The 57,671-nt window shown below is 54.0% G+C and carries 55 protein-coding genes and 2 tRNA genes (2 of these 57 running past the window's edge); 24 read left to right on the plus strand and 33 right to left on the minus strand.

What is annotated here, in order from left to right; translation table 11 throughout:
* A protein-coding gene (locus tag BUB13_RS05340; RefSeq protein ID WP_072906451.1) for a cytidylate kinase-like family protein crosses the window boundary here: on the plus strand, nucleotides 1-260 show its final stretch. The gene continues 427 nt to the left of window position 1, outside the view; the window shows 260 of its 687 coding nt (coding positions 428-687); its start codon lies beyond the left edge, outside the window; its stop codon occupies nucleotides 258-260.
* Between the two features lie 82 nt (nucleotides 261-342).
* Here BUB13_RS05340 and BUB13_RS05345 read toward each other — a convergent pair whose 3' ends face one another.
* The 3 genes from BUB13_RS05345 to polA form a co-directional block, all read right to left on the minus strand.
* Nucleotides 343-690 (minus strand): hemerythrin domain-containing protein, encoded by a 348-nt coding sequence (locus BUB13_RS05345; protein ID WP_072906453.1) that lies wholly within the window; start codon nucleotides 688-690, stop codon nucleotides 343-345.
* A 136-nt stretch (nucleotides 691-826) separates the two neighbouring features.
* A complete protein-coding gene (locus tag BUB13_RS05350) occupies nucleotides 827-1,141 on the minus strand; it encodes a c-type cytochrome (RefSeq protein ID WP_072907080.1) in 315 nt (104 codons plus the stop codon).
* Between the two features lie 231 nt (nucleotides 1,142-1,372).
* The gene (polA, locus tag BUB13_RS05355; RefSeq protein ID WP_072907082.1) at nucleotides 1,373-4,057 is read right to left on the minus strand and encodes a DNA polymerase I; all 2,685 of its coding nucleotides are present in this window, start codon (nucleotides 4,055-4,057) and stop codon (nucleotides 1,373-1,375) included.
* A gap of 282 nt (nucleotides 4,058-4,339) precedes the next feature.
* Here polA and BUB13_RS05360 point away from each other — a divergent pair, with 282 nt between their 5' ends.
* The 6 genes from BUB13_RS05360 (at nucleotide 4,340) to BUB13_RS18885 (ending at nucleotide 11,328) form a co-directional block, all read left to right on the plus strand.
* Entirely contained in the window at nucleotides 4,340-5,452 is a 1,113-nt protein-coding gene (locus tag BUB13_RS05360) for a glycoside hydrolase family 3 protein (protein WP_072906455.1), read from the plus strand.
* Between the two features lie 145 nt (nucleotides 5,453-5,597).
* On the plus strand, nucleotides 5,598-8,024 hold the full coding sequence (gene lon / locus BUB13_RS05365; RefSeq protein WP_072906457.1) for an endopeptidase La: 2,427 nt from the start codon (nucleotides 5,598-5,600) through the stop codon (nucleotides 8,022-8,024).
* Between the two features lie 28 nt (nucleotides 8,025-8,052).
* Nucleotides 8,053-8,280 (plus strand): hypothetical protein, encoded by a 228-nt coding sequence (locus BUB13_RS05370; RefSeq protein WP_072906458.1) that lies wholly within the window; start codon nucleotides 8,053-8,055, stop codon nucleotides 8,278-8,280.
* A gap of 309 nt (nucleotides 8,281-8,589) precedes the next feature.
* Nucleotides 8,590-9,951 carry a tetrathionate reductase family octaheme c-type cytochrome gene (locus BUB13_RS05375; RefSeq protein ID WP_072906459.1) on the plus strand — a complete coding sequence of 454 codons (1,362 nt, stop codon included), beginning with the start codon at nucleotides 8,590-8,592 and terminating at the stop codon, nucleotides 9,949-9,951.
* 159 nt (nucleotides 9,952-10,110) lie between these two features.
* Complete coding sequence (trpS, locus tag BUB13_RS05380; protein WP_072906460.1) at nucleotides 10,111-11,076, plus strand: tryptophan--tRNA ligase; 966 nt, start codon at nucleotides 10,111-10,113, stop codon at nucleotides 11,074-11,076.
* Between the two features lie 75 nt (nucleotides 11,077-11,151).
* On the plus strand, nucleotides 11,152-11,328 hold the full coding sequence (locus tag BUB13_RS18885) for a hypothetical protein (protein WP_153305027.1): 177 nt from the start codon (nucleotides 11,152-11,154) through the stop codon (nucleotides 11,326-11,328).
* On the opposite strand, the gene BUB13_RS05385 is transcribed toward BUB13_RS18885, so the two are convergent.
* Together BUB13_RS05385 and BUB13_RS19340 are read right to left on the minus strand one after the other, a co-directional pair.
* Nucleotides 11,316-11,501 (minus strand): DUF4177 domain-containing protein, encoded by a 186-nt coding sequence (locus tag BUB13_RS05385; RefSeq protein ID WP_072906462.1) that lies wholly within the window; start codon nucleotides 11,499-11,501, stop codon nucleotides 11,316-11,318. The two genes, BUB13_RS18885 and BUB13_RS05385, sit on opposite strands and share 13 nt — an antisense overlap.
* Before the next feature lie 34 nt (nucleotides 11,502-11,535).
* The gene (locus BUB13_RS19340; RefSeq protein ID WP_279625972.1) at nucleotides 11,536-11,658 is read right to left on the minus strand and encodes a hypothetical protein; all 123 of its coding nucleotides are present in this window, start codon (nucleotides 11,656-11,658) and stop codon (nucleotides 11,536-11,538) included.
* On the opposite strand from BUB13_RS19340, the gene BUB13_RS05390 reads away from it, so the two are divergent.
* The gene (locus BUB13_RS05390) at nucleotides 11,602-11,778 is read left to right on the plus strand and encodes a DUF2835 family protein (RefSeq protein ID WP_244151839.1); all 177 of its coding nucleotides are present in this window, start codon (nucleotides 11,602-11,604) and stop codon (nucleotides 11,776-11,778) included. The genes BUB13_RS19340 and BUB13_RS05390 overlap by 57 nt on opposite strands.
* Nucleotides 11,779-12,460: 682 nt before the next feature.
* Here BUB13_RS05390 and BUB13_RS05395 read toward each other — a convergent pair.
* Nucleotides 12,461-13,711, minus strand: coding sequence for a M48 family metallopeptidase (locus tag BUB13_RS05395; protein ID WP_072906466.1), 1,251 nt, complete (start codon nucleotides 13,709-13,711; stop codon nucleotides 12,461-12,463).
* Nucleotides 13,708-14,895, minus strand: coding sequence for a peptidase U32 family protein (locus BUB13_RS05400; protein WP_244151835.1), 1,188 nt, complete (start codon nucleotides 14,893-14,895; stop codon nucleotides 13,708-13,710). The genes BUB13_RS05395 and BUB13_RS05400 overlap by 4 nt, the downstream gene beginning before the upstream one ends.
* Before the next feature lie 194 nt (nucleotides 14,896-15,089).
* Between BUB13_RS05400 and BUB13_RS05405 the strand changes: the two genes are divergently transcribed.
* The 16 genes from BUB13_RS05405 to BUB13_RS05480 all read left to right on the plus strand — a co-directional run bounded on the left by BUB13_RS05405 (nucleotide 15,090) and on the right by BUB13_RS05480 (nucleotide 31,760).
* Nucleotides 15,090-15,782 carry a class I SAM-dependent methyltransferase gene (locus BUB13_RS05405; RefSeq protein ID WP_072906470.1) on the plus strand — a complete coding sequence of 231 codons (693 nt, stop codon included), beginning with the start codon at nucleotides 15,090-15,092 and terminating at the stop codon, nucleotides 15,780-15,782.
* Nucleotides 15,783-15,900: 118 nt separating this feature from the next.
* Nucleotides 15,901-16,602 carry a tol-pal system protein YbgF gene (gene ybgF / locus BUB13_RS05410; RefSeq protein ID WP_072906472.1) on the plus strand — a complete coding sequence of 234 codons (702 nt, stop codon included), beginning with the start codon at nucleotides 15,901-15,903 and terminating at the stop codon, nucleotides 16,600-16,602.
* Between the two features lie 41 nt (nucleotides 16,603-16,643).
* Nucleotides 16,644-17,672: a LysM peptidoglycan-binding domain-containing protein gene (locus BUB13_RS05415; RefSeq protein ID WP_072906474.1), complete on the plus strand. Its 1,029-nt coding sequence runs from the start codon at nucleotides 16,644-16,646 to the stop codon at nucleotides 17,670-17,672.
* A 100-nt stretch (nucleotides 17,673-17,772) separates the two neighbouring features.
* Complete coding sequence (dprA, locus tag BUB13_RS05420; RefSeq protein WP_072907084.1) at nucleotides 17,773-18,861, plus strand: DNA-processing protein DprA; 1,089 nt, start codon at nucleotides 17,773-17,775, stop codon at nucleotides 18,859-18,861.
* Between the two features lie 129 nt (nucleotides 18,862-18,990).
* Nucleotides 18,991-19,467, plus strand: coding sequence for a DUF494 family protein (locus tag BUB13_RS05425; RefSeq protein WP_072906476.1), 477 nt, complete (start codon nucleotides 18,991-18,993; stop codon nucleotides 19,465-19,467).
* 101 nt (nucleotides 19,468-19,568) lie between these two features.
* On the plus strand, nucleotides 19,569-21,980 hold the full coding sequence (gene topA / locus BUB13_RS05430; protein WP_072906478.1) for a type I DNA topoisomerase: 2,412 nt from the start codon (nucleotides 19,569-19,571) through the stop codon (nucleotides 21,978-21,980).
* 77 nt (nucleotides 21,981-22,057) lie between these two features.
* Nucleotides 22,058-23,392, plus strand: a complete 1,335-nt coding sequence (gene trmFO, locus BUB13_RS05435; RefSeq protein ID WP_072906480.1) for a methylenetetrahydrofolate--tRNA-(uracil(54)-C(5))-methyltransferase (FADH(2)-oxidizing) TrmFO — start codon at nucleotides 22,058-22,060, stop codon at nucleotides 23,390-23,392.
* Nucleotides 23,385-23,978 carry a Maf family protein gene (locus BUB13_RS05440; RefSeq protein ID WP_072906493.1) on the plus strand — a complete coding sequence of 198 codons (594 nt, stop codon included), beginning with the start codon at nucleotides 23,385-23,387 and terminating at the stop codon, nucleotides 23,976-23,978. The genes trmFO and BUB13_RS05440 overlap by 8 nt, the downstream gene beginning before the upstream one ends.
* A 17-nt stretch (nucleotides 23,979-23,995) precedes the next feature.
* On the plus strand, nucleotides 23,996-24,697 hold the full coding sequence (locus BUB13_RS05445) for a YggS family pyridoxal phosphate-dependent enzyme (protein WP_072906495.1): 702 nt from the start codon (nucleotides 23,996-23,998) through the stop codon (nucleotides 24,695-24,697).
* Nucleotides 24,694-25,332, plus strand: a complete 639-nt coding sequence (locus BUB13_RS05450) for an HAD family hydrolase (RefSeq protein WP_244151836.1) — start codon at nucleotides 24,694-24,696, stop codon at nucleotides 25,330-25,332. Before BUB13_RS05445 ends, BUB13_RS05450 begins: the two co-directional genes overlap by 4 nt.
* Before the next feature lie 4 nt (nucleotides 25,333-25,336).
* A complete protein-coding gene (locus tag BUB13_RS05455; RefSeq protein WP_072906497.1) occupies nucleotides 25,337-26,638 on the plus strand; it encodes an MATE family efflux transporter in 1,302 nt (433 codons plus the stop codon).
* 292 nt (nucleotides 26,639-26,930) lie between these two features.
* A complete protein-coding gene (gene efp, locus BUB13_RS05460; RefSeq protein WP_072906499.1) occupies nucleotides 26,931-27,494 on the plus strand; it encodes an elongation factor P in 564 nt (187 codons plus the stop codon).
* Nucleotide 27,495: 1 nt separating this feature from the next.
* Nucleotides 27,496-28,407, plus strand: coding sequence for an EF-P lysine aminoacylase EpmA (epmA, locus tag BUB13_RS05465; RefSeq protein ID WP_072906501.1), 912 nt, complete (start codon nucleotides 27,496-27,498; stop codon nucleotides 28,405-28,407).
* Between the two features lie 430 nt (nucleotides 28,408-28,837).
* A complete protein-coding gene (locus BUB13_RS05470) occupies nucleotides 28,838-29,107 on the plus strand; it encodes a DUF485 domain-containing protein (protein WP_072906503.1) in 270 nt (89 codons plus the stop codon).
* Nucleotides 29,108-29,122: 15 nt separating this feature from the next.
* Nucleotides 29,123-31,048: a sodium/solute symporter gene (locus tag BUB13_RS05475; RefSeq protein ID WP_072906505.1), complete on the plus strand. Its 1,926-nt coding sequence runs from the start codon at nucleotides 29,123-29,125 to the stop codon at nucleotides 31,046-31,048.
* 85 nt (nucleotides 31,049-31,133) lie between these two features.
* Nucleotides 31,134-31,760: a hypothetical protein gene (locus BUB13_RS05480; RefSeq protein ID WP_072906507.1), complete on the plus strand. Its 627-nt coding sequence runs from the start codon at nucleotides 31,134-31,136 to the stop codon at nucleotides 31,758-31,760.
* A gap of 68 nt (nucleotides 31,761-31,828) precedes the next feature.
* On the opposite strand, the gene BUB13_RS19030 is transcribed toward BUB13_RS05480, so the two are convergent.
* From BUB13_RS19030 to BUB13_RS05605, 26 genes are all read right to left on the minus strand, one after another.
* Entirely contained in the window at nucleotides 31,829-31,984 is a 156-nt protein-coding gene (locus BUB13_RS19030; RefSeq protein WP_167366803.1) for a hypothetical protein, read from the minus strand.
* 535 nt (nucleotides 31,985-32,519) lie between these two features.
* Nucleotides 32,520-34,088, minus strand: coding sequence for a citramalate synthase (gene cimA / locus BUB13_RS05485; RefSeq protein ID WP_072906509.1), 1,569 nt, complete (start codon nucleotides 34,086-34,088; stop codon nucleotides 32,520-32,522).
* A 30-nt stretch (nucleotides 34,089-34,118) separates the two neighbouring features.
* The gene (locus BUB13_RS05490) at nucleotides 34,119-35,354 is read right to left on the minus strand and encodes an aspartate kinase (protein WP_072906511.1); all 1,236 of its coding nucleotides are present in this window, start codon (nucleotides 35,352-35,354) and stop codon (nucleotides 34,119-34,121) included.
* A gap of 155 nt (nucleotides 35,355-35,509) precedes the next feature.
* Nucleotides 35,510-35,986, minus strand: a complete 477-nt coding sequence (tsaE, locus tag BUB13_RS05495) for a tRNA (adenosine(37)-N6)-threonylcarbamoyltransferase complex ATPase subunit type 1 TsaE (RefSeq protein ID WP_072906513.1) — start codon at nucleotides 35,984-35,986, stop codon at nucleotides 35,510-35,512.
* Between the two features lies 1 nt (nucleotide 35,987).
* The gene (locus BUB13_RS05500) at nucleotides 35,988-36,437 is read right to left on the minus strand and encodes a CBS domain-containing protein (RefSeq protein WP_072906526.1); all 450 of its coding nucleotides are present in this window, start codon (nucleotides 36,435-36,437) and stop codon (nucleotides 35,988-35,990) included.
* Nucleotides 36,431-37,993 (minus strand): bifunctional ADP-dependent NAD(P)H-hydrate dehydratase/NAD(P)H-hydrate epimerase, encoded by a 1,563-nt coding sequence (locus tag BUB13_RS05505; RefSeq protein ID WP_072906528.1) that lies wholly within the window; start codon nucleotides 37,991-37,993, stop codon nucleotides 36,431-36,433. The genes BUB13_RS05500 and BUB13_RS05505 overlap by 7 nt, the downstream gene beginning before the upstream one ends.
* A complete protein-coding gene (locus BUB13_RS05510; protein WP_072906530.1) occupies nucleotides 37,993-38,370 on the minus strand; it encodes a holo-ACP synthase in 378 nt (125 codons plus the stop codon). The genes BUB13_RS05505 and BUB13_RS05510 overlap by 1 nt, the downstream gene beginning before the upstream one ends.
* Nucleotide 38,371: 1 nt before the next feature.
* Nucleotides 38,372-39,088, minus strand: a complete 717-nt coding sequence (locus BUB13_RS05515; RefSeq protein ID WP_072906532.1) for a pyridoxine 5'-phosphate synthase — start codon at nucleotides 39,086-39,088, stop codon at nucleotides 38,372-38,374.
* Between the two features lie 21 nt (nucleotides 39,089-39,109).
* Entirely contained in the window at nucleotides 39,110-40,468 is a 1,359-nt protein-coding gene (gene glmM, locus BUB13_RS05520; protein WP_072906534.1) for a phosphoglucosamine mutase, read from the minus strand.
* Nucleotides 40,469-40,474: 6 nt separating this feature from the next.
* Nucleotides 40,475-41,170: a CdaR family protein gene (locus BUB13_RS05525; RefSeq protein ID WP_072906536.1), complete on the minus strand. Its 696-nt coding sequence runs from the start codon at nucleotides 41,168-41,170 to the stop codon at nucleotides 40,475-40,477.
* A 5-nt stretch (nucleotides 41,171-41,175) separates the two neighbouring features.
* Nucleotides 41,176-41,970, minus strand: a complete 795-nt coding sequence (cdaA, locus tag BUB13_RS05530; RefSeq protein ID WP_072906538.1) for a diadenylate cyclase CdaA — start codon at nucleotides 41,968-41,970, stop codon at nucleotides 41,176-41,178.
* 84 nt (nucleotides 41,971-42,054) lie between these two features.
* Nucleotides 42,055-42,912, minus strand: coding sequence for a dihydropteroate synthase (gene folP / locus BUB13_RS05535; protein ID WP_072906540.1), 858 nt, complete (start codon nucleotides 42,910-42,912; stop codon nucleotides 42,055-42,057).
* Entirely contained in the window at nucleotides 42,909-44,846 is a 1,938-nt protein-coding gene (gene ftsH / locus BUB13_RS05540; RefSeq protein WP_072906542.1) for an ATP-dependent zinc metalloprotease FtsH, read from the minus strand. The genes folP and ftsH overlap by 4 nt, the downstream gene beginning before the upstream one ends.
* Nucleotides 44,847-44,966: 120 nt before the next feature.
* Nucleotides 44,967-46,286 (minus strand): tRNA lysidine(34) synthetase TilS, encoded by a 1,320-nt coding sequence (gene tilS / locus BUB13_RS05545; protein WP_072906544.1) that lies wholly within the window; start codon nucleotides 46,284-46,286, stop codon nucleotides 44,967-44,969.
* A gap of 300 nt (nucleotides 46,287-46,586) precedes the next feature.
* A tRNA-Met gene (locus BUB13_RS05550) sits at nucleotides 46,587-46,663 on the minus strand.
* Between the two features lie 32 nt (nucleotides 46,664-46,695).
* Nucleotides 46,696-46,772 (minus strand) — tRNA-Met (locus tag BUB13_RS05555).
* Between the two features lie 90 nt (nucleotides 46,773-46,862).
* Nucleotides 46,863-47,615 carry an SPOR domain-containing protein gene (locus BUB13_RS05560; RefSeq protein ID WP_072906546.1) on the minus strand — a complete coding sequence of 251 codons (753 nt, stop codon included), beginning with the start codon at nucleotides 47,613-47,615 and terminating at the stop codon, nucleotides 46,863-46,865.
* 14 nt (nucleotides 47,616-47,629) lie between these two features.
* Nucleotides 47,630-49,291 (minus strand): arginine--tRNA ligase, encoded by a 1,662-nt coding sequence (gene argS / locus BUB13_RS05565; protein ID WP_072906548.1) that lies wholly within the window; start codon nucleotides 49,289-49,291, stop codon nucleotides 47,630-47,632.
* A 22-nt stretch (nucleotides 49,292-49,313) separates the two neighbouring features.
* On the minus strand, nucleotides 49,314-49,625 hold the full coding sequence (locus tag BUB13_RS05570) for an FtsB family cell division protein (protein ID WP_084091779.1): 312 nt from the start codon (nucleotides 49,623-49,625) through the stop codon (nucleotides 49,314-49,316).
* Nucleotides 49,626-49,788: 163 nt separating this feature from the next.
* The gene (locus BUB13_RS05575; RefSeq protein ID WP_072906550.1) at nucleotides 49,789-51,849 is read right to left on the minus strand and encodes an LPS-assembly protein LptD; all 2,061 of its coding nucleotides are present in this window, start codon (nucleotides 51,847-51,849) and stop codon (nucleotides 49,789-49,791) included.
* A gap of 15 nt (nucleotides 51,850-51,864) precedes the next feature.
* Entirely contained in the window at nucleotides 51,865-53,145 is a 1,281-nt protein-coding gene (locus BUB13_RS05580; RefSeq protein WP_072906552.1) for a bifunctional folylpolyglutamate synthase/dihydrofolate synthase, read from the minus strand.
* A 3-nt stretch (nucleotides 53,146-53,148) separates the two neighbouring features.
* The gene (gene accD / locus BUB13_RS05585; RefSeq protein ID WP_072906554.1) at nucleotides 53,149-53,994 is read right to left on the minus strand and encodes an acetyl-CoA carboxylase, carboxyltransferase subunit beta; all 846 of its coding nucleotides are present in this window, start codon (nucleotides 53,992-53,994) and stop codon (nucleotides 53,149-53,151) included.
* Between the two features lie 77 nt (nucleotides 53,995-54,071).
* Complete coding sequence (gene trpA / locus BUB13_RS05590; RefSeq protein ID WP_072906556.1) at nucleotides 54,072-54,869, minus strand: tryptophan synthase subunit alpha; 798 nt, start codon at nucleotides 54,867-54,869, stop codon at nucleotides 54,072-54,074.
* Between the two features lie 93 nt (nucleotides 54,870-54,962).
* Nucleotides 54,963-56,294, minus strand: coding sequence for a DEAD/DEAH box helicase (locus tag BUB13_RS05595; RefSeq protein WP_072906558.1), 1,332 nt, complete (start codon nucleotides 56,292-56,294; stop codon nucleotides 54,963-54,965).
* Nucleotides 56,295-56,327: 33 nt separating this feature from the next.
* A complete protein-coding gene (trpB, locus tag BUB13_RS05600; protein WP_072906560.1) occupies nucleotides 56,328-57,524 on the minus strand; it encodes a tryptophan synthase subunit beta in 1,197 nt (398 codons plus the stop codon).
* Nucleotides 57,521-57,671, minus strand: partial view of a phosphoribosylanthranilate isomerase gene (locus BUB13_RS05605; RefSeq protein WP_072906562.1) — the end only. The gene runs 467 nt beyond the window's last position; only the last 151 of its 618 coding nucleotides appear in the window; the start codon falls outside the window, past its right edge; it ends in the stop codon at nucleotides 57,521-57,523. The genes trpB and BUB13_RS05605 overlap by 4 nt, the downstream gene beginning before the upstream one ends.

The raw sequence follows: 57,671 nt of genomic DNA on the forward strand, positions 1-57,671 counted from the left end.
AGGACATGCCGAACTGCACCCATGTTCGACTGGTTGCCTCTCACGAGTTCCGGGTGAAAAAAATCATGGAAAGCTACGATCTGACCCAGAAAGAAGCCACCGAGCACATTGAGCAATATCAACAGCAGAGAAAAGAGTTTCTCTACCGCTTTACCGAAAGTGACATCAGCGATCCGAAGCTGTACCACCTGGTTCTGAACAACGGCCGATTGCCTGTCGAGGCGATGGCCGACATGACCCTGCAGCATCTCCCCAGATAACGCTTGCCAGAACCCGGACAAAAAGCCCCGCACTCCAACTGGAATGCGGGGCTTTCGACTTTAAAATCGGCTATTGAAAGTATCAATCAGGGGCTTTGTTGATGTAGCGATCAAAGTCCGAAATATGGCTGATCAGCATCTGCTTGAAAAACTCCAGGTGTTCCTTTGGATTCTTTTCATCATAAGGCAGCAGCTTCAGAAGATGCGCCAAGCGCTGGTGTTCGGCTCGATGTTCATCGGTGAAATTAAGTTTCAGATCGCGGCAAAGACTTTCTTCGTGCTCGAAGTGCAGGGTCAAAGCTCTTATCAGGTTATTAAAGACCGTTTCGTCCATGCCGCTCTTACGAGCAAGTTCTAGATAGGTGTCGATATTGGCGTGTTCCAGATCGATGTCCGGAATACCGGTTTTGTGAATTCCGTACCAGACCATAGCGCCCCCCCACATGGCTGAGAACTCAAAATAAGTTTTTTCAAACTAACAAAAGAAGAAAACTTTTCCCAGAAAAAACAAAACAGGCTTCGCCGAGAACGACGAAGCCTGTTTTACAACCTATTGAAAATTGTGATTAACCACAAGTCTCCGGCTGATCCGAGTCAACGGCATGGTCAAACAGGAACTGGTTGATATCGAGCAGATCCTGCTCACCAAAGTTACTCCAAGCATCGCCCGGATGCTTGTTGTCTTCAAAAAACTTGTCCCACTGAGCCATGGTCTTCGACAGCGGAGTGACAGCACCGCCCTCGGCACCTTCAGTGTGGCAGGACTTGCAGTTTTTCTTGAACAGGTACTTGCCTTTGCGTGGGTTGCCTCCGTCTACTGCCAAGGCAGAAGTCACGGTAAAAGCAACAAGCAGCATAATCAGCATAATCTTTTTCATCATCATTCCCTTTCCGCGCTGTGCGCTTCGTTGTTTTGAGTCGAACCTACTCGTAAAATTTGTAAAATCCAATAGACATCACCCGACATTTCTGTCGATATCGGATTTTTCAAGCTGTAATTTCAGCAAGTTGAGAACGAAATCGATTCTCCCCCAATTCACCGAAAAAAGCACTTCAAATCACAAAAACGGAGATTAGCACAGCTCAATGAGGTTTAAAAGTCTTAAATTGTTTCAATGTGCTTCTGCCCAGTTTTTCCCCGTCCCAATATCCACCTTCAGCGGCAGGTCGAGCGGCACGGCACTTTCCATTTCACTGCGCACCAGTTCGGTCATCTGCTCAAGTTCCTCTGGCGGGACTTCGAAAACCAATTCGTCATGCACCTGCAGCAGCATACGGGTTTGCAGATTTTCTTCGCGCAACCGCTTGTCGATATTCACCATCGCCACCTTGATGATATCAGCGGCGCTGCCTTGAATCGGGTAGTTGATGGCGTTACGTTCGGCGTAGCTGCGCACCGCACCATTCTTGCTGTTGATTTCCGGGATGGCACAGCGCCGTCCGAGGATCGTGGTAACGTACTGGTGTTCCTGGGCTTCGGCTTTTTTCGCCTGCAGGTAATCTTTAACCGCCGGGTAGCGTTCGAAATAATTATCGATAAACTGTTGCGCTTCATTGCGACCGATACCCAGATCTTTCCCAAGACTGAAGGCCCCCATGCCGTAAAGCACACCAAAGTTGATCGTCTTTGCCTGGCGTCGCATTTCGGCGTCGACCATCTCCGGGAAGACATTGAAAATCTCGCTTGCGGTACGTTTGTGAATATCCTCGCCGGCAGCGAAGCTCTCTTTCAGCGCCGGCACATCGGCCATGTGCGCCATCACCCTCAGCTCGACCTGCGAGTAGTCAGCGGCCAGCAGGGCCCAGCCCTCTTCCGGGATGAAAGCCTCGCGGATGCGTCGCCCTTCGGCAGTACGTATCGGGATATTCTGCAGGTTTGGATCGCTCGACGAGAGCCGCCCGGTAGCGGTGACCGCCTGGTTGAAACTGGTGTGAATCCTTCCGCTTTTCGGGTTGATCAACTTTGGCAGAGCGTCAGTGTAGGTTCCCTTCAACTTACTCAGGGAGCGATATTCGAGAATCTTCGCCGCAATCTCGTGATCTTCGGCCAGATTGGTCAGCACCTCGACGTTGGTCGACCAGCCGGTCTTGGTCTTTTTCCCTTTCGGTAATCCGAGCTTCTCGAACAGCACTTCACCGAGCTGTTTCGGCGAATTGATATTAAACGGGCCTTCCGCCAGGGCGTAGATTTCATCTTCCAGCGCTTTCATCTTCTCCGCCATTTCGGTCGAGAGTTGGCCAAGAAAGTCAGCGTCGATACGGATGCCGCGCCACTCCATCCGGGTCAACACATCGACCAGCGGCATCTCAACCTCGCGCAGCAGCTTTTCCGGTTCGCCCTGCGGCAGCTCCGGCAGGAGTTTCTCCGCCAGCCGCCAGGTGATATCGGCATCCTCGGCAGCATAGACAGCCGCCTTTTCTACTTCGACTTCGCTGAAGCAGATCTGCTTTTTCCCCGTACCACAGATCTCTGAGTAGGGGATCATTCGATGGTTCAGATGCTCGGCGGCAAGCGCGTCGAGCCCGTGAGACTTGGCTTCCGGGTGAACAACGTACGAGAGCAGCATGGTATCGAGGGCGCATCCCTGCAGTTCGACCCCGGCGTTACGCAGCACCAGCGCATCGTACTTGATATTCTGACCGATTTTTTCGATCTGTGGGTCTTCCAGCAACGACCGCAGTTTTTCCAGCACCAAATCTTTCGGCAACTGCTCCGGTACCCCCAAATACATATGCCCAACCGGAACATACCAGCCGTGCCCCGCTTCGACCGCAAATGACAGGCCGACCAGTTCCGCCTGCACCGCGACCAGGCTCGTCGTCTCTGTGTCGAAAGCAAACCGACCCGCCTCGCGCAGCTTAGCGATCATTTCGTCCAGCTCCGCTTCGGTCAAAACGGTCTGGTAGTTGTCGCCGCTCGCTTCCTCCTGTTGCTCCATGGCGGAGAATTCCTGCAGCAGCTTGTGGAATTCCAGCGTTTTGAACAATTCGGTCAAAGCTTCACGGTTCGGTTCTTCCAATTCCAGATCGTCGAGACTGACATCCAGCTCGACATCGTAGAGGAGATCGGCCAGTTTACGAGACAGCAACGCCTGCTCACCAAACTCGCGCAGATTCTCCTGCCGCTTTTTGCCTTTGACCTGGTCGATATTCTGCAGCAGGTTGTCGATGCTGCCGAACTCCTGAATCAGGGTGGCCGCAGTCTTCTCACCAATCCCCGGCACCCCCGGAATATTATCTGAGGTATCGCCGGCCAGCCCCAGGACTTCAAGCACCTGCTCCGGCGGCACACCGAAACGCTCGATCACTTCATCACGACGAGAGATTTTATTTTTCATCGTATCGAGCAGGCAGACGCGCTCACTGACAATCTGCATCAAATCCTTGTCACCGGTGACGACAACCACGTCAAGCCCCTGATCGGCGTACTGTTTTGCCAAAGTCGCAATGATATCGTCCGCCTCAACTCCGGCCTGCTCCAGCGCCGGCATATTAAAGGCACGCACAACCTCTTTGATGATCGGTACCTGCGGCACCAAGTCTTCCGGCATGGCGCTTCTATTCGCTTTGTATTCAGGGTACAGCTCTTTGCGAAAGGTCGGCCCCTTGGCGTCAAACACCACCGCCAGCTTGTCCGGTTTCTCGTCCCGCACCAGATTCAACAGCATGTTGGTAAAACCATAGACTGCGTTGGTAGCCTCGCCTTTCGAATTGGAGAGGTGGCGGATAGCGTAGTAGGCGCGGTAAATATAAGAAGAGCCGTCAACCAAGTAGACGCGCTGATTCTGTTCGGACATGTCGGAACCTTTCGTCATAAAAAATATCGCCGGATTATTCCATACCGACGGAGAAAAAGAAACGCGGAATCAGGCCTTGCAGTTAGAGGCAAAACGACTACCCTTCTTTTGTAAGGTGCTTTAACCCTGAAAACATATTAGCCACCAAGGCACCAAGTTCACCAAGAGATTCCAGTTATTTTTAGGCTTTAAAAACCAGAACCAGGGTCTTCTTGGTGTCCTTGGTGCATTGGTGCCTTGGTGGCAACATGCCTTTGATTTTTCTTTTTGGAGATTCAGCTGATGCCAATTCTGCTCAGATTTATCATCCTGCTATTGTTCGTTTTGCCGTTAAGCGCTGTAGCAGACACGCAGCCTGAAGATGTGCCCCTGCAAACAAAAATCAGCCAGATGCTGATGGTCGGTTTCCGCGGTCTGAGTCTGAACGAAAACCCGCAATTTGCTGCTGATCTACGGGATGGCAAAATCGGTGGAGTGATCCTGTTCGACTACGATGTCGCCCGGCAGAGCCAGCGCCGCAATATTGAATCGAAGTCTCAGCTGAAAGCGCTGATCGCCGAACTGCAACAGGCATCGCCGAGACCACTGCTGATCGCCATCGACCAGGAAGGGGGCCAGATCGCTCGCCTGAAAGAGCGCCACGGCTTTCCGCCGACCCGTTCAGCGAAGGCGTTAGGCAAAAAAGACGACCCAGATTTTACCCGGCGGGAGACGGAAAAACTGGCGGCGACGCTGGCTGAGGTCGGCATCAATCTGAACCTGGCTCCAGTGGTTGATCTCTGCAGCAACCCGGACAACCCGGTGATTTCAGGCTACCAACGCTGCTTTTCCACCGATCCGCAAAGGGTCGCCAAGCAGGCTGCGGCCTATATTGATGCCCACCATCAAAAGGGGATCCTCACCAGCCTGAAGCATTTTCCCGGCCACGGCAGTTCGCACCAGGACAGCCATAACGGCTTCACCGACATCAGTGCCCTCTGGAACGAAAGCGAACTGATCCCCTACCGCCGTCTGATTGAAAGTGGCCACGCAGACAGCATCATGACGGCTCACGTATTCAACCGGTATCTCGACAAAGAGTATCCAGCGACGCTTTCACCTGTGGTCATCAAGCGCCTGTTGCGGCAGAAACTCGGCTTCGAGGGCGTCATCATCTCTGATGATCTACAGATGCGAGCCCTCGCGGATCATTACAGTTTCGAAGACCGCATCCGCCTGGCGTTGCAGGCGGACATCGATATCCTCCTGTTCGGCAATAACCTCGACTACGACCCAAAACTTGTCCAGCGCGCACAAACAACCATAAATCGGCTGGTTGCAGAAGGAATCATCTCGGAAGATAAAATCGAACGCTCCTTCCAGCGGGTCACGCGCTTAAAAAACAAATTGAATTGATCAGCAACAAATTTGCAATTTGATTGGAAAAGCCCTATGTATCAGCTAGTCTTTGTTGACACTTACGCATGTAATTTTTTATGTTCTCCTCGATTGCCAGGTGCAGAGCTCAATGCACTGCCGACCCCTGCAAGGAGTAATTGAAATGCACGACAATTTCGAAGACCACGACGAATCCATCGAATACGAAATCGAAGTCGAAACCGACGCCGATGTTCACGCCATACCGGACGAAGGGCTGGTCTTGGCGCGCGACATGCTGCCACCAAAACTGCCGATCATCCCGCTGCGCCCGCGCCCGGCGTTTCCCGGCGTCATCATTCCGCTGACCGTCAATGGTAAATCGCGCGTCCACACCATCAAGCAGGCGATGGAAACCCCGTCGCAGGCGGTCGGATTGGTGATGGCGAAAGAGTTGGAAGATGACGACTCACCAGAGAACCTGCAGCCCGTCGGAGTCGCGGCGAAGATCCTCAAGTTGATCCACACCGAAGAGGACAGTGCCCACGTACTGGTCAACAGTCTGGAGCGTTTCACCCTCGACAATGTCTATGAAGCTGACGATATCATCTACTCTGACGCCAGCTACTACCATGGCCCTGAACTTGGAGAAGATGCCGAGCTGAAAGCCTACTCGATGGCGATCATCTCGACCCTGAAAGAGCTGGTGCAGATAAACCCGCTTTACTCGGAAGAGATTAAACTGTTCCTCGGCCGCTCCAGCATGGACGACCCGGCACGCCTAACCGACTTTGCCGCCAACCTGACCAACGCCGACGGTTATGAACTACAGGATGTTCTGGAAACCTTCGAGATCAACCACCGCATCGACAAGGTGCTCGTGCTACTGAAAAAAGAACTTGAAGTTTCCCGCCTGCAGACCAAGATTTCGCAGAGTATCGAAGAGAAGATTTCCGCCCAGCAGCGTGAATTCTTCCTGCGCGAACAGTTCAAAGCGATCAAAAAAGAGCTGGGTTTGGAGAAAGAAGGCAAAGTTTCCGAGATCGAAAAATTTCAGGAACGGCTAAAAAAGCTGACCCTGAATGAAGAAGCACAGAAAGCGGTCGACGAGGAGATCGAAAAACTCTCACTGATCGAACCCTCCTCCCCGGAGTACAACGTCAGCCGCAACTATCTTGACTGGCTGACCATTCTGCCCTGGGGCAAGTTCAGTAAAGATACCTACGATCTAAAACGTGCCCGCCGTGTTCTCAACCGCGATCATTACGGGCTGGACGACGTCAAGGAACGGATTCTGGAATTTATTGCCGTCGGCAAAATGAAAGGCGACATCTCTGGTTCGATCCTTTGCCTGGTCGGCCCTCCCGGCGTCGGCAAAACCTCCATCGGCAAGTCGATCGCCGACACCTTGAAACGTAAGTTCTACCGCTTCTCCGTCGGCGGCATGCGCGACGAGGCAGAGATCAAAGGCCACCGCCGGACCTACATCGGCGCTATGCCGGGTAAGGCGATTCAGGCGATGAAGAGTGCCGGCACCGCCAACCCGGTGCTGATGCTCGACGAGATCGACAAGATCGGCGCCTCCTTCCAGGGCGACCCGGCCTCGGCGCTGTTGGAAGTGCTCGACCCGGAGCAGAACGGCAGCTTCCGCGACCACTACCTGGATGTGCCTTTCGACCTGTCGAACGTGCTGTTTATTGCGACCGCCAACCAGCTCGACACCATTCCAGCTCCCCTGCTCGACCGGATGGAGATCATCCGCCTGTCCGGCTACATTCTCGAAGAGAAGCTGGAAATCGCCAAACGTTACCTCATTCCGAAAGCGCTGGACGCGCATGGCCTCGACAAGTCGCAGGTGGGCATCAACAAGGCGGCGCTGGCCGACATCATTGACCGTTATGCCCGTGAAGCGGGCGTACGTGGCCTGGAAAACCGGATCAAGAAGATCATGCGTAAAGCAGCGATGGAATTTGCTGAAGGCCGCGAAGATAAAGTCAACGTCACCAAGAAAGATATTGAAAAGTATCTCGGCAAACCGATTTTCAACGAAGAAGAATTGATCAAAGACTGTCCCGGCGTGGTTACCGGACTGGCTTGGACCAGCATGGGTGGTGCCACATTGCAGATCGAAGCGACGGCGATGAAGAGCAAGGGGAAAGGCTTCAAACAGACTGGCCAGCTCGGCAAAGTCATGGTCGAAAGCTCGGAGATTGCCTACTCGTACGTGATGGGGCACCTCGACAACTACAAGATCCCGGAAGATTACTTCGACAGCCACTTCATCCACCTGCACGTTCCCGCCGGAGCAACACCGAAGGACGGCCCTTCTGCCGGCATCACCATGACCACTGCGCTGTTGTCGATGATCATGAACAAACCGGTGCGTAAAAAGCTTGGGATGACTGGAGAACTTTCACTGACCGGTACCGTGCTGCCGATCGGTGGTGTCAAGGAAAAGACGATAGCCGCCCGCCGTGCCGGACTCGATGCCCTGATCTTCCCGCACGAAAACAAAAAAGACTACGATGATCTGCCCGACTACCTGAGAGAAGGAATCGAAGTTCATTTCGTCAAGGAATACAAAGAAGTTTTTAAAATCGCATTCGGTTAACCGCCACAGAATAAATAGAGGAGTCAAGATGTCCCCCGAAGAAATCAAGGAAGCCCTGCTGGGTTTGAGTAAAGAAGAGAAACAGGCATTCATTCTGGACACCCTGCCCGATCTGGCAAAAGAAGTCGTTAAGGAACCAGGCTTTATGATGCAGCTTTTCCCCGTGTTGCTTGGTATTCTGAAAGAAAGCGGCATGGATCTGCAACAATTGCTGCAGATGGCAACAATGATGAGTGGGCAGCAGCAAAACCAGTAAACCCCCAACAGCGCAGCTATTTAACCAAACAAGCCCCGCGAATTCGCGGGGCTTTTTTTTCCATAAAAAACCCACCCTAATGAGTTCAGGATATCCCTCCAATTTCAGATAGATAGAACCACCCATATAAACACTTATGTCTATATTAAAATAATTATCGCTCAAGTCCCTTGTTTTGCCGGTGTTTCGCCTGTACCCTCCGCACGGTTATAGATGTAACAGCTTTCTACTAATGTAGTCGTCAGTCGAAAAAACGCCATCGACTGACTCATTAGTTATTATCAACACCACAAAACGGAGGTAAAGAGAATGAGAAAGCAGCTCTATGTTCTGCTGGTCAGCCTGATGCTGATCGCTTCCCCGGCGGTCGCCGCCGATCACAGCGACTATTTCGATGGCCCCCTCAACAGTGGCCAGGAAGTCACCAGCAAATGCCTTGAGTGCCACGAAGATGCCGCTGACCACGTCATGAAAACCAGCCACTGGACATGGTCGACTGAGCAAACAATCAACGGCAAAACTGTCAACCGCGGCAAAACCAACGCCATCAACAACTTCTGCGTTTCGATCAACTCCAACTGGCCACGTTGCACCAGCTGCCACATCGGTTATGGCTGGAAAGACGCCAGCTTCGACTTCAACAAGCCGGAAAACGTCGACTGCCTGGTCTGCCACGACGGCACCGGCACTTACAAGAAAACCCCAACTGCCGCTGGTCTGCCTGCTGAAACCGTAGATCTGCTCTACGTCGCGAAGAACGTTGCTGCTCCCAAGCGTGAAAACTGTGGTGCCTGTCACTTCTTCGGCGGTGGCGGTGATGCCGTCAAACACGGCGACCTCGACTCCTCGATGAACTACCCGAGCAAAGAGGTTGACGTTCACATGGATGTTGACGGCAACAACTTCAGCTGCCAGAGCTGCCACGTGACCGAAGACCACCAGATCACCGGTAACGCCATGGCTGTTTCTCCTGCCGGCCAGACCGGTATCGGCTGTGAGGGTTGCCACGATGCCGCTCCCCACGCTGAGAGCATTCTCAACAATCACGCATCTGCTGTCGCCTGCCAGACCTGCCACATCCCGGAATTTGCGAAAGAGCACGCAACCAAGACATCCTGGGACTGGTCAACTGCCGGACAGGACATCAAGGCAGTCAAGGACGAGCACGGCCACCCGAACTACATGAAGAAAAAAGGCCACTTCACTTACGGCCAGAACGTTCAGCCAAGCTACGCCTGGTATAACGGCACTGCCGCTGCCTACCTGATGGGCGACAAGCTGGATCCGAGCAAAACCCTTAAAATCACCGATCCGAACGGTGACATCAATGACAAGAGTGCGAAAATCTACCCATTCAAAGTCATGACCGGCAAGCAGCCCTACGACAAGAAGAACAACATCCTGATCACTCCGAAAGTGTTCGGCAAAGGTGGATTCTGGAAGACCTTCGACTGGGACAACGCTTCGAAACTGGGTATGGAATCAAGCGGCCTGCCTTACAGCGGTGAAATCGACTTCATCGCAACCGAAATGTACTGGCCGATCAACCACATGGTTTCCCCGGCAGAGAAAGCCCTCGGTTGCCTCGACTGCCACGGCGACGAAGGCCGCCTCGACTGGAAACAGCTCGGCTACAAAGGTGATCCGATGCAAACCGGCAAAACCCGGTAAGCAAAGGTTTTCATAGTAACACTCGAAACCCCGTGGCCTCGTGGCTGCGGGGTTTTGTTTTAATTGACCTGCCGCAAAGCCATCTGCTAAATTCACCAGCGTTTTTCAAATTTCTAGCTGAATCAGCAGGGACATCCCTGACTGAGCGGAGTTATCACAATGCGCGTACTTTCCGGCATCCAGCCTTCCGGCGCCCTGCATCTGGGCAACTTTTTCGGCATGATGAAGAAGATGATCGAATACCAGGAGCAGGAAGACCTGTTCTGCTTCATCGCCAACTACCACGCCATGACCAGCGTCTCAGACGGCAAAGCACTGGCGAAAGGAACCCTGGAAGCGGCGGCCAGCTTTCTTGCCCTGGGCATGGACCCGGAGAAGAGCACCTTCTGGGTGCAGTCCGACTTGCCGGAAGTTCAGGAGCTGACTTGGGCGCTCTCCAACTTCACCCCGATGGGATTGCTGGAGCGTTGCCACAGCTACAAAGACAAGGTCGCTCAGGGAATCAGCCCGAACCACGGCCTGTTCGCCTACCCGGTGCTGATGACCGCCGACATCCTGCTCTTCCAGAGCGACCGGGTACCGGTCGGCAAGGATCAGAAGCAGCACCTGGAAGTAGCGCGCGATATTGCCATCAAGTACAACAACGAGTACGGCGAGGTGTTCACCGTCCCGGAACCGGAAATTGACGACGACGTCGCCACCGTGCCGGGACTCGACGGCCGCAAGATGAGCAAGAGCTACGGCAACACCATCGACCTGTTTCAGGAAGAGAAGCCGCTGCGCAAACAGATCATGCGTATCGTGACCGATCCGACCCCGGTGGAAGAACCGAAAAACCCTGACACCTGCAATCTGTTCCAGGTCTATCGCCTGTTCCTCGACGATGCCGGAGTTGAAGAGCTGACACAACGCTACCTGACCCCGGGACTGCGCTACGGCGACGTTAAACAGGAACTGTTTGAAGTCGTTCGTGACTTCTTCGCTCCTTACACTGAAAAACGTAAAGAACTGCTGGCTGATCCGGACGGGCTGCGCAAAACACTGGCGGTGGGCGCCGAAAAAGCGCGCTACGTCGCCAACAAAACCATGCGCAAAGTACGGAAAAAGAGCGGGTTGGTTTACTAAAAAGCAGCTTCGGCCTGCTATAATGATCAGACCACCACAGCTTGAGTGACCAATTCTATCTATGAGGAGGTTATGATGACTGTTTATCGGCAGTGGTTCTGCAAATGTAGTGGCAAAGCGTTGGAACTGGTCGGTGACCCGCACATTGAGGAAGAGTCGCTGGAACCGACCTGCCCGCGCTGTGGTGCGACACCTTCATCCGACCCGAAGCACACCATCAGCTTCAAAGATCGGGACAACTATTCCGATTGATCCGATTCTTCGCGGGTAAAGGTAATAAAGGCCATCCCCGGGCGGCGGCTGGCATCGCGCATGGCGAAATGCATGCCTTCGAGCTGCCAGCCCTCAGCTGTCCACTGGTTGAGAATTTTTTCCAGGCTCATATCATCAACCTGGCTGGTCTCGACAACTTTATAAATCAACATCTGTATATTCCTTTCCCAAAGGGACGTGACCCGGTTAAAGATGAATGCCGCCAAGAGTAAAATCTACCGCTTCAGCCTGCATATCAGCCAGCAACAGTACCTGCGATATTATCAGGGCGCTGCCAGCAATGTGCAGGTTTACGCGGAGAACGGCCAACTGCTTCGCTTTCCAGCCTCACGCCTGCGCCCCTTTTTGACCCACACTGGTATTTCTGGCCGGTTTCAAATAACAGTCAGTTCTGAAAACCGCCTTATCGAATTCAAAAAAATAAGTTAGTTCGGCATCTTGAAGCAATTGTAAACCAATTTCGTATTACTTCTTGCAAATCTATTACCTTTTTGGTAATATAATTTTCAAGGCAACAAACATTCGGCGTGCTGACTTCCCCCCTCCTGGTCGGCACGCCACTTTTTTGCCGCTAGAAGCGGTACTGTCTCTCCCCCACTACAGTGAACTCCACAAAAAAACATAACAACCGGTAGAAACAATCGCACATCAGCGCATTGCGAGCTTGCTCGCTGCGATTCAGCCGGTTTTACCCGAAAGGGAAAACAGCAGGTTAGCTTGCAGCGGGCTGATGAACCCCTGAGAAGTTCAAACTTTTACACATAAAAAGAGCACTTTTTGCTTCCTTTTTGTTGCGATTGACAAAAAGGAAGGCGTCTGGCGGGGCGCGACCCGCCGGTTTTGGTCTTCTATTTCTGGTGTGGATAGCTCAAAGTTAAAATCAAGGCGGGGAGCGCCCCGCACGCGCCTTCATTTCTTTGCTCGCCCAAAGAAACGGAAGCAAAGAAATGCGCCCCGACCTCCTTGCCCTATCGGGTTCCCTGCGCTCCATTGCGTTTTTTCAGCTCGGAAAAAACTCGGCTTCGCCTCAAACAGTTTTTCCTCGAAACCCTGCAAAAACTCCACTTCGCTCCGGCTGCGTCACATGGGGATGTTTAGCCAGATTTCGCTGCTATTTAGCTTGTGATGGTTTTCGCCCTTCCAGCCACTTCACCCGTGTCACCAAGTCGGGATGCGAATAGTAAATCGCAACATAAAGCGGATGTGGAAACAAGCTGCTTAGATTCTCCCGCGCCAGCTTCACCAGGCCAGAAGCCAGTTCACGACCGCTACCGACCAGGTCGATGGCAAACTGGTCGGCCTGACGCTCATCGCGGCGGGAAAACCAACTGCTGATCGGCGTCCAGAAGAAGCTGAGCAGCGATGCCAACCAGCCAAGCAACAGCACACGCCCGGCGAAGGAGAGCTGCTCCAGTCCGAGCAGCCCTGGCAGCCAGTCAGCATTCAACAACTTGAACGCGACCAGGCAGCTGAACAGGGCGACCAGCTGGCTTTTTATCAAGCGTTTGCGGATGTGACCGCAGCGCCAATGACCCAGCTCGTGTGCCAGCACAGCCAGTAACTCCTTGTCTTCAAGCTGCTCCATCAGGGTATCGAACAGCACCACCCGCTTCACCTTACCGATGCCGGTGAAGTAAGCGTTACTGTGCCCGCTGCGACGGGAAGCATCGACCTGCAGGACTTTGCCTGCTTTGACACCCGCCTTGTCGAGCAGTTCGCGAACGCCATCCTCCAAACTTTCTTTTTCCAGTGGGGAAAATTTGAAGAACAGCGGTTCGATCAGGTAGGGCGAAACATACATCAAAAACAGCGTCATGCCGCCCCAAAACCCCCAGACCCACAACCACCAGCTCTGCGGTGCCTTGTTCACCAGCCAAAGCGCCCCGCCTGCCAGCACCACGAACAAAGCGCCGCCGATCAGCAAAGATTTGATGGTATCGACACACCAGAGCCTGAAACTCATCTTGTTGAAACCGAACTTCTCCTCCAGCACAAAATTGCGATAGAGGGAAAAAGGGACGCCGAGAAGCATCTGCACCAGCAATAAAAGACCGAAAAAAAGCAGTCCGTTAGCGACAAACCCGGACGCAGCTTCACTTGCCCAGTTGTCATACCAGGGCAGGATTCCACCGAAAAGAAACAGCAGAGAAACGATGAATCCGAAGCCATCCTCGATAAAACCGAACTTGTCCCCGGCTAGGGCATAAGCGTCGCTTTTTGCCATCCGCTCGGCATCGATCTGTCCCACGAAAGCCTGCGGCAAGGGAGGATGCTGTTGTTGCCGATGGCGCAGGTTGAGCCAATCGAGAAAAAATTTCATCGCGGTGACTAACAGGTAAATAATCAGTAGCAGGATTTTCATTTTTTCTCCGGTCGCTTGCGACGGATCAGGTCGCCATCATCGGCCCAGTCGGGCAGCAGCATGCGCAATTGATAGTTCGGATTACCGGCCTGTAGTTCTTTGCCCGCCAAGGTTCTGATATTCGCAGCGGTGAACTTTTCCTGTTTCATCTGCGGACCGATCAGCTCCAGCTCGTCGCCAAGCAGGAAACGGTTGCGCCCCTCAACCCAGAGGCCATTTTCATCACGACGGACAAAACCGACAAAGTCATGTGTGCGAACATAATGGGTGTCTGCCGGATGGACTTTGGCGTCATCGGTGCCGAGCAGAAAGCCGGTATCGTAGGGCCGGTGGCTGACTTTTTCCAATTCTTCCCGCCAGAGCGGATCAATATCTGTCGGATCGTCCCACAGCCGGTCAATAGCATCACGGTAAATGCGGGCTGCCGTAGCGACATAGTAGAGGCTTTTCATCCGCCCCTCGACCTTGAAACTGTGCACTCCGGCTGCGATCAGGTCGGGCAACTGTTCAATCAGGCACAGGTCCCGGCTGTTGAAAAAATAGGTGCCGCGGAAATCCTCTTCGACATTCATCGGTTCGGTCGGCCGCGTCTGTTCCGTCAGCTGGTAGTTCCAGCGACAAGGCTGGGAACAATCACCGCGGTTGGCACTGCGCTCATTCAGCGCGGCGGAGATCAGGCAGCGCCCGGAATGGGCCACACACATGGCGCCGTGAACGAAACATTCCAGCTCCATCTCGGTTTGCTCGGCAAAGGCGCGGATATCCTCCAGCGTCAACTCCCGAGCCAAGTTGAGCCTGTTGGCGCCAGCCAGCCGCCAGAACTCGGCCGCCTGCGGGTTACAGCTATTCGCCTGGGTAGAAATGTGGATCGCCCGCTGCGGATCGACTTTGCGGATGGTCGTCAGCACGCCCGGATCGGCGACAATGTAGGCATCCAATTCGAGCGGCTTCAGCTTTTCCAGTAACTGTTCCAAAGCGACGAATTCACCCGGTCGCAAAGAGGCGTTCAGGGTCAGGTAGATGGCGACCCCGGCCTCGCGCGTTATTTCGCGCGCGGCGCATAAATCCTCCAGGCTGAAATTCCCGGCGTGGGCGCGCAGGCCGAAATCTTCTGTCCCCAGATAAACAGCATCTGCACCATAGCGAACAGCAGTTTTCAGTTTCTGCAGATCACCAGCAGGCATCAGCAATTCCGGCTTATTTTGATTTGTCCTAGTTGTCATCTCTGTCCTTTACAAACGGTTGCGACATTTTCGAAAGCGGAGCATATCATAAACCTGTTAGCGCCTGAACAGTTGAACGTATTTGAGATTTGACAGTCATGAACTTTTGGTGCTAGCCGATAGTGAAACAAATTTCCAGCAGTCGGAGAATATTAATGATTCAAGATGCCACCGATCAGCAGATTAAAAATATTCTGGAGCTTTTCCCCTTGGCCGGGAAAACCGTACTTGAAATCGGCTGCGGCAAAGGTCGTGTGACCCGCGATTTGGCAAAATTTGCCGCAAAGGTAGTCGCCTGGGACCCAGATGCAACGGCCATAGAAACTGCGAAAAGCAAAGTGAGGGGGAAAAACGTCGAATTTTTTCATAATCCTGAAGGAATTCCTCCACTAAAGGAAGAATCGATAGACCTGGTTGTCTACACTCTCTCGCTACACCACGTCCCGAGCGACAAGATGCAGAATAGCCTGCTGCAAGCGGGCTCGTTGCTGAAACCGGGCGGAGTGATCCTGGTGCTGGAACCGGCTGACGGTGGCAGTTTCAACGAAGCCAAAAGCCGCTTCAATGTCGGCAGTGGCGATGAAGGCCCGCTCAAGGCAGCGGCACTGCAGGCAATGCAACATCTCCCGGGTTGGACGTTAAATGCACCACGCCAGTTTTCCACCGAGTTCCTGTTCGAAGATGAAAATGATTTTTTTTCCAGCAAGCTGCCGAAATTCTTTACGTTGCCGGTAGAAACGCAGAAAGAAATTCGCGCCTTTCTGCAACAGCACAGCAATCAGCGCGGCATTGTCCTGACCTCGGAACGGAGTCTTTATCAACTCCAACCAGAAAAAGCAGAAAATTAATTGAACTGCAGGTGCTGTTTTTCAAAGACCGCCCCCCTTTCAAACTTGACAACGTCTTAATAAGCCTATAATTTTTATAAATTAGTATTTCTTCAAAATAATTACAGGGGAACCGTTCGTGTCACAGTCACTACGTTCATCAACTCTATCTCTTACACTTTCGGCACTCGCCTGTCTGTTTCTGCTGAACGCCTGCACGGCGACAACCACTGCCGGCCCTTCGGCTGCCCTGAAACAACAGTTCCTTCAAATCCAGCAGGAGCAGCGTCAACAGGCCCAGCTACTGGCGAACCTGCAACAGCAAATGGCCGAACTGCAGCAGCAACTGCTCGGAGCTCCTGCTCAACCCCAGCTTGGAGCTGAGGAAAGTTTCGCAACGACAAGTCAATCGATGCCACAACCGCAAACCACCGTAGTGCCTGCCGAGATTAAGCAGGAGATCGCCGGGCTGGCTGATTCCGCCGCCAGTTACCTGGCCGCTTTTTCAAGCTTGGCTGCGGGACGTTATGCCGTTGCGGAAAACGGCTTCAACAATTTTCTTAACAGCTACCCCCAACACCAGTACAGCGCAAATGCCCGTTATTGGCTGGCTAGTGCACAGCTTTCCCAAGGCAAGCTGAACCTGGCGGCAACCAACCTGCGTCAGGTGATTGTTTCTGCAAACGGGCAGGACAGAGCCCCTGGCGCGATGCTGCTACTGGCCAAGCTTTACCGTCAACAACAGCAAACTGAAGCGGCTGATGAACTTCTCGAACAACTGCGCGATCGCTTTCCGAACAGCGCAGAAACGCAACAACTGGCACCGGCAATAACGAACTAAGAACGAGTTGATAAAGATCCTATTTACGCATGAGGGAACCGATGACACAGACAATTTTCCGCTGGTTATCATTGCTGATTCTGGTGACAATCGTTACCACCCTACCGGCAAGTGCCGAAGAGGGTCAGATTTACACCGTCAAAAAAGGGGATACTCTCTGGGATATTTCTCAGCGCTTCATCGAAGACCCCTATTACTGGCCTAACGTCTGGGCACACAACCCCGACATCAGCAATCCGCACCTGATCTTCCCGGGCCAGAAGCTGCGTATTCTTGACGGTAAAATCGAGATCATCCCTGCGTACAAAGAGGCAGTAGAGGAACAGCCGGCAGAAACAGAAGCCGAAGGCGAAGCCCCTGCAGTCGCCGAGAAGAAGCCGGAGCAAACCATTACCTTGACCGGCACCGGTGTCGGTGACGGTTTCATTCTGACCAACGAACAATTGCTCGGAACCCTTGTCGATTCGGTCGACAACCGGGTCCTGCTAACCAAGGGGGACATGGTCTTCGTCAAGATGAAAGATCTCGCCAGCGTTGAAGTGGGCGACACTTATGGTCTCTATGACCGCGGCGACATGGTCAAACACCCGGTCAGCAACGAACCGGTCGGGACCATGATGCATAACCTGGGTTTCCTGCAGGTGACAGAAATCAAAAACGAAACCGTTGTCGCAAAAATCGGCAAGGCTTACCGTGAAATCACCCGCGGCGCAGAACTTTTCGAGTACGTGCCGCATCGCAGCGAACTGGTTCTCAAGCAGGCAGCCGAAGCGCTACAAGGCATCATTATTGCGACTCACGACAAGAAAATTATCCAGGGGACCAACGACATCATTTTTATCGACCTCGGCCTTGAGCAGCAGGTCGAAAGCGGAAACCTGCTCTATATTTCACGTCCACGGCAGGTTTCGGAAGAGTTGCTGAAGCAGGCCGGCGATCTGGATCTGCCTGACGAAGTGCTGGGAGCTGCGGTTGTTATCGAGCCGAAAAACCAGACATCGACTGCCTTGATCATCAAGAGCGCCGATGTCATGCATATCGGTGACAACATTACCCTAGTCAACGAGTAATATAGTATTTAAATCAAAAGAAACAAAAACGGATTGAATGGTTTTCAATCCGTTTTTGTTTCTGCCGCGTATCTTTATTTATCCATCGGAGGGGGGCTGTATGGATATCAACCAGAGCGCATTGTTGCGCCTGCACCTGACCCGTGGCATCGGCCGCGTTGCTCTCTTTAAATTACAACATCAATTCGGCAGCTTCACAGATGCGCTTCGTGCGTCACCTGTCCAGCTGGAGCATGCCGGTCTCTCTGCAAAGGTGATTTCACAGATCCCTGCGAAGAACGACCGCGCATTTCTCTCCATCTGCGACAGGCTGGACAAGCTGCAGGTTCGACTGATCAGTTTCTGGGATGCTGAATATCCACCTTTGCTGCGCCACATCCATGATCCGCCTGCACTGCTCTACCTGCGCGGACAAATACCCGAACAGGATTGCTTCGCCATTGTTGGTTCCCGTCGGGCAACACCCGGAGGACTGCAACTGACGCACAAGCTGGCCGGCGATCTGGCTGAGTACGATATATGTATCGTCAGCGGACTGGCCCGTGGAGTCGACTCAGCAGCGCATCGTGGTGCCATAGACCGTAATGGTAAAACCATTGCCGTGCTCGGTTGCGGCGTCGATTACATCTATCCACCGGAAAACAGCTGCCTCTACATGGAAATGGCAGAAAACCAGGCTATCATCAGCGAATACGCTCCCAGCACACAACCCCTGGCCGGCCATTTTCCCGGCCGCAACCGTATCATCAGTGGTCTGAGCAAAGGCGTACTGATTGTTGAAGCGGCAGAGAAGAGTGGCTCATTGATTACCGGCGATTTCGCTCTGGAGCAGGGGCGCGAACTGTTCGCCACACCGGGAGCGGTGCAATCGCCAACCAGCCAGGGCGTCAACCGCCTACTGAAAGAAGGAGCCCAGTTGGTCACCGAAGCAGATGACATTCTCCAAAACCTGTGGCCTAGCAGGCTCACTCGCAAGCAGAGGCAACAGGACAATCAATTCGCCAAACAGCTCACAGGGGCAGCATTGAAGCTGTATCAGCAACTTGGGCACGAACCGCTTCATATCGACGAAATCGGCCGGAAATGCGGCTTGACTCCCATGGAGGTTTCGGCTATTTTACTCGACCTAGAACTCCAGGGCGGAGTCCAGATGCTGCCAGGAAACAGCTATATACGTGGGCAGGCATAGAAAACAGAACGATAACAACTTCTTATCCTGACCATCAGTTCATCGGAAAACGTCCCGCTGTTCCGGCACAACCCCATGTATCTAATTGTGCAACCCGATACACAGGTGAAACTCCTGTCTGGAGGTCTCTTGCGTGAGCGAGTCCTGGCAATCGTCAACCTGATTGCCAAATATGTGATCGGAGCTGAAGATGCCCCGATCAACGAGCAGGAACTGGTCGCAGAACTGATGTCGGTCGGCTTCGAAGCCGAAGAGATCAACGATGCCTTCTCCTGGATGGAGACTGCTGCCCTGCAGGGTGCACAGGCATCGATTGGCGACAATCTGGAACTGCCGATAACCTATCGTGTTTTCAGCCGTGAGGAGCAGCTCGCGCTGAGCAGTGAAGGGATCGGATTCCTGACCAAACTGCGGACCATGGGACTTTTAACGGAGGACGCCCAGGAAGAGGTTATCGATAGAGCGGTGCGGGCAGCCGAAGAACCGCTAAACCTGCAGGAAGTGAAAATGATCACAGCTTTGACCATGCTTTCGCGCGAAAGCAACCTGTGGCAACGGGAAATCGACTGTTTCCTGGAAGACGACTGGGCGCGTATCTACCACTAGACGCTTCGGGCTGCGCACTTGCTGCAGCCTTTTTTATTTTTGCTATATTCTGCAAGCAAATCAGCAGAAGAGAGAATTAAATAGAGAGAACAGGGGAAAAGATGGCTCAATCACTGGTTATCGTCGAGTCACCGGCGAAAGCAAAAACCATCGAAAAATTTCTCGGCAAGGGATACAAGGTCCTTGCGTCATACGGTCACGTGCGGGCGTTGCCGAGCAAGCAGGGATCGGTTGATACCGATAACAATTTCAACCCCAAGTATCATGTGCTGCCGGAAAGCTCCAAGCACATCAGCACACTGAAAAAAGAGGTCGCCAAGAGCGACGAACTGATCCTCGCGACTGACCTTGACCGCGAAGGGGAAGCGATCGCCTGGCACCTGCTGGAAGCACTCGGCATTGATGAGAAAGGTGACAAGCCGAAAGTCAAACGGGTCACCTTTCACGAGATCACCAAGCCCGCGATCGACGAAGCGATGGCCCACCCGCGGGAAATCGCCCGCAATCTGGTCGATGCCCAGCAGGCGCGTTCGATCCTCGACTATCTGGTCGGTTTCAACCTCTCGCCCTTTCTCTGGAAAAAGATCCGTTATGGCCTGTCTGCCGGGCGGGTGCAATCGGTCGCCCTACGCCTGATTGTCGAACGGGAAGAAGAGATTGAAGCCTTCAAACCGCGTGAGTACTGGAGCATTGAGGCCCTGCTGGCCAACGCTGCCGACAGCCAGTTCACCGCCAAGCTGCACGCGGCCGAAGATAAAAAGCTCGGCAAGTTCGCCATCGAGAACGAGGAACAGGCCAAAGCGATTCTCGGCGAGCTGGAACAGGCTGATTTCAGCGTCAGCAGCCTGGAAAAAAAGGAACGCAAACGTAACCCTGCGGCCCCCTTCACCACCAGTACCCTGCAGCAGGAAGCGAGCCGCAAGCTCGGCTTCTCGGCCCGCAAAACCATGTCGGTTGCACAGAAGCTATACGAAGGTGTCGAGGTCAATGATGGCACACACGGACTGATCACCTACATGCGTACCGACTCGGTGGCCCTGTCGGATGTTGCCACCAGCGAAGCTCGCGAAGTGATCTGCAAGCTGTACGATGAATCCTATGCCCTGGCCAAGCCGCGCACATTCAAAAACAAAAGTAAAAACGCCCAGGAAGCGCACGAAGCGATCCGTCCGACTTCGATCGCCCGTACCCCGGCACAACTGAAACCCTATTTGAGCTCCGACCAATTGCGCCTTTACGAGCTGATCTGGAAGCGCACCGTCGCCTCGCAGATGGCCCAGGCGATCTTTGATGCCACTACCGTCGATATAGCAGCCGGCGACAAATACAGCTTCCGCGCCACCGGTCAGGTGATCCGCTTCCCCGGCTTTATGGCCCTTTACATCGAAGGCACCGATAACGGTGACGATGAGAACAAGGAAGGCCTGCTTCCACCACTTAACGAAGGCGAAAAGCTAAAGAACGAGCAGCTCTCCCCGGAGCAGCACTTCACCCAGCCGCCGCCTCGCTTCACTGAAGCAAGCCTGGTCAAGACGATGGAAGAATACGGCATCGGCCGGCCTTCGACTTACGCCAGCATCATGAATACGCTGGTCACCCGCAAGTACGTGCGGCTGGAAAAACGTACCTTCTTCCCTGAAGATACCGGCCGGGTGGTCGCCAAGTTGCTGGTCGAACACTTCAGCCAGTATGTCGATTACGACTTCACTGCTGAATTGGAAGAAGACCTCGACGCTATCTCCCGTGGCGAGAAAGCCTGGATACCGCAGGTCAAACAATTCTGGGATCCGTTCATCGCCCTGCTCCACCGCAAAGACAAAGAGGTCAGCAAAGCCGACGTCACCACCGAGAAGACCGACAAGATCTGCCCCGAGTGTGGCAAAGAGCTGGTTATCAAGCTGGGCCGCTCCGGACGCTTCCTCGCCTGCTCGGGCTTCCCCGACTGCCGCCACACCGAACCGCTCAACGGCGACGGTGAGCCGGCAGAAGAACCGGTCATGTCGGATGAAAAGTGCGAAAAGTGCGGCGAAGGAATGCTGATCAAAACCGGTCGCTACGGCAAATTCCTCGCTTGCAGCGGCTACCCGAAATGCAAGAACATCCAGCCGCTGGAGAAGCCGAAGTCGCTCAACATTACTTGCCCGCAGTGCAACGAAGGCGAGATGATGGAGAAGAAAAGCCGCTACGGCAAAATCTTCTACTCCTGCAACCGCTACCCGAAGTGCAAGTATGCCCTCTGGAACGAGCCGAAGGCAGAGCCTTGTCCGAAATGCAACTGGCCGCTGACCGAGATCAAGGTCACCAAGCGCTGGGGCACGGTGCAGCGCTGTCCACAGGAAGACTGCGATTGGGAGAACGTTTTGATCCCGCCAGAAAAGAAAGCTCCGGCGAAAAAAACGGCGACAAAAAAGAAAACCACGGCGAAAAAGACAACGGCAAGCAAAACAGCCGCAAAGAAGGCTCCGGCGAAGAAAACCATCACCCGCAAGAAGGTTGAAAAAAAGGACGCCTGAGCTTGAAACAAATATTGTAGAATCGACCGGTCGAACTGAACAGTTCGGCCGGTTTTGCGTTTGCAGAAAGTAGACTCATGGAAATCACCATCATCGGTGCCGGCCTCGCCGGTTGCGAAGCGGCCTGGCAGGCAGCGGCGGAAGGCTGTACGGTTAAACTGTACGAGATGAAACCGCAGCGTTTCTCCCCAGCCCATGAAAGCGAGGGGCTGGCCGAACTGGTCTGCTCCAACAGCCTGCGCGGCGCGGGAATGAACAACGCCGTCGGTTGCCTGAAAGAAGAGATGCGGAGGATCGGGTCGCTGTTCATCGAAGCGGCCGACGCTACGGCGGTTCCTGCCGGTGGCGCCCTGGCGGTCGACCGGGACGAGTTCTCCGCCTACATCAGCAAGAAGATTGAACAACACCCGAACATCGAGCTGATCCGCGAAGAGATCACCAGCTTACCGACCGAAGGCAGCATCATCCTCGCCAGCGGTCCGCTGACTTCGGATGCCCTCTCTGATGAGCTGGCAAAACTGACCGGAAGCGAACACCTCTACTTTTACGACGCCATCGCCCCGATTGTTGAAGCCGATTCCATCGATTACAGCATCGCCTGGCGTGCTTCCCGCTACGACAAAGGTGGTGCCGACTACCTCAACTGCCCGTTGAATGAAGAAGAATACAACACCTTTGTGCAGGCCCTGCTCGATGCCGACAAAGTCGAAGGGCGCGAGTTCGAAAAACTGATTCACTTCGAAGGCTGCATGCCGATAGAAGAGATGGCCGCGCGTGGGCCGCAGACCCTTGCCTTCGGCCCGATGAAGCCGGTCGGCCTGGACGACCCACGTACCTGCAGGTGGCCGCATGCGGTCATCCAGTTGCGGCAGGACAACAAGCACGCTTCGCTCTACAATCTGGTCGGCTTCCAGACGCGCCTGACCTACCCGGAGCAGCAGCGCATCTTCCGCACCATCCCGGGCCTGCAGAATGCCAGATTCGCCCGCCTGGGCAGTATGCATCGCAACACCTTCGTCAATGCGCCGAACTGCCTGACGAAAACCCTGCAACTGAAAAATGCCCCGCATATCACCCTGGCCGGGCAAATCAGCGGTGTCGAAGGCTATGTCGAATCGGCCGCCTGCGGCCTGCTGGCTGGCATCTTTGCCGCCTACCGGATGCGCGAGGAACGGGAGCCGCTGCCGCCATCGGAAACTGCCCTTGGTGCCCTGTTGACCCACTTGAGCGAAGCGGAAGCAGAGAATTTCCAACCGATGAACGTCAACTACGGCCTGTTTCCCCCGCTGCAGCTGAAAAGAAAAATGAAACGCGCTGACCGCCGCCTGGCGATGGCGGCCCGTGCTTTGGAGATCCTGCCGAGTTGGTGGCAGCCGATTGCGGAAAAACGAGAGGGCCGGCGTCATGAGTGATAAGATTATTCTCGCGTCCGCCTCTCCACGGCGCAAAGAACTGCTGGAACAGATCGGCCTGCAGTTCGACATCATCCCGAGCAACGCTGATGAAATTGTTTTGCCGAACGAAACACCGGAGGAGCATGTCGTACGGCTGAGTATCGATAAGGCGACTGAAGTTGCCCAGCGCAGCGGCAGCAATGGTCGCTGGTTTATCGGTAGTGATACCATCGTCCTCTGTGACGACCAGATTCTCGGCAAACCGCAAGATGAAAAGCATGCTGCCCAGATGCTGAAAATGCTCTCCGGCCGCGAACACCGGGTCCTTTCCGGCTATGCCATCCTCGACCGGAAAACCGGCGCGCAAAAAGCTGAGGCGGTCAGCACAAAAGTCGCTTTTCGCAATTTGACAGAGGATGAAATCGCGCGCTACATTGCCACCGGTGAACCGATGGACAAGGCGGGCAGCTACGCCATTCAAGGGCTTGCAGTCTGTTTCGTTGCCGGGATCGAAGGCAGCTACACCAATGTGGTCGGGCTGCCACTCTGCCGTTTGACTCTGGCGCTGGAAGAATTGGGCGTACCGACGTTTCTGACGGTGTAAAAAGGAGCCATATCCAGATGAGCGATATTGCCAATAACATCTCCCACATCCGCGAACGCATTGCTGCCGCCTGCGAACGTTCAGGCCGCAATCCGGAGGCGGTGCGACTGATCGCGGTTTCCAAGGTGAAACCAGCTGCAGATATCGATGCGGCTTTCGCCGCCGGACAGCAGCTGTTCGGTGAAAGCTACGTGCAGGAATTCCGTGACAAATCTCCACAGGTGCAATCAACCGTCGAGTGGCACTTCATCGGTGGGCTGCAGAGTAACAAAGTTAAATACCTGCGTGGCAAGGTAGCGATGATTCATTCAGTCGACCGGCTTTCACTGGCGCAAGAGATCAGCCACCAGTGGCAGAAAGAAGGGACGACCTGCAAAATTCTGCTGCAGGTCAACATCGGCGACGAAGGACAAAAGTCGGGCTGCGATCAGGACAAGCTGGAGCAGCTTGTCCGCGATGTCTCAGCCCTGCCAAACATCCAGGTTTGCGGCCTGATGTGTCTGCCACCCTATTGTTCCAACGCCGAAGAAGTTCGCCCCTATTTCCACCGCATGCGCGAACTGGCCGGGCAAATTGATCAACTGCAGATTCCCGGCGTCTCGATGAACGAACTGTCGATGGGGATGAGCGGCGACTTTGAAGTTGCCGTCGAAGAAGGAGCAACGCTGGTGCGCGTCGGTACCGCAATATTCGGCGAGCGGATCAGGAAAAACGGATGAACGGAATGGATTACAAATACCTGCTGTTCGACCTCGACGGCACTCTGGTCGATTCAGTTGCCGACCTGACTCTCTCCCTCAACCTGCTTGCAAAGGAGCTCGGTTATCAGCAGCTCAAACCTGATCGCGTCCGTGACATGATCGGTGACGGAGCAACCAAGCTGATTAAACGGGCTTACGGCGAAGAAAATTACAAAAGAGAGTACCTGTTCCGTTTCCTTGAAATCTATGCCGAGCACCTGCTCGATCACACCGACTGTTATCCGGGAATCAGGGAACTGCTCGTCAGGTACCCGGCGGAACAGTTAGCTGTTGTGACCAACAAACCTTACCAGCTAACGATTGAACTGCTGGCTGGCCTCAATATTTTAGATAAATTCAAAGTTGTCATCGGCGGCGACAGTTTCAGTGAAAAGAAACCCCATCCGCTGCCGTTACAGGAAGCGCTGAAAGCCCTCGGGGCAAAAGCGAAAGAAGCAGTGATGATCGGCGACCACCACACCGATCTAAACTCCGGCCGCGCCGCCGGAACGGCCATCTGCTTCTGCAGCTACGGCCTCGGTAACACCGGCGGGGTCGAACCCGACTTTCTGGCCAAAAACTCAGAAGAGCTGCTTCAGCTCTTCCCCGGATAATTTTGTGACCGAATCGAAACTCAGCCTGAAAGAGATCGCGCTCTTCTTCTTTCCGTTATTGCTAAACGTTCAACTGATGAGCATCTCGCACACCATCATCAACGGTGCGCTGGCACGGCTGGAAGATTATGTCACGGCATTGGCCGGCATATCGGTGGCTATGGTTATTCATCTGTTCGTCGCCTCGCCCTCTTATCAGAACCATACGGTCACCATCGCCATGGTCAAAGGGCACAAGTCAATGCGCAGCGTATTGATCTTTGTCGGGCTGGTCGCCAGCTATGTCGCTGTCATGCTGTCACTGATTGCGTTTTCCCCACTGGGTGATCTGGTGCTGATCAGGCTGCTTGGCACGCCACCGGAAGTCGCACAGGCGGCGAGAGAAGCATTATATATTCTCGCCCTGCTGCCTTTTTTCACCGGCTTCCGCGGTTTCTGCCAGGGGCTGATCATCCAGGCAAGGCGAACAAGCCTGGTCTCGATTGCGACTGGTGTCCGCGTCGGCGCCCTGTTCGGCTACCTGGCGATTGGCGCCCACTGGTTTGCCGGCGCTCAACTCGGCGCGTTCGCGCTGGTCAGTTGCGTTATCACCGAAACTTTTGTCATCGCCTTTTTCGCCTGGAAGGTTCACCTGCCAATGGAGCGGGGTGAGGAAGAAAAAACCACCGGCGAAATTCTGCGCTATTCATTCCCGCTGGCTTACTCCTCCTGCCTGCAGCAGACCATCCCATTGCTGATCAGCTCGATTATCGGCCGCCTGCCGGACGGTCCGCTGGCGCTGGCAGCCTTCGGCGTGATCCGGGGTTTCCTCTTCCTGCTCGCTGGGCCGATGCGCAACCTGCAGCAGGCTTACCTGGCGCTGGTCAAATCGGCTGACGATTACTTCATGCTGGTTCGCTTCAACATTCTGACGGCAACAGGTATGGGCGTGCTGGTGCTGTTGACAGCTGGGCCACTCAATGAACTGATCCTCGGCCAGATGCTCGGTGTTGAGCCGGAATTGCGCCATTATCTACGCTGGTCATTGGCCGCAACTGCCATATTCCCGCTCTTTTACGGCGGATGCAATCTGCTCCGAGGCTGGTTTTCCGGTGCGCTTCAGACCGGGAAACTGGGCCACTCGACCTTCCTGAAAAGCGGTTTTCTCCTGCTGGTCTGGTTGCCGCTGGTGAAACTGCAGCCCCCCGTGCCCGGCATCGCCATCGCTATCGCCCTGCTGCTCTGTGCGGAAATCATCGAAGCGCTTTATCTGCGATATCAGCGCCAGCGGCAACCTGAAAACCTGCGTCAGCTTGCCCCGCTCTAGTCATCCCATTTACAATAGCGGTATGGATAATAAAAGCAAAAAATATCCCTGCGAAGATTGCCATCACTGCCAGTGGTGCAGCGACGATCGCTGCCGCCTCTGCCGCAAAACCGGCTGTGTGCGCAAGCTGTCACTAGCAGAGCAGATAGAGTTGTACGAGCGACTTAACAGCCCAGATAAGTCAGCAAACTGCTAGTCAGTCGGTTTTCCGGTGACATGCACGCTGGTTTTATGCTTAAATGCCCGCCCGATAAAAGATATCCAGACAAGCAAAATATAGAAGGAGTTCTCCATGTACAGCTGTTCCGATTTGAAAAAAGGCCTGAAACTGTTGATCGACGGCGATCCGCATGTGATTGTCCAGTTCGACTTCAGCAAGCCGGGCAAAGGCCAGGCCCTTTACCGCTGCAAACTGCGCAACATGATTACCGGTGCACTGTTCGACCGAACCTATCGCAGCGGCGAATCCTTCGAGCCGGCAAGCCTGGAAGAGCGGGATATGCAGTACCTGTATCAGGATGAAACCGGCTATGTTTTCATGGATCAGAAATCCTACGAGCAGGTCGTGCTCTCGGAAGAGACCCTCGGCGACGACAAGTACTTCCTGATCGACAACATGGAAGTCGATATTCTGATGTACGGCGATACCGGTATCGGCATCACCCTGCCGAACTTTGTCAACCTGCGCGTCACCCAGTCCGATCCCTGGGTCAAGGGCGACACCGCAGCCGGTAACAACAAGCCGGCCACCGTTGAAACCGGCTACACCCTGCAGGTTCCTTCTTTCGTTGAAGAAGGCACCCTGATCCAGATCGACACCCGAACCGGCGAATATGCCACCCGGGTGAAGGAATAAAATGGAACCGAACTGGCAACTGGCCCGCAAGCGGCCGGTGCTTGAAAAACGGGCCCGGATCGTTCAAGCGATCCGGGCTTTTTTTATCGATCAGGATTTCCTCGAAATCGAGACCCCGCAGCGTATCCCTGCGAACGCACCGGAATTTCATATCGATGCGGTCCCCTCCGGCGACTGGTTTTTACAGACATCACCGGAACTGGCGATGAAGCGCCTTCTGGCAGCCGGATACGGCAACATTTTCCAAATCAGTCATTGTTGGCGGGATGGCGAAAGAGGCAGCCGTCATCTGCCGGAATACAGCATGCTGGAATGGTACCGACCGGGCTGCGATTACCATCGCTTGATGGATGACTGTGAAGCACTGTTGGAGGCACTGACCGATAGCAATAAACTGGTTTATCAGGACAATGAAATCGATTTGAGCCGCCCCTGGCCCCGCCTGAGTGTCCACCAGGCGTTTTCTTTGTACGCGGACTGCACGGTAGAAGAAAGTCTTGCCGCAGGACGGTTTGACGAGGTCATCAGCCTGCAGATCGAGCCACAACTTCCCGCAGATCGTCCGACCCTGCTGACAGAGTACCCAGCCAGCCAAGCCTCACTGGCCAGGCTGAAGCCGGAGAACCCAACTGTCGCTGAACGGTTCGAACTTTATATTGCCGGGATGGAGTTAGCCAACGCATTTTCCGAACTGGTCGACTGCAAAGAACAAAGCGAACGCTTTAGCAGTGAAGAACGATTACGTCGAGCTGCCGGTAAAGCAGGCTACCCCGCCGCAACACGGTTCCTCAATGAACTGCCAAATATGCCTCAGGCTGCTGGGATCGCGCTCGGCATCGATCGCCTGGTGATGCTATTGTCTGGCTGCAATAGCATCGATGAAGTGATCGCTTTTACCCCCGAATTGCTTTAAACCACAAAACGCAAAAAATAAAATGCCGTTCAGTTTCAGCTTCCCCAAAGATCAATATTATTTTTCACTAATACCAGATCTAGCCCCTTTTACCTAGTAGCGCAAAACAGCATTCTACAATCCCCCCATTTTGCTGGACTTTCTTGTTCAGCCTCCCGAGAAAGCCCAGTTAAAAACAGCATTTCTGCTGACGAAACGTTTTTTTTTAATAAAATTTTCTATTGACATGATTTTATAACAACGTATTATGTCGCGAAACATCACAACCAAGATCGCGCACAAATTATCACAAGATATGAGAAAATATCTTGTAAAAACAACCAGATAGCGTATTTTTTGTTTTCTTTCGGTTTTTATAACCGGTTTTTGGCACGTCCAATTGGATGGAACCGGATTGGTTCCCCGACATTTACAAGAGGAGATTCTAACTATGGGACATGGACCAGCAGTAAAGCTTGGCAAGGACAATGCGTCCGGCTACAAAACCAAACTAGGCGTATCGATGTTTATCGCCTACACCATCGTTTACGCGATTTTTGTCGCCATCAACGCAACCAACCCGAAGCTGATGCAAAACATCATTTTCGGACAGACCGCAGCAGTCGTTTGGGGCTTCGGCCTGATCGGCTTCGCGCTGGTTCTGGCAGTCATCTATAACCATCTCTGCACCCAAGCAGAGAACAAAATGAACGACGAATAAGGGGAGACATAAATCATGGTATATACTCAGTCCCCTATCGCTATCGGTCTGTTCTTCACTTTCGTTATCTTCGTTCTCGGCCTCTCGTTCTACTTGGCTCGCCGTACCAGCTCGGCAGAAGGCTACTATGCTGCTGGTGGTAACATCCACTGGTTCACCAACGGTGTCGCCTTTGCTGGTGACTACCTCTCCGCTGCTTCCTTCCTGGGTATTTGCGGCATGATCGCAACTGCTGGTTACGATGGCTGGATGTACTCCATCGGTTACCTGGCAGGTTGGATCGTTGCCCTGTTCCTGGTTGCAGAGCCGATGAAGCGCCTCGGTAAATACACCTTTACCGACGCCCTCGACTCCAAATTCAACTCCAAGGCGATTCAGCTGGCTGCTGCTATCTCCACCCTGCTGGTCTCGGTCTTCTACCTGATCCCGCAGATGGTTGGTGCTGGTGTTCTGGTTCAGCCGCTGCTCGGCCTGCCGCACTGGGTCGGCGTTTGTATCGTTGGTGTTGTTGTTACCATCATCGTTGCTACTGCTGGTATGGCTTCCACCACCTACGTTCAGTTCTTCAAAGGCGCCCTGCTGCTGATCATGTCGACTGTCGTCGTTATCGCAGTCCTGATGCGCGGCCTGACCACTGCACCGGAGAACAACGGCGCTGCTTACCATGACTTTAAAACCATGCAGGCTACTGCAGCTCTCGAGCTGAGCGAGCCTGGCTACACTGTGGTTGCTGGTCTTGACAGCGAGTTCGGTAAAGCTGGCTTCGTCAAGCTGAGCAAAGCTGGCGAGGAATCGATCTGGCAGCTCAACCAAACCGCTTCCGGCTACACCCTGGAAGAAACCCTCTACATGACAAAAATGGCTGACGGCACCAAAAAGTTCAACGGTGCGGCTAAAGAAGAGGGCAAGTTCTTCCCGGTTGGCCACATCAAGCAACTGAAGGTTGACGGCCAGGAAGTTGCTGCAACCGGCGCAGTCGGCCCGTTCGCTTACCTCTCCGCGCTGAAAGACTCCACCATCGTTCTCTGGGGCAAGAAATACATCCAGGAAGGTGATGCAACACACACCATCTACTACCAAAAACCGACCCCGGGTTCTCGTGTTCTGCGCCCAGGTCTGAAGTTCAAGGTCGACAACGCGACCGGCCTGCAGAAGTTCAACTTCATCTCGCTGATGCTGGCTCTGTTCTGTGGTACTGCAGCACTGCCGCACATCCTGATTCGTTACTACACCGTTCCGAGCCAGGCTGCTGCCCGTAAGTCGACCATCGTCGCTATCGCCGCGATTGGCTTCTTCTACGTCCTGACCCTGTTCCTCGGTATGGGCGCAATGACAAACGGCGTTATCAACCTGACCGACAACAACATGTCGGCCCCACTGCTGGCACTATCCTTTGGCGTGGTACTGTTCGCGGTCATCTCGTCACTGGCCTTCGCGACCGTCCTCGGTACCGTCTCCGGTCTGATCGTTGCAGCATCCGGCGCGGTGGCGCACGATATTATGGACAACTTCCTCGGCATGAAGATGTCTGATGCGGGCAAGGTTCGCGCTGGTAAAATTTCAGCGATTGTGGTCGGTTGTATCGCTATCTACCTGGGCATTGTCTTCGAAGGCATGAACGTTTCCTTCCTCGTCGGTTGGGCGTTTGCGGTTGCCGCTTCAGCCAACCTGCCGGCAATCCTGATGCTGCTGTTCTGGAAGAAGACCACTGCCAAGGGTATCGCGGCTTCGGTTCTGGTCGGTCTGATCAGCTCCCTCGGACTGATCCTGATTTCCCCTGACATGTGGGTCCGCTACGGCCTGCTGCCGGGTGATGCACCGATCCAGTTCAACAGCCCGGCGTTGATCTCGATCCCGGCGTCCTTCCTCGCTCTGGTTATTGTTTCGATGATGACCCAGAAGGATGTCCCGGTTGACGCAACTGAGACAGCAGGTGCATAAGCACTTGTCCCACTAACTTTTATTTGCGATACTTTGGGCCGCCTTTTCAGGCGGCCCGATTTTTTTGTCGCAAAGGAATAAATTGATGAAAAGATTTCGCATCACACTGCTGGTTCTTTGCCTTGTCCTTGCCTGGCTTGGATATAGCGAGCTGAGCCTGCTCATGCGCAACAAGGCACCACAGCAGATAAACATCGTCGATCTTGAAACCAGGGGCCCAAGCCAGGAATGGCTCCAGATCAGTGGTGGCTACCAGGACCTGTTGCAGGCGATTAACATGTCCGGAACTACGGAAATTGACTCTTTCCTGGTCCCGCTGACCCGAACCATTGGCAGCCAGGAAATCGGAACATGGTTCGAAACACGCGACCCACAGATCGTCAACCTGCTTAAGACTTACTACTTCCAGCTCAACACTGAAGAGGAGCAGCAAGACTTCATTGAGGCAAACAAAGACTTTATCTATTCTCGCCGCGAAGTAACTGGCATGACTGTCGACAATTTGATCGCTAACGCCAACCGCGAGAAACTCAAAGAATTGCTTTCAGCGATGCAGATGACAGTCCCTGAAAATGTTGTTTTTATCAGCGAAGGGAAAGAACCAGCCGCAATGCGCGGGCTCTTTTATGCAGGAGTAGCTTTAATAGGCCTTTTGAAACTGGCCTTTGATTTAAGATCGTCCAGATCTAAGCCTGAGACAACAACAGAGTAGAGTCCGATAAAACACAAAAAAGCCGGAGCAGTATGCTCCGGCTTTTTAACATCTTTATCCCGACAGACCTAACCGATATAAACACTGTGGTTACGAGCCCGGTTTGCTAGAATTGTCGGATCAACGACCTCACCACATGCGCAACACTTCCAAGCATCAAACGCACGAACAAAATCGTAATACTTTTCTGAGTACATCCGGCCTTTGCATTTTGGGCATTTCATTTACGACCTCCAGGCAATCTCGTTTAGGAACGTTCCTTATCGATCAAAGTGGCATTGGTTCACGGAAAAAAGAAATATACACAACCTGTGCCAAGCTAAAACAAAAACCCTAAGCAAACGTCTCCAAGACGAATGCTCCAATAATTTAAGCACCTTAAAGACATAACCAATCCAGAAAAGGAACAGAAAACTGTATGCTGGCTGTCAAGCGTTCTTCCCGAGCGCACATATCGCCAACATTTTGACGGATCGCTCCAGAAGATGTCTCTATAAAAAATTACCTCTCTGACAATTAACCAGCACCAAGGTTTAAATTTTACCAAATTGGTTCGCAGCAGACATTTCACTTCCCAATCAAGAAATATATTTGCTTCTATTTTTCAGGGGGTTAAAAAGTTTCCCCTGATCAGGAAGAGTAGCCACACAATATCGACAAATATTTGACGATTAAAAATTAAGCCCGCCACTTTTATGACGAAACGAAAAAGCCGCTCTCCCAACGGAAGAACGGCTCAATACATTCTTTGTGTAAAAATTAGATATTATCTTTGTACAGCTTATAGGTCAAAGCGTCCGCCAGGGCCTGGTATGAAGCATCAATGATATTACTGCTCACCCCAACGGTTCCCCAGCGTGCTTCGTGGTCACCGGACTCAACAAGTACGCGCGTGACCGATTCAGTTCCCTGACCGGCAGGCAGCACACGGACCTTATAGTCGAACAGCTTCACCTCTCCCAGTTGAGGATAAAAGCTGATCAACGCCTTGCGCAATGCCTTATCCAAAGCGCTGACCGGTCCGTTACCATCGGCAGCAGTGTGCTCGACTTTGCCGCCCACCTTCACCTTGACAGTACCCTCAGACACAGGGGCCTTGTCGCTTTCACGCAAGGTATCAATCACACGAAATGCGCTGACAGTAAAATAATGCTTCAATTTACCCATCGCCTTGAGCATCAATAATTCGAACGAAGCCTCAGCGCCTTCAAACTGGAAGCCCTGGTTTTCAAGCTGCTTGATATCCTCAAGAATTTCCAGGGTCACCGGGTCTTTACTGTCGAGATCGATACCACACTCTTCTGCCTTTACAAGGATATTGGAACGCCCTGAGAGATCGGAGACCAAAACTCGGGTCCGATTACCGACCAGTTCTGGCCGGATATGCTCGTAGGTTTCCGGATGACGCTGAATCGCCGATACGTGCACACCACCTTTGTGGGCAAAGGCAGAGTTGCCGACATAGGCCTGATGCTTGTTCGGAATCAGGTTGGCCAGCTCATAGACGTAACGGGATGCGCTACGCAGCGTTTTCAGCTTATCTTCGCCGAGACATTCTTTGCCCAACTTCAGCTGCAGCGAAGGAATGATCGAGCAGAGGTTGGCGTTACCACAGCGTTCTCCAAAGCCGTTCATGGTCCCCTGAACATGCACAGCACCACAGCTGACCGCCATCATCGAGTTGGCAACGGCACATTCGCTATCGTTATGCGCGTGAATACCGATCGGTACAGAAACGGCCTTATTGACCTCTTCCATGATCGCCGGGATTTCATACGGCATGGTGCCGCCGTTGGTGTCACACAGGACAATGCAATCGACATTGGCCGCGGCAGCAGCCTGCAGAGTTTTGATGGCATACCCGGGGTTAGCCTTGTAACCGTCAAAGAAATGCTCGGCATCGTAAATAACTTCGCCGACCCGTTCTTTCAGGTAGACCAGAGAATCGTTAATCAGTTCCAGGTTCTCTTCCAGCGAGATACGCAATGCTTCGCTGACGTGGAAATCCCATGTTTTGCCGAAGATCGTCACGGTATCCGGCTCGGCCTCGATCAACATCTGGATATTGTTGTCTTCGGCCGGAGTGACCTTGGCCCGCCGGGTTGAGCCGAAAGCGGCAATTTTGGCGTGACGAAGGGTTTCTTTTTTGATCTCGTGAAAGAATGTGATGTCTTTCGGGTTCGATCCCGGCCAACCACCTTCAATATAATCGATGCCAAGCTCGTCGAGACGTTTGGCAATCTGCACTTTATCCTGAACCTGGAAGGAAATATCCTCCGCCTGGGTTCCATCACGCAAGGTGGTATCGTAAATCTGAATCCGGCTCATTACATCACATCCTTTCACTTCTGGGGCAGATTAGCCCTCGTCTTCTACGGCAGCCTTATCAAGCCCGAAAGCTTCGTGCAGCACACGAACGGCAAGTTCGGTGTACTTGGCATCAATGATACAGGAAACCTTAATTTCACTGGTTGAGATCATTTCGATGTTGATACCCTCTTTTGCCAGGGTCTCGAACATGGTCTGGGCGATACCGGAATGGGAACGCATACCGACACCGATAATGGAAATCTTGGAGATGTTCTCGTTCGATTTGACTCCACTGGCGCCGATCTTGCCCATCACGTCTTCGACGATCTTCAGTGCCTTCTTGCAATCGGTCTTCAGTACGGTGAATGTCATGTCGGTCTTGCCGTCCTGCGAGACATTCTGAATTATCATATCCACGGTGATGTTCGCTTCGCTCAGTGGAGAGAAGATCTGAGCGGCGATACCCGGCTGATCCGGCACACCAAAAATACTGATTTTTGCCTCATCCTTGTTATAAGCAATACCCGAAACCAGTACGGTCTCCATCTCCTGATCCTCCTTCATCACCAGTGTTCCCGGCTTATCGTTAAAAGTGGAACGAACGTGGACAACCACGTTGTATTTTTTAGCAAATTCAACACTGCGGATCTGCAGCACCTTGGCGCCGAGAGACGCCATTTCAAGCATTTCCTCGTAGGAAATCTTTTCAATCTTGCGTGCTTCCGGCACCATCCGCGGATCGGTCGTATAAACACCATCAACATCGGTGTAGATCTCACAGACATCCGCTTTGAGCGCAGCAGCAACAGCAACCGCAGAGGTATCGGATCCGCCGCGACCGAGGGTGGTCACGTTGCCATCATCGTCGATCCCCTGGAAACCTGCGACGATAATGATGGTGCCGTTCTTCAGATCTTCGCGCACCTTCTTATCATCGATGCTCTTGATGCGGGCGCGCGAGTGGGCACTATCGGTCATTACCGGAATCTGCGAACCGAGGTAGCTCTTGGCGTTGTAACCCATCGATTGCAGGCACATCGACAGCAGAGCAATTGTCACCTGCTCACCGGTCGAGACCAGCACATCATATTCACGTTCACTCGGAAACTCGCACATTTCGTCGGCCAGAGCGACCAGGCGATTGGTTTCGCCGGCCATTGCCGAAACGATAACCACGACGTCGTTTCCATCATCGAAAGTCTTTGCGACACGACGGGCAACGTTGCGGATCTTCTCCACAGTTCCGACTGAAGTGCCGCCATATTTTTGTACAACCAGGGCCATAGCTGTTTACTTCCTCCCTATTGGAAAAAACCGGCAACAAATCGATTTGCGACCGGGACAACTGGAACCACCTAAACTGCTGGAAAGTCCCTTTAATAGCAGGATTTTCCGGCTCGGTCAAAAGCTTTTTAGGCAGATATAGACGGGTATAAAAATCAAGCAGAAAAGGTCTGCTGCAAACGGGTCAGCAGTGCCTCGGCAACCACCCCTTGTGCGGAAAAATTCAAGCGCCGTTGATTCTCATCACCAAGCTCGATATTGACCCAGAGCCCGGCAACAGAATCATTATCCATCCGTTCCGGCCACTCGACCAGGGTCACTCCATTGCCAAAAGCATAGTCATCAAAACCGATCTCGATCAACTCATCCGGATCGCACAGGCGGTAAAGATCGAAATGATAAAGATCGAGCCGTGCCGGGTAATGATTCATCAGAGTAAAGGTTGGACTGGTGATCGGCACCTCTTCCGGCACCCCCAGCCCACGTGCAATACCACGAGCCAGAACCGATTTTCCCGCACCGAGAGTCCCATGCAATAGAATCAGGGCCGGCTGCTCAAGCAGTCGGCCCAGTTGCATCCCCAGTTCCAGAGTTTGTTGTTCTCCGGAGCTGTCAAAACTCCACTTCTGCAAATCAAGCCTCCATTGCCCGAATCAAGTCCAAACGAGCAACAACACCAACCATCCTGCCCCCGTCGACAACCGGGATCAGATGGATTTTATGTTTACTCATCAAGCCGGCTATCTCCCGAACCGGCGTACCTGGAGCACACGTCACCGGCTTACGATTACAAAGCTCTCCGACAGTAGTCGCCGTCACCCGATCGACCTGCTCTTTGAAACTCTTCTCGCTATCGAGATAAAAAACCCCGTCAAACAAAGCCATCACCGTTGGAATGTGCAACGGCTTCTGCTGCTCGACCAGATCAGTCTCGCTGATCACTCCGACCAGGTCGCCATCCGCATCGACGACCGGCATGTTGCTGAAACGAGTTTCCACAAACTTGTTCGCCAGCTCCTTGAGGCTGGTTTCCGGCTTCACCGTGACTACGTCCGTTGTCATGATTTCGCGTGCCGTCAGCATAGGCAAACTCCTTCACTCAGTTCCCGGCGGGCAACCGGAAGTTGACAGAGAAGATCGGAGGCAGCCATTCCTGCTGCCCCCTGCCCGGCAGCAACCAGCTCAGCGGCCCGGCCGTGCAACCAGGCTGCCAGTATTGCTGCGTCAAAAGATTCTAGCCCCTGTGCCAGCAGCGCACCAACCAGGCCGGTCAGAACATCACCGCTACCACCGCTGGCCAAGCCATCGTTGCCACTGCTATTGATGCGTACCCGGCCATCGGGTGCTGCAATCACCGTCCGCGCGCCTTTTAGCAGCAGGACAACATTGTGTGCTCTAGCAAACCCTTTCGCAACGCGGAATCGCTCGGCCTCAATCTCGGCGACCGACAATCCACACAAACGGGCCATCTCTCCCGGGTGAGGTGTCAAAACCGGCCAAGGGCCTTTTCGTTCCTGCAAAATTCCAAGCTGACCGGCAAGCAGGTTCAGGCCGTCGGCATCAATCACCATCGGCAACTCAACCTGTGGCAACAATACCGTCAGCAGATTACGTAAATCATCCCCCTGTCCGACACCCGGCCCAAAAGCCAAAGCCTGCTTTTCAGTGAGAAGCTCTAGAATCTGTTCCTCAGCGGATGTCGCCAAAAATCCATCAACATGAGCCAACGGACAAGTCATCGCTTCGGTCAGCTTTACTTCAAGGATATCATGAACTGCGGCCGGCGCAGCAACTGTGACCAGGCCACTGCCGCCACGGACGGCGGCATTTCCCGCCAATGCGGCAGCACCGGTTTTGCCGGGAGCTCCGGCGACGATCAGCAGATGGCCGAAGCGCCCCTTGTGTCCCGCCACCGGTCGCTCCGGCAGCAACCTGGCAGCTTCTGCGACATCGACCAAACGCACGTCGGAAGTGACTTTTTCCCGCCCCAGCTGCGGAATGCCGATATCGACCACTTCAAGCCGACCGACACAGGCCGCGCCGGGATAGCTGCCATGACCGATTTTGGCCTGATCGAAGGTGACCGTCAGGTCGGCACGAACTGCCATGCCGCAGATCCGGCCGCTGGAGCCATCGACCCCCGAGGGGATATCAATAGCGAAAACCTTGGCTGGGCTTGCGTTGACAAGTTCGATGGCCGTGGCGTACAGACCCCGGACATCTGACTTCAATCCGGTACCGAACAAGCCATCGATGATGAGCTTCGCCTCTGCTGCGGCCAAGGAAAACTGCAAACCGGCTTCGTCGGCAACATAGCCGATCGGCACATTGAGCTGTTCAAGGATACTCAGCATCACGGCAGCATCCCCGGCGATATCCTCCCTCTTGCCGAGGACTGTGGTCTGTACACGCCAGCCCCGGTCGGCCAGAATCCGCGCCATCACGTAGCCATCGCCGCCGTTATTCCCTTTGCCCGCCAGCACCAGTACCGGGCCAGGGAAGCAGTTTGCGAACTCGGCGCAGAATGCGTCGGTTGCTGCACGTCCGGCGTTCTCCATCAGAACGGCACCGGGAATACCAAGCTGGTTGATCGCCCGCTGATCAACCGCGACCATCTCTTCGGCACGGATCAATCTCATCAGGACTCCAAAACAACCGTTGCGACGGCGTAATCGCCATCATGGGAATAACTTAAATGGGTCGAGCACACATTCCGCTCTGCCAGCATTTCGGCCGCGCGGCCAGACAACTGCAGCGATGGACAGCCGAGCTGATCGCGCACAACCAAGACCTGCTGCCAGCTGAGGCCATCCCGCAAACCGGTACCGAGTGCTTTCAGAAATGCTTCTTTAGCGGCGAAACGAGCCGCCAGGTGCGGTGCCGGGTCTTTCATCGCCAGCGCGTAGCTGCGCTCATCTTCGCTGAAAATCCGCTCCAGCACCTTGTTGTCCGGCTGAAGGAATTTCCGGAAGCGCTCGATCCGCGCGAGATCTGTTCCAATGCCGACAACCGCCATATCACTCGTTCAACAACGCCAGCATTTCACGCACCGCCCGCTCCATGCCGACCAGAGAGGCGCGCGCCACGATACTGTGGCCGATATTGAACTCTTCGATCCCTTTCATCGCAGCCACTGGGCCGATATTCTGGTAATTGAGACCGTGACCGGCGTTAACACCCAGCCCTAGTCTGCGCGCGGCGCTGATCGCCAGTTCGATCCGCTGCAGCTGCTCTTTTTTATCTGCCTCGCTGCGCATTTCGCAATAGGTCCCGGTATGGATTTCGATATAGTCGGCGCCGACCTTGTGGCTGGCCTTGATCTGCTCGATATCAGGCTCGATAAACAGGCTGACTGTGATCCCTGCCTGTTTAAGCAGCGCGATCTTCTGCGTCAGGGTGGAGCGCAGCATATTGACGTCGAGCCCCCCTTCGGTGGTCAACTCATGACGCCCTTCCGGCACCAGGGTGACATCATCCGGCAGGATTTTCAAAGCGAAAGCGACCATTTCATCGGTCAGTGCCATCTCAAGGTTCAGCTTGCTTTGCACCGTTTTGCGCAGCACCTCCACGTCACGATCCTGAATATGACGGCGATCTTCCCGTAGATGGACCGTAATACCATGCGCTCCGGCCAATTCAGCCAGCATGGCGGCAGCAACCGGATCGGGCTCCGTTACCCCACGGGCCTGACGGATGGTTGCAATATGATCAACATTGACTCCAAGCTTTGCCAACTTTCAACTCCTCAAAAAATATCAAGCGCCGAGATGTTCGCGTACAGCTCCGGCAACCCGATCGGCCTGTTCAGCGATCTTCTGCTTATCTTCACCTTCAATCATCACTCGCAGCAAGGGCTCGGTTCCTGAGTAACGCACCAGCACCCGCCCCTTGCCCGCAAGCTCAGCTTCGACTTCGTCGATCACTTCCTTGATCGGAGCAATATCGGCCAATTCAGCCTTCTTCCGGACCCGCACGTTGACCAGGATCTGTGGCAGGGATATCATCACCTTCGCCAGCTCCGACAGTCTCTTGCCGCTGCGCTGGATAATTGCCAGCACCTGCAACGCCGAAAGGATGCCGTCGCCGGTGGTGATGTGATCGAGGAAGATCATGTGTCCAGACTGTTCGCCACCCAAGTTGTAACCGCTCTTGCGCATTTCCTCGACAACGTAGCGATCACCAACACCAGTGCGCACGACCTTACCACCAACCTTGTCCATAGCGATGTCGAGGCCCATGTTGCTCATCACGGTAGCAACCACGGTGTTCTCTTTCAGATCGCCCTGCTTGATCATCTCGGTGCCGCAGATCGCCATGATGTGATCGCCATCGACCTCAATCCCTTTTTCGTCGACGAAGATGACGCGGTCGGCATCACCGTCGAGAGCAATCCCCAGATCAGCACGGTACTCGCGCACCTTCTCCGCCATCACTTCAGGGTGCAGGGAACCACAGCCTTCGTTGATGTTTACTCCGTTCGGGCTGACGCCAATGGTAATAACCTCGGCGCCGAGCTCTTCCAGTACCGCGGGAGCGACCTTGTAGCCAGCCCCGTGAGCACAGTCAAGAACAATGCGCAAACCCTGCAGATCCAGGTCGCCAGGAAAGGTATTTTTCAGATAGACGATATAGCGGCCGATGGCATCATCAATCCGGTATGCTTTGCCGACCTCGTCAGCAACCGGGCGCAGATCGTCCAGCTTGTGGTTAAGGATCAGGTCCTCGATCTCCAGTTCCAGCTCATCCGGCAACTTGAAGCCATCTGCCGAAAAGAACTTGATACCGTTATCCTGATAGGCGTTGTGGGACGCACTGATCACCACCCCGGCATCGGCACGCATTGACGAGGTAATAAAAGCGATTCCCGGTGTTGGCAGTGGGCCAACCAGCAGCACATCCACGCCCATGGAACAGATCCCTGCCACCAGCGCATTTTCGATCATATAACCGGAAAGGCGGGTATCCTTACCGATGACCACCCGGTGACGGCGATTTTTGTCTTTCTTGAACACGTAGGCAGCAGCACGACCCAACTGCATCGCCATTTCCGTCGTCATTGGTTCGATATTAGCGACACCGCGAACCCCATCGGTTCCGAATAACTTTTTTTCCATCAGGTCCTATTCCCCTTCCAGGCTCTTTTCTACTGTAGCTTCAATCTCTTCATCAATCGCAACAGGTTGAATTTCCACCTGTATTTCAGTGGTTTTCTCGTCTTTAAAGTAAGTATAAGTCCCGTTATGGAGCAACGGTACGATAAGCGAGAAGCCTTCGTTTACACCGTGCAGATCAACCGGTTCCGTGGTGACACCGTTTACACTTTTCAGTTCTGACTCCGCTCCTTCAATAACGACTTGAGAGGGAGTGGCTGTGATACGACCAACCTGGTATCCCTGCAGAGGCTCACCGGAAAGCGCAATCTGCACCGGCACTTTTTTCTGCTTTATCCGCGCCAGTCTCAGATCGATAAAAGATGGCGACAAACGGGTCACTCGCAGCCCGTTTGGCAGGTTCAATCGTTCTTCAAGACGCTTAAAAGTTGTCAGCCCTGGCTGCAGATCCGCCAGATCAACCGCAATGCTGATATCGTTGTCGCTGATCTTCATCAGGAGAGTCCGCGGCCCGCTGACACGCACATCGACCAATGTCGGAACCTCGTTGGCGATCATCATCCCGGCCGGGATATTCTGCAATTCCAACGGCACCCGGTAGCCAACCTCCTGCCGTCTCTCGCCCATGATGAACATCCAGAGAATCATTGCGAAGACCAGCGAAAGAAGCTTTAATGTCCAGTTTTCCGTTATCAGCTTGAACATTTCAGCTACCCCTTTTTCTTCTGCCGCTTACTCTGAACTTTGCTCTTCTTCTGCTCAAGCAAGCGGCCAAGGACTTTACGCAGGCTGGTCGCGTCAAGGTTACGGGTGATGCCGCCGTTGACAGCAACCGAAATTTTTCCCGTTTCTTCCGAGACGATTACGGCAATAGCGTCAGCCAGTTCGGTCAAACCGATCGCTGCTCGATGCCGTGTGCCAAGATTTTTGCTGATATCACGACTCTGGCTCAGCGGCAAAAAACAGCCGGCCAATGTCAGTCGGCCCTGTTGCAAAACCAGCGCGCCATCATGGATCGGTGAGTTCGGCATAAAAACCGAGCGGATCAGTTCACCAGAAACCCGGGCATCAATCTCAACTCCGGACTCGAGGATATCGTTAATGCCAGTCTCCCGTTCGACGACGATCAAGGCCCCGATCTTGCGGTTACCTAAAGCAACGCAAGCCTTGACCAGCTCGTCGATTACCTCCGATTCTTCGTGATAATTGACACTTCCAAAAAACGGATTCTGCCCCACATGAATCAGGGCTCGCCGAATATCGTTCTGGAAAATAACCACGATGACCAGGATGATCGAAGAAAGGAAATTGCTGAGGAACCAGTTGAGGGTATGCAGATCACCAACCCTTGACGCCAGATAAACGGCAAGAATAACTGCCAGCCCGAGCAGCATCTGTACCGCCCGCGTTCCCTTGATCAGCAGAATGATCCGGTAAATGATAAAAGCGACAATACTAATATCGAGCAGATCAAGAAGACGGATATTAGCAAAAACATCGAACATCGCACTACTCTCAGCCGGACAGAGGGATCAGAACCAAATCAAAGGATATCAACAAAACCCGCGTTTCGACAGGTGAAAACAGATTTAAGGAAGTTTTTTTTCGCGAATTGCCCAGGCAACCATTGCCGCATCAAAAGCAGGTCTGACATCATGGGCCCTGAACAATTGAACACCTTGCTCGACCCCAAGGGCCACTGTCGCTAAAGTTCCGGCCAACCTCTTCTTCGGGTCATCCTGCTGGAGTATCTTGCCGATAAAGCTTTTGCGTGACGTGCCGAGCAAAATCGGGAAGCCGAAACAGTGTAGATCATCCAGGTGATGTAGCAGCTCCAGGTTCCCCTCAGCATCTTTGCCAAAGCCGATTCCCGGGTCGACCGCCAAGCAGCCATGCTCAATTCCCGCAGCAAACGCCAAGTCGATGCTTTGCTGTAGACCTTCGGCAACCTCTTCTCGCAAATCGCTGTACTCTGTATTCTGCTGCATGACATCAGGGCGCCCCCGGGTGTGCATCAGAAAAAGTCCGGCCGAGGTCTCCTTTGCGACCTCGGCCATCTTTACATCAAAAGTCAATCCACTGATATCGTTGATGAAGTTAGCGCCCGCCAGCATTGCTTTACGAGCTACTTCCGACTTACTCGTATCGATCGAAATCGGCAGGCTGGTTTCCTGCCGCAGCGCCTCAATCACCGGGACCACCCGGGCCAGTTCCTCATCAACAGAAACCGGAGCCGAGCCTGGCCGGGTACTTTCACCACCGACATCGAGCAGCCCTGCTCCATCCTTCTCCATCTGCAAACCCTGCTGCAGGGCTATCTGCAAATCGACAAACTGACCGCCATCGGAGAAAGAATCGGGCGTAACGTTGAGCACCCCCATGATACATGGCTGGCTCAAATCCAGAAGGCAATCACGCCCTTTCAGCGTCCTCGCGTACCGGCTCACGCCTCCGGCTTCTCAGCGTCTTCATCAGTGGCCGTTTCCGCAGCAGTCTCAGCAACGGCAGCCTCTTCCGGTGCCGCAGTTTCAGCTTCTTCGGGATCGAACTTGAAAGGCTCCTCTTCCGCCTTCGGCTTCAAGTATGCGGGCGCACCTTCCGGGAAAACGATCTGAAGAACTTCCGTGCTATCCAGAGTTTCTTTCTCCAGCAGAGCCTCAGAAAGATTGATCAGCTTCTGTTGATTGTCTTTCAACTCTTTTCGGGTGATCTCATAGTTCTCATTGACAATGCGGCGGATTTCGTTGTCCAGCTCAAGGGCAGTCGCTTCACTGTAGTTTTTGACGTGTCCCATGTCTTTGCCAAGGAAAACTTCGCCTTCCTTCTCACCGAAAGTCAGTGGGCCTATCTTTTCGCTCATGCCCCACTCACAAACCATTTTACGAGCGATCGCAGTGACCCGTTCAAGGTCATTGCTGGCGCCGCTGGTGACCGACTCAAAGGTCAGTTCTTCGGCAACACGGCCGCCGAGCAGCGCCCGGATACGGATTTCAAGGCCTTTGGCAGTTTCGTTGTATTTTTCTTCCGCCGGCAGGTACATGGTGACACCCATGGCGCGCCCACGCGGGATAATCGAAACCTTGTGTACAGGGTCGGAGCCCGGGGTCAACAAAGCAATCAATGCGTGGCCAGCTTCGTGGTAAGCGGTCACTTTCTTCTCTTCCGGCGTGATAACCATCGAACGACGCTCGGCCCCCATCAACACTTTATCCTTAGCCGCATCCAGATCGTCCTTGTCGACCTTGGTCTTATTGGCACGTGCTGCCAGCAAGGCGCTTTCGTTGATCAGGTTTGCCAGGTCAGCACCGGAGAAACCGGGGGTTCCCTTGGCGACAATTTCCAGGTCAACCGACTCGTCCATCGGCACCTTGCGGGAATGGACCTGCAGGATTTTCAGGCGGCCCTTGACATCCGGCCGCGGAACTACAACCTGACGGTCGAAACGGCCAGGACGCAGCAGAGCCGGGTCAAGAACGTCGGGGCGGTTGGTCGCCGCCACAAGAATAACGCCTTCATTCGACTCGAAGCCATCCATCTCGACCAGCAACTGGTTGAGGGTCTGCTCACGCTCATCGTGACCACCGCCAAGACCAGCACCACGATGGCGGCCTACGGCGTCGATCTCATCGATAAAGATGATGCAGGGCGCGTTCTTTTTCCCCTGCAGGAAAAGATCGCGCACCCGGCTGGCACCGACGCCGACAAACATTTCGACGAAGTCAGAACCAGAGATGGTGAAGAAAGGCACACCCGCCTCGCCGGCGACAGAACGGGCCAGCAGGGTTTTACCGGTACCAGGAGAACCGACCAGCAGGACACCTTTGGGAATCTTTCCACCCAGCTTGGTAAATTTCTTCGGGTCTTTCAGGAACTCGACAACCTCTTCAAGCTCCTGCTTCGCCTCGTCAACTCCGGCGACGTCTTTGAACGTAACCTGTCCTTGGGTATCGGTCAGCAGTTTGGCCTTACTTTTGCCGAAACTCATTGCCTTGCCACCACCCGACTGCATCTGCCGCATGAAGAAAATCCAAACAGCGATCAGCAACAGGATCGGCCCCCAGGAAACCAGCAGGGTAAACCAGAAGCCCTGATCATCGACCGGTTTGGCCTCGATGATAATTCCCTTCTCTTTCAACTCGGGAATCAGCTCCATATCAGGCGGAGCGTTCGTCTGGAACTTGGCACCATCCTCGTACACACCATTGATCTGGGTGCCCTGGATAGTAATATTGGTAACCTGACCGGAGTCGAGCGCAGTCAAAAACTCGGTGTAGTTGATCTGCTTCTGCTCGGTTTCACGTTGGGTCATCATGTTGAAAAGCATGATCATCAGCAGCGAGATGACCAGCCACAGCGCAAGATTTTTCTGGAATTGGCTCACATTACCCCCTATGGAGTTCAGAATTATATGGACTGCAAATTCTTAACGGGAAAAGTTGGTACAACTAGCAGAAAAAATTACCATAAAGAGGCTGCCCCCACAAGGGCTTTGTCCGCTTTTTTAATCGCCTTCAAGTAGCTCTAAACGCAGTATCTGAGCGGAATCGGCCGACACGGGAGCTTGCTGCGATCGTCGCATCCCGGCAACCCACAAAATTTCTTCTCCAGAAACAATCAAAGGCACCCTGTCACGCTCTTCCAATTCGATCTTTTCATCACTGAACAGACGTTTGAGTTTTTTCTTCCCGGGCATTCCCTGGGGATGAAAAACATCACCGAACTGCCAATTTCGGACCAGCAACGGAAACTTCACCCGCACGGCATCAAACTCGACGGAAAAAGCTGATTCCCCGGCTTTTTTTTCCGTAAATACAGCTCGCAGAAACCGTCCATCCGGCAAATCGACCCTGCCCGGAACAGGCAACTCAAACGCATAGGCTGCGACCTTTTCAGGAGCTTTTTTTCGCAGCCACAAAAACTGGTATCGACGTGCCACCCAGCAGTCGGGGATATCCAACTGAGACTGGCTGCGGTGAGCCGTCAGCAAAGACAGGATCGACTGCAGATGAACCGCCTCAATCCGCTGCAAATCCCCACGCACTTGCCGCAAAGCCTCCCGGACGACACGAACGCGCAGAGCCGCATGCAAACCAAGTAGCTTTTGCCGATCCAGACGCAGACCATCGGAGTGATCAACGATCAGGGCAGTGATTGTTTTAGCAACATGCTGCTGCCAAAAATCCTCGTCTGCTTGAAACTGAGCACTTAAAACTGATAACCGCTCATCAAGCTGAGGGTTAAGCTCACGCAGTTGCGGCAGAACCTCGTGCCGTACGCGATTTCGCAAAATCGACGTATCAGCATTGCTGCCATCCTCCACCCAGTTCAGGTTCTCCTTTCGGGCAAAATCCAGAATTTGCTCTCGACTACAGCCAAGAAGCGGGCGCCACCAACAGCTATTTAGAGTTTTCATCGCAGCCAGGCCAGCCGAACCGCTTCCGCGCAGCAGGCGAAGAAAAAAGGTTTCGACCTGATCATCCCGATGATGAGCCAGCGCAATCAGCCGCGCGTCAAGGCGCTTTGCGGTACGCAACAAAAAAACTCTGCGCAACTGACGAGCAGCCATCTCCAAACTGATTTTTTCCTCTTTGGCAAAGGCAGGAACGTCACCAGAGCCGAAGAAAAAAGAAAGCCGCATACGCTCGCAGAGCTGTTCCACAAACTCAGCCTCTGCCCGACTTTCCGGGCGAATCTGGTGATCGAAGTGAGCAACGCTTAAACGGAAACCAAATTGATTTGAAGCCACTGAAAGAAGACGCAGCAGCACCACGGAATCAATGCCGCCGGAAACAGCGACGAGAAGGTGGTCCGCGGACCCCATCCCGGCTGCTTCAATCTGAGAACAAATAGTCGCCTGCATAGTCGCAAGCCTAACCTTACAGCCATGAGCCCGCAACGAAAAAGAAAAGCCCCTGTCCGATAAGATGCGTCTCATCGAACAGGGGCCAAGCGGTTCCGAGAATCCCCCTCCATCCCCCAGAACCAAAACACGGCATGCACCGTGTTAATGAAAAGGGATAATACATCGATCATCTGACGAAAATCTGACTGAAGGATCGATCAAATAGATTTTTTACACAAAAAAAGCGACCGGCCTCTTTCGAGACAGATCGCTTTTAAATGGTGGCGGTGCAGAGATTCGAACTCCGGACACTGCGGATATGAGCCGCATGCTCTAACCAACTGAGCTACACCGCCAAACTATATAAACTTCAGAAGAAGTTATTACTTGGTTGCGGGAGAGGGATTTGAACCCCCGACCTTCGGGTTATGAGCCCGACGAGCTACCAGACTGCTCCATCCCGCGACACGAGGCAGGAAAATAGTATCCTGCCAGCTAAATGTCAAGCAAAAAAATTGCTTTCCGTCTGGCAAGATTAAAGGCCGTAGAAACAAGTCACTGGCGGGAGATAAATCCCTTGATCTGCTCCTTTTCTTCGGCCAACTTCTGCACAGTTTTAGCGCTTGCGGCATCAGAGTAAGGACCTATCCGCACCCGGTACCACAAACCCTTCGCACCGAGATCAGCTTCAACGACAAAGGCAGGAAAACCCTTGGCAAGCAATCGCTTTTTAAAGGCCCCCGCATCCCCAGCAGCATTGAAGGAGCCAACCTGCACGGCATAGGTCCCTTTTGGATCGACCTTTGGCATAACCGCACTGGCCACTTCAACCGGCTCAGTTTTTGTCGGAGCAGCAGGGCTCTCGACCGGCAATTCTTTTTTCACGATCGGTTTTTCCGGCAAAGGAATCGGCGGTTTTGTGGTCGTTTTCTGCTCAACCTTTTCCTCCGGAGGAAGATTGATTCCGCTGCCGAGGGGAACTTTCTCTTCCTTTGCCAGATTATCGTAAAAGGTCAACTTGGTTTCATCCTGGGCCTCAACTGCAGTGGCTTGTTCTGTCGCCTCTTCTGCAATTTCTTCTTCAACAACCTGCGGAGCCGGCTGTGCTGTAGAGCTTGGCGCAGGGGTGACCAGAATGCGTTCCGCGGCCTGCTGCTTCTGCGCTAATTCCCTTTCAGCGCCCTGCCGACCGACGACCGCACCAAGGAAGAAACTCGCCAGAGATACCGCCAACACCAACACCAGCAAAATCAGGGTCTGCTTTTTTTCCATCCTGCGCTGGGTACGGGTTTTTGTTGTTGCATTCATCGAGTTCCTCCCCCTTACATCTGTTCCGGAGCCGACACGCCGAGCAAGTGCAGGGCATTCGCCAGAACAATCCGAACAGAATTCACCAGATACAAACGAGCCTGGGTGACGGCAGCATCCTCAACCAGAACCTTCTGCCGGTTATAGTAGCTGTGGAATTGCGCCGCCAACTCCTGCAGGTAGAAAACAACGCGGTGAGGCTCGTAGTTCTGTGCTGCGCCGACGATCATCTCCTGGAAGCGGGCCAGTTTCTGCGCCAGCGCCATCTCCTCCGGCAGCTCCAGCTTGCTCAAATCGGCCTCGCCCTGTTTCGGTAGAGCAATTCCAGCCTCGGCTGCATTGCGATTGATACTGCAGACGCGAGCATGGGCATACTGAACATAGTAAACCGGGTTGTCACTGTTTTGCTGCTTCGCCAGTTCCAAGTCAAAATCGAGCTGACTGTCACAGCGTCGAATCAGGAAAAAGAAGCGGGCAGCGTCGCTGCCGACCTCATCGATAACCTCACGCAGGGTAATGAAATTACCGGAGCGCTTCCCCATGGTAAACGGCTGACCATCACGCAGCAGGTTGACCATCTGGATCAGAAGCACTTCCAGGTCTTCCGGCGGATGTCCAAGCCCGGCCAGCATCGCTTTCATCCGCGGGATGTAACCATGATGATCGGCACCCCAGACGTCGATGACCCGGTCAAAACCGCGCTCAAACTTTTCCATGTGGTAAGCGACGTCAGAGGCAAAATAGGTGTAGCTGCCATCCGATTTGATCAGCACCCGATCTTTATCGTCGCCATACTCGGTGGTGCGTAGCCAGAGGGCCTCATCCTGCTCGAAAGAGAGTCCCTTCTCTTTCAGCTTGGCCAGTTCGTTATCGACCATGTTGCGGTCGTAGAGACTCTTTTCGCTGTACCAGTTATCAAACTCGATACCGAAGGCCTTCAGATCTCTGCCGATCCATTCCAGAACCTTCTCAACGCCAAAGCGTGCACAGGCTTCAATCGCCTCATCTTCTTCGAGTTCCTTCAGCTCGCCCTTTTCGGACTGCAGCTTGGCAGCAAGCTCTTTCACGTACTCAGCCTGATAGCCATCCTCCGGAAATTCGATCGACTCGCCCTGCAGTTCACGCAGTCGCATCAGAATCGACAGGCCAAGGGTTTTCACCTGGTTGCCAGCGTCGTTGACGTAGTATTCGCGTTGAACATCGTAGCCGGCGGCCTGCAACACTGCAGCGACCGCATCGCCGACCACCGCGCCACGACCGTGACCGATATGCAGCGGTCCGGTCGGGTTGGCGCTGACGAACTCGACCTGGATTTTGGTCCCTTTGCCGACGTCACTGCGACCGTACTGCTCGCCTTCGCTCATGACCTGATCGAGCACTCCGTACCAGCAACTCGGTGCGAGCCGGAAATTGATAAATCCGGGGCCTGCGATTTCGACCCTTTCGCACAGTGGATTTTTCTGCAACACCTCAACCAATGCCTCGGCAATCTGCCGGGGAGCCTTGCGCTCAGCCTTGGCCATGGTCATCGCCAGATTACTGGCAAAGTCGCCATGATCGGGGTTCTTCGGCACCTCCAACTGGATTTCATCCGGGATTTGTCCCGAACCGAGGCGACCATTATTGTAACACTGCTGCAGGGCGACTTTAATCGCCTCTCTTAATTGTTCTTTCATCCTGTTCTGCTGCCTTTTCTAACTATTTTTCTTTGGGCGGAAGGTGATAAATCAGCTCCCCTTCTCGCACCATGCCCAGCTTTTCGCGGGCAAGCTGCTCCCAATAGTCCTTATCATGCTGCAAACGCTCAATTTCGTCCCGCAACTGCTGTTGTTCCTGCTGCAGAGCCGTCAACCGCGTTTGCAACTCTTCTTTCTGCTTCTCGGCCTTGATGATTCGCAGGACACCCCGGTCGCCGAAAACAGCATAACCGAGCATCACCAGGATAATCACCAGCAGCCAGATTGTGATCAGATTTTTTCCAGTCGCAGCCGACTCCCGGGCAGGGGCCACCTGTTCCTCCCATCACATAGAACCAGCGGGAAAAACTGTTTGCCCGCGCTCTTTTCCACCAACCAGAAAGGTCCGTGTTCAAAACATTCCCAGTTGCACGCGGCAAGCTTCGCACGCCGCCCAACGGGCGTCAACTCCCTTTTGTTACACCTGCAGCAAAGAGTCAGATTCCACCGAGGCTGCCGCTGACACCGCCAACCGGGCCGATCCCCTTCATCACGAAAGAGAGGATCACCGAGCTGTCGTTTTCATTCTCGCGATAAGTCAGCAAAGCGCTCCAGCACTGCTGACGATACTCAACCCCAATGACATCTTCCAGGCTTTCGTCATCGACCAAGTCGAAGCGTTTTTCGTAGCTGACGAAGAACGGCTCCAGAATCGACAGGTCCAGCTTGAACGAAACATATTCCAACTCTTCGTCACGATCATAGCTGTAACTTGCTCTCAGGCTGTTTTCGTTCTGATCCTGCAGGGAGAGGTCAACGTCCGTTTCCTCCCATTCGCCGAGGTCGATATCGTAGGTTCCGTCGAATTCGAATTTTGCCCAAGTCGTCGGCAAAAGAGTCAACTGTCCACGGATAGAACCGAAAGAATCCTTCTCACCGACTGCATCTGCACTTAAATAATAGGTCTGTGACAACCGCAGATAAAGCAATTCGCGGTAGCTGGCAGCCCCGCCATCCTGATCGAAGCGGGCCGTCAAGCGCTGCACCAATGCATACTCGAAGCGATTCTCTTTATCGATATCGTCATAAGTATCGAATTGCGGCAAGTGGTTCTGCTCCAGTTCCGGGATATTATAATAAATAACTTCCGGTTCAAGGCTATGTTTCAACTTGTCGGCCGAACCGATTGGCTGATCGTAGACCCGCTGCAGTTTGGTGCTAACCCTGGTCGAGAACTCGACCAGCCCCTCATGCTCGTCGCCGTAACCATCGCTCGTTCCCCAGTAGTAGCGATCACGGTAGGAAATCTTTGGAGAAATATCGATGACATTAAACAGCTGCAAACTGGCCGACAGAGTCGGCAGCAGCATCAACCGCTCGCCAGTCACCCCCTCATCCCGGCGGAAGTTGGTGTACTCGGTTTCCAGTCTGTAATAAAAAGGGGTCTCGCCGATTCGCTGCCGGGCAGCATCGAAACTGATACGCGGCAGTCGCTGCAAAGTCGAGTCGTTATCGCTTTCAAGATCTTTGGTATATTCGAGATCACCAACCAGACTGTATTTCCCCCAACTTTTACTCAGGGAAAAATTCGACTCGACCTCGTCCTTGTTGTAATCCTCAGCGACTTCGCCGAAATCCTCGAAATACTCCTCATCGTTGACATAAACAGCATCGACCACCATCCGGACATCACCAGGCAGGGTACCGTCATGCTGCCATTCGAGGGCGTAACGCTCCTCGTCCACCGTTTCGCCGTCGACTGAATCGACATCGATATGATAACCGCGCATTTCACCGGCGTTATCTTTGCCGAAGATATAGCGATATTCGAGCCCCTTGCCAATCCCCATCTCCGACAGGTAATCGAACAGCAGGGTGGCATCCTGGTTGCGGCCAAGCACCTGATAGTAAGAACCGTTGTACTGGAAACCGCGCTTATCGGAGTAACCGATGCGCGGAATCAACAACCCCGATTCCCGCTCGGTTTTCACCGGGTAAACCATATAAGGAACGTAAAAAGAAGGGATATCTTTCAGATAGAAGACCGTGTGTTTGGCCTTGGCATAGCCCCCCAGAGTAACGTCAACCTGTTCGGCACCAAATTTCCAGGACGGCACCTCGCCGTCGCAGGTGGTGAATGTGCCGTCAAAAACCCGGTAGCTGTTTTCTCCGAGACGATTAATCTGTTTGCCACGCACATGCAGATTTGACTCCTGCAGGAACAGCCAACCGTCAGCGACCGAACCGGTTCCCTGCTGCAGGTTATAACTGACCTTACTGCCTGTCATTTTCTCGTCCGGCGACGTCAACTGCACTCCGCCCTCGGCCTCAATTTCTCCGCTGAGCTGATTCCACCAGAGCAGGTCGCTGACCACCTCCAGTTCCCCCTGGTTCAGCTGAACATTGCCGCTGGCGCGGTAACGCCCGGTCTCTTTGTCGTAACTCAGCTCGTCTGCTTCCAAGTTGACCGGCAACGGGCTATCCTTGCCCCAATCAGCGGCCAAAGCGGGCAACACCAGACAAACAACAAAGATGATCGTTAACAATCGGACACGCATAGAAAATCCAAACAATCAGGATGAAATCGATAATAGTTCAGTTTCCGGCAACAACATTTCCCGCAACGCAGCAACCAGGAACAGGGAGCCGGCGACAAGCAGGATTTCTCCCTTCTGCCGCTGTTGTCGAGCCGCCTGCAAAGCCATCTTCGGATCATCATACGCAGCGGCGGAAACGTCCGCCTGGGTTGCAAGCTTGACCAGAAATTCCGGCGAAACCGCCTCATCGACCGGCGGCCGGGTAGCGTACAGACGGCGCACAAAGGGCAACAGCGGCGCCAACAGTTCAGCAGCCTGCTTGTCCGCTTTCAAGCCGACAACAAGATGAAGATCGCGCAGCTTTTTCTCAGCCAGGTAATCAGCCAGAACCTGCGCCCCGGCAGCGTTGTGGGCGCCATCGAGCAACACGTCGTCCGGCAGCCATTCCAGTCGGCCCGGCCAGCGGGTCTGCTCAACCCCCTGCCGCATTGCCGCCTCCGGCAAAGCGACACCAGCGTTTCGCAACCAGCTCACTGCCGCCAGTGCCAACGCCAAATTCTGCTGTTGATGGCGCCCCTGCAGCTGCGGGCGCAAAGCGTTCAGCTCACAACCGAAGCCGCGGAAAGAGAGTGTTTCCTCTGCAGCAGTCCAATCATAATCGGATTCAGCCCGCAGTAAATCTGTACCAACTTCATCGGCACGTCTCTGCAGCACAGGCCAGACTTCCGGTTGCTGGCGGCTGCTGATCACCGGCACATCCGGCTTGAAAATACCGGCTTTCTCCGCCGCGACCTGCGCCAGCGTCTCGCCCAGATAGGCACCGTGATCCTGTGCGATCGGGGTGATCAGGCAAAGCTCCGGCTCGACGGCGTTGGTCGCATCCAACCTGCCACCCATGCCTGTCTCAAGAATCGCCCACTGGCAACCATTGCGCTGAAAATGAAGCAGTGCCAGCGCCGTGGTGAATTCGAAAAAAGTGGTGCGCAGTTCTTCAGCGTGCGGGCGAATTTCATCGGTCAATCGAACAACTTCGGCTTCATCGATCTGTTGCGTGGCAACCCGTACCCGTTCGGTGAAGGAATGCAGATGCGGGGATGTGTAAAGCCCGGTCCGGATTCCGGCCACCTGGAAAACATTCGCCAGAGCCGCCGCCGTCGAACCCTTACCGTTGGTGCCGGCAATATGAATAATCCGCAGCTGACGCTGCGGATTATCGAGTCGTTCAAGGAGCTTGCGGATATTTTCCAGCCCCAGTTTAATGCCGAACAGCTGCAGCGAGTAGAGGTAATCGAGACTCGCTCTAAAGCTATCGCTCATCAATTATTTTTTGGTAAAAATACGCAACGCTTGCGACAAGCGCTGCTTCATCTCTTTACGCTGCACGATCATATCGATCATGCCGTGCTCCAGCAGGTACTCTGAGCGCTGGAACCCTTCCGGCAGGGTCTGGCGGATGGTCTGCTCGATAACCCGCGGACCGGCAAAACCGATCAGCGCACGCGGCTCGGCGATGTTGATATCGCCCAGCATGGCGAAGCTGGCTGTGACCCCGCCAGTCGTCGGATCGGTCAGCACTGAAACAAAGGGGATACCAGCCGCTTTCAGCTTGGCCAGTGCCGCACTGGTTTTGGCCATCTGCATCAGCGACATGATGCTTTCCTGCATGCGCGCACCGCCGGAAGAGGAAAAGACCAGCACCGGGGCATTGGTTTCCAACCCTTTTTCGATGGCGCGGGTGATCTTCTCGCCGACAACCGAGCCCATGCTACCACCCATGAAAGCGAAATCGAACACCGCAACGACAACCGGCAAACCGTCAAGATCACCGGTCCCGCAGATAACAGCATCACCGTCACCAGCCTTTTTCACCGCCGCCTTGATCCGATCCTTGTATTTCTTCGAATCCTTGAAGTCGAGGAAGTCGACAGAATTCATCTTGGCGTCCATCTCGACGAAAGTCCCCTCGTCGATAATCAGATCGATCCGCTCACGCGCGCTGACCCGGAAATGGTAGTCACACTTGGGGCAGACATTCAGATTACGTTCGATCTCCTTGGCGTAGATAATCTCTTGGCAGTTTTTACATTTGGTCCAGACACCTTCCGGCATCTCGTGTTTTTTTTCCGTCTGTGCGGTCAATGATTTTTTCGAGCGAAACCAGCCCATGAAAATATCCTTTTAGATTTGTCATCATCAACATCGCTGCCGGCAAAGCGGTCAGCGTGCATCCGAGCTGGACAGCCCTAAGCGAGCAGTCCCTGTTTCAGTTCAGTGATAAAAGTGGCGACACGCGGCAACAACTGATCACTGCCTGCATTATCAGCAATAATTTTAACCAGAGCACTGCCAACGACAACACCATCGGCAAATTCTCCGACCGCCTTTGCATCCTCGGCGGTGGTGATGCCAAATCCAACACCGACCGGCACCTCCGTCATGCCCTGGATATTCTCTACGGCTGCCCGGATGTCATCCGGGGTAATTTTCTGCGTCCCGGTAACACCGGTCATCGAAACGTAGTAGAGATACCCTTCAGCAGCGGCTGCAAGCCTCTGCATCCGCTCCGGCGGCGTCGTCGGCGCAAGCAGGGTGATCATGGCGATACCGGCCTTTTTCAGCACACCGCTAATCTCCCCCGCCTCTTCCGGCGGCAGATCAACCAGCAGCAGACCATCTACACCAGCGGCAGCAGCAGCCGTGGCAAAACGTTCAACGCCATAGCGAAAAACCGGGTTGTAATAGCCCATTAACACCAGCGGCACCTGGCAATCGGTACGCACTTCGGCAACCAGCTGCAGAACTTTTTCAACTGTGGTTCCGGCTGCCAAGGCTCTTTCCGACGCCGCCTGAATGGTTGGGCCATCCGCCATCGGGTCGGAAAAAGGGACCCCAAGCTCGATCAGGTCGGCACCGTTTTCGGCCAGTGTCCGAATCAGCTTCGCCGTGGTGGTGATATCGGGATCGCCGGCAGTCAAAAATGGGATCAGCGCGGTTTCCTGCTTCTTTTTCAGAGCCGCGAATGTCGTTTCAATACGTGTCATCAGTTTTTCAACCAGTTACGGTGGCGCCAGCAAAAGTCTGACTTTTTATCAGTGATGCCAAAAGTGGCAGTGTAGACGTTCACGCAGGCGGATTCAATCCTTTTCTCCCCCACCTGCAGGAGCTCCACCTCCAGACGATTTGTCTTTATCCCCGGCGCTGTTTTCTCCCGGTTTTCCACCCGGCCGACGTCTCGGCCGACGCCGGCGGCGCCGTTTCTGCCCATCTCCGGCGGGCTTCTTCTCTGGCGGCTTTTTCCGCTTCGGGATCGCCCGTTTGTAGTTGAAACAGAAATCCTCATCCAGCGGCATTTCACTAGGGACTTTCTCGCCGAGATAATCCTCGATATCGGCCAGCTGGTAGACCGTCTCCTCGTCGGCGAAGCTGATCGCCCGGCCGGTTGCCCCGGCGCGTGCCGTCCGACCGATACGGTGAACGTAATCCTCACGATCCTGCGGCAGGTCGTAATTGATAACGTGAGTGACGTTGTCGACATGGATGCCGCGCGAGGCAACATCGGTGGCAACCAGGTGGGTCAAACTGCCGAGCTTGAACTGATCGAGGATGCGCATCCGCTTCTTCTGCGGAATGTCGCCGGAGAGCAATGCGCTGGCCACCTCGTTGGCATTGAGCAGACCATTGAGCCGCTCCGCTTCAGCCTTGGTGTTGACGAACAGCATCACCCGCTCGACTCCGCTCTCTTTTTTCAGCAGTCCGAGCAGCAGGGCGAATTTCTCCTTGCGCGAAACATGATAGAGAATCTGATCGATCTTCTCCGCCGCCACCTGTTCCGGTTCGATCTGCACCTTCTCTGCAAGGTCCATGAATTCGTAAGCCAGCTCCATAACCTGCGCCGAGAGAGTGGCGGAAAAAAGCATCGTCTGCCGCTTTTCGAAGGGAGGCAGCTTACGCAGAATGTAACGAAGATCCTTGATGAAGCCCATGTCGAACATACGATCGGCTTCGTCGATGACCAGCGCCTCGACCCGGTCCATGGAGAAAACCCGCTGTTTGAAATAGTCGATCAGGCGGCCCGGCGTAGCGACAATGATATCGACGCCGTCCTTCAGAGCGTTGCGCTGCTTCTCGTAATCGACGCCGCCGAAGATCGGCTGCACCTTCAGGCCGGTATGTCTGCCGAGGGTTTCGGCGTCCTTGCAGATCTGCACCACCAGTTCACGAGTTGGCGCCATCACCAGCGCTCGCGGATTATTGCTGGTGCGCTTTCCGCTGGCGAGCAGTTTGCAGAACAGTGAAATCAAAAACGCAGCGGTTTTCCCAGTCCCGGTCTGGGCCTGGGCGGCGACATCCTTGCCTGCCAGCGCTAGCGGAATTGATTCCTCCTGCACCGGGGTCAGAGATTCGAAACCTGCATCGACTACGCCCTGCTGGACCAGGTCCGGCAGGTTCAATTCAGTAAATTTCATTGATTCCTTTCAAAACGATTTAGGGACAAAGCCCTACAAATCGACGTTCATCGCATCCGCGACAGTATGTATATCCTTATCACCACGTCCCGACAGGCAAACCAGCAGCACCTGCTCCTTCGGCAGGGTCGGCGCCAGCTTCATCACCTCGGCAATGGCGTGGGCAGATTCGAGGGCCGGGATGATCCCTTCGATGCGGGTCAACTTCTGAAAAGCTTCCAGGGCCTCATCGTCTGTAATCGAAACATACTCGGCGCGACCGATATCCTGCAGATGCGCGTGTTCGGGGCCAACACCCGGATAGTCCAGACCAGCTGATATCGAGTGGGCGTGGTTGATCTGGCCATCCTCGTCCTGCAGCAGGTAGGTTTTGTTGCCGTGCAGCACCCCCGGCGCGCCGGCGGAAATCGAGGCCGCGTGCTTATCAGTATCGACGCCCAGCCCGGCCGCTTCGACGCCGATCAATCGCACTGACCTGTCCTTGATAAAGGGATAAAAGGTGCCCATGGCGTTGGAACCGCCACCAATACAGGCGATCGCCGCATCAGGCAGGCGTCCTTCCGCTTCCTGCAACTGGACCTTTGCCTCCTCGCCGATAACCGACTGAAAATCGCGCACCAACTGCGGGTAGGGATGCGGTCCGGCAACAGTGCCGATAACATAAAAGGTGTCGCGCACATGGGTGACCCAGTGGCGCAGGGCATCGTTCATGGCATCCTTCAGGGTTGCCGTGCCGCTGGTGCACTCGTGCACCTTGGCGCCGAGCAGCTTCATGCGAAAGACGTTGAGCGCCTGTCGGCGGATATCTTCCTTGCCCATGAAGATTTCGCACTCCATGCCGAACAGGGCGGCAACGGTGGCCGTAGCGACGCCATGCTGGCCAGCACCGGTCTCGGCAATGACTTTCTTTTTGCCCATGCGACGGGCAAGCAGAATCTGGCCGACGGTGTTATTGACCTTATGGGCGCCTGTGTGGTTGAGATCCTCCCGCTTCAGGTAGATCTTCGCGCCCCCCAGCTCTTCCGTCAGGCGCTGGGCGAAATAGAGCGGGCTGGGCCGACCAACGTAATTTTTCAGGTAGTACTCGAATTCTTCCCTGAAACAAGGGTCGTCCTTGACTGCGTTGTAGGCTTCTTCCAACTCCAACAGGGCGGGCATCAAGGTTTCGGCGACATAGCGACCACCGTACTCTCCAAAATGTCCACGCTCGTCCGGAAACTGATAACTCATGCGTTCCTCACTTGGCGGATAAACTCCGCCACTTTCTGATGATCTTTCTTGCCCGGCCGTTCTTCGACTCCGCTGGAGACGTCGACCGCATACGGCTGCACCTGCTGTACTGCCGTCGCTACATTATCCGGGTTCAACCCGCCAGCC

The sequence above is a fragment of the Malonomonas rubra DSM 5091 genome, assembly GCF_900142125.1.
In the GTDB taxonomy this organism is placed as follows: Bacteria; Desulfobacterota; Desulfuromonadia; order Desulfuromonadales; family Geopsychrobacteraceae; genus Malonomonas; species Malonomonas rubra.

Bases quoted from the DNA above. Each gene is read 5' to 3' on its own strand.
- BUB13_RS05345 (WP_072906453.1), bottom strand. From the start codon at position 690: ATGGTCTGGTACGGAATTCACAAAACCGGTATTCCGGACATCGATCTG.
- BUB13_RS05350 (WP_072907080.1), bottom strand. From the start codon at position 1,141: ATGATGAAAAAGATTATGCTGATTATGCTGCTTGTTGCTTTTACCGTG.
- polA (WP_072907082.1), bottom strand. From the start codon at position 4,057: ATGTCCGAACAGAATCAGCGCGTCTACTTGGTTGACGGCTCTTCTTAT.
- BUB13_RS05360 (WP_072906455.1), top strand. From the start codon at position 4,340: ATGCCAATTCTGCTCAGATTTATCATCCTGCTATTGTTCGTTTTGCCG.
- lon (WP_072906457.1), top strand. From the start codon at position 5,598: ATGCACGACAATTTCGAAGACCACGACGAATCCATCGAATACGAAATC.
- BUB13_RS05370 (WP_072906458.1), top strand. From the start codon at position 8,053: ATGTCCCCCGAAGAAATCAAGGAAGCCCTGCTGGGTTTGAGTAAAGAA.
- BUB13_RS05375 (WP_072906459.1), top strand. From the start codon at position 8,590: ATGAGAAAGCAGCTCTATGTTCTGCTGGTCAGCCTGATGCTGATCGCT.
- trpS (WP_072906460.1), top strand. From the start codon at position 10,111: ATGCGCGTACTTTCCGGCATCCAGCCTTCCGGCGCCCTGCATCTGGGC.
- BUB13_RS18885 (WP_153305027.1), top strand. From the start codon at position 11,152: ATGACTGTTTATCGGCAGTGGTTCTGCAAATGTAGTGGCAAAGCGTTG.
- BUB13_RS05385 (WP_072906462.1), bottom strand. From the start codon at position 11,501: ATGTTGATTTATAAAGTTGTCGAGACCAGCCAGGTTGATGATATGAGC.
- BUB13_RS05395 (WP_072906466.1), bottom strand. From the start codon at position 13,711: ATGAAAATCCTGCTACTGATTATTTACCTGTTAGTCACCGCGATGAAA.
- BUB13_RS05400 (WP_244151835.1), bottom strand. From the start codon at position 14,895: ATGCCTGCTGGTGATCTGCAGAAACTGAAAACTGCTGTTCGCTATGGT.
- BUB13_RS05405 (WP_072906470.1), top strand. From the start codon at position 15,090: ATGATTCAAGATGCCACCGATCAGCAGATTAAAAATATTCTGGAGCTT.
- BUB13_RS05415 (WP_072906474.1), top strand. From the start codon at position 16,644: ATGACACAGACAATTTTCCGCTGGTTATCATTGCTGATTCTGGTGACA.
- dprA (WP_072907084.1), top strand. From the start codon at position 17,773: ATGGATATCAACCAGAGCGCATTGTTGCGCCTGCACCTGACCCGTGGC.
- topA (WP_072906478.1), top strand. From the start codon at position 19,569: ATGGCTCAATCACTGGTTATCGTCGAGTCACCGGCGAAAGCAAAAACC.
- trmFO (WP_072906480.1), top strand. From the start codon at position 22,058: ATGGAAATCACCATCATCGGTGCCGGCCTCGCCGGTTGCGAAGCGGCC.
- BUB13_RS05440 (WP_072906493.1), top strand. From the start codon at position 23,385: ATGAGTGATAAGATTATTCTCGCGTCCGCCTCTCCACGGCGCAAAGAA.
- BUB13_RS05445 (WP_072906495.1), top strand. From the start codon at position 23,996: ATGAGCGATATTGCCAATAACATCTCCCACATCCGCGAACGCATTGCT.
- BUB13_RS05450 (WP_244151836.1), top strand. From the start codon at position 24,694: ATGAACGGAATGGATTACAAATACCTGCTGTTCGACCTCGACGGCACT.
- efp (WP_072906499.1), top strand. From the start codon at position 26,931: ATGTACAGCTGTTCCGATTTGAAAAAAGGCCTGAAACTGTTGATCGAC.
- epmA (WP_072906501.1), top strand. From the start codon at position 27,496: ATGGAACCGAACTGGCAACTGGCCCGCAAGCGGCCGGTGCTTGAAAAA.
- BUB13_RS05470 (WP_072906503.1), top strand. From the start codon at position 28,838: ATGGGACATGGACCAGCAGTAAAGCTTGGCAAGGACAATGCGTCCGGC.
- BUB13_RS05475 (WP_072906505.1), top strand. From the start codon at position 29,123: ATGGTATATACTCAGTCCCCTATCGCTATCGGTCTGTTCTTCACTTTC.
- BUB13_RS05480 (WP_072906507.1), top strand. From the start codon at position 31,134: ATGAAAAGATTTCGCATCACACTGCTGGTTCTTTGCCTTGTCCTTGCC.
- BUB13_RS19030 (WP_167366803.1), bottom strand. From the start codon at position 31,984: ATGAAATGCCCAAAATGCAAAGGCCGGATGTACTCAGAAAAGTATTAC.
- cimA (WP_072906509.1), bottom strand. From the start codon at position 34,088: ATGAGCCGGATTCAGATTTACGATACCACCTTGCGTGATGGAACCCAG.
- BUB13_RS05490 (WP_072906511.1), bottom strand. From the start codon at position 35,354: ATGGCCCTGGTTGTACAAAAATATGGCGGCACTTCAGTCGGAACTGTG.
- BUB13_RS05500 (WP_072906526.1), bottom strand. From the start codon at position 36,437: ATGCTGACGGCACGCGAAATCATGACAACGGACGTAGTCACGGTGAAG.
- BUB13_RS05505 (WP_072906528.1), bottom strand. From the start codon at position 37,993: ATGAGATTGATCCGTGCCGAAGAGATGGTCGCGGTTGATCAGCGGGCG.
- BUB13_RS05510 (WP_072906530.1), bottom strand. From the start codon at position 38,370: ATGGCGGTTGTCGGCATTGGAACAGATCTCGCGCGGATCGAGCGCTTC.
- glmM (WP_072906534.1), bottom strand. From the start codon at position 40,468: ATGGAAAAAAAGTTATTCGGAACCGATGGGGTTCGCGGTGTCGCTAAT.
- BUB13_RS05525 (WP_072906536.1), bottom strand. From the start codon at position 41,170: ATGTTCAAGCTGATAACGGAAAACTGGACATTAAAGCTTCTTTCGCTG.
- cdaA (WP_072906538.1), bottom strand. From the start codon at position 41,970: ATGTTCGATGTTTTTGCTAATATCCGTCTTCTTGATCTGCTCGATATT.
- tilS (WP_072906544.1), bottom strand. From the start codon at position 46,286: ATGGGGTCCGCGGACCACCTTCTCGTCGCTGTTTCCGGCGGCATTGAT.
- BUB13_RS05560 (WP_072906546.1), bottom strand. From the start codon at position 47,615: ATGAATGCAACAACAAAAACCCGTACCCAGCGCAGGATGGAAAAAAAG.
- argS (WP_072906548.1), bottom strand. From the start codon at position 49,291: ATGAAAGAACAATTAAGAGAGGCGATTAAAGTCGCCCTGCAGCAGTGT.
- BUB13_RS05575 (WP_072906550.1), bottom strand. From the start codon at position 51,849: ATGCGTGTCCGATTGTTAACGATCATCTTTGTTGTTTGTCTGGTGTTG.
- BUB13_RS05580 (WP_072906552.1), bottom strand. From the start codon at position 53,145: ATGAGCGATAGCTTTAGAGCGAGTCTCGATTACCTCTACTCGCTGCAG.
- accD (WP_072906554.1), bottom strand. From the start codon at position 53,994: ATGGGCTGGTTTCGCTCGAAAAAATCATTGACCGCACAGACGGAAAAA.
- trpA (WP_072906556.1), bottom strand. From the start codon at position 54,869: ATGACACGTATTGAAACGACATTCGCGGCTCTGAAAAAGAAGCAGGAA.
- BUB13_RS05595 (WP_072906558.1), bottom strand. From the start codon at position 56,294: ATGAAATTTACTGAATTGAACCTGCCGGACCTGGTCCAGCAGGGCGTA.
- trpB (WP_072906560.1), bottom strand. From the start codon at position 57,524: ATGAGTTATCAGTTTCCGGACGAGCGTGGACATTTTGGAGAGTACGGT.